The sequence below is a fragment of the Mesorhizobium sp. M0016 genome, from assembly GCF_040324035.1.
Taxonomy (GTDB): domain Bacteria; phylum Pseudomonadota; class Alphaproteobacteria; order Rhizobiales; family Rhizobiaceae; genus Mesorhizobium.
In genome coordinates this window covers 1-57,671 of record NZ_JAMYVM010000019.1, presented here as the reverse complement: position 1 = coordinate 57,671, position 57,671 = coordinate 1, and the positions used below count along the sequence as shown (strand labels likewise).

At 62.0% G+C, this 57,671-nt stretch carries 45 protein-coding genes, 1 tRNA gene and 1 pseudogene (1 of these 47 running past the window's edge); 34 read left to right on the top strand and 13 right to left on the bottom strand.

Translation table 11 applies throughout. The features are described from left to right. Positions 1 to 59, top strand: partial view of a polysaccharide deacetylase family protein gene (locus NKJ88_RS23805; RefSeq protein ID WP_050590348.1) — the final stretch only. Its footprint begins 718 nt before the window's first position; only the last 59 of its 777 coding nucleotides appear in the window; its start codon lies off the left edge, out of view; its stop codon occupies positions 57 to 59. 165 nt (positions 60 to 224) lie between these two features. Here NKJ88_RS23805 and NKJ88_RS23800 read toward each other — a convergent pair whose 3' ends face one another. Then, positions 225 to 614: a DUF427 domain-containing protein gene (locus NKJ88_RS23800; RefSeq protein WP_352445781.1), complete on the bottom strand. Its 390-nt coding sequence runs from the start codon at positions 612 to 614 to the stop codon at positions 225 to 227. A gap of 159 nt (positions 615 to 773) precedes the next feature. After that, a complete protein-coding gene (locus NKJ88_RS23795; RefSeq protein WP_023670697.1) occupies positions 774 to 1,133 on the bottom strand; it encodes a hypothetical protein in 360 nt (119 codons plus the stop codon). Between the two features lie 312 nt (positions 1,134 to 1,445). Here NKJ88_RS23795 and NKJ88_RS23790 point away from each other — a divergent pair, with 312 nt between their 5' ends. Continuing rightward, the gene (locus NKJ88_RS23790) at positions 1,446 to 3,074 is read left to right on the top strand and encodes a fatty-acid--CoA ligase (RefSeq protein WP_023703205.1); all 1,629 of its coding nucleotides are present in this window, start codon (positions 1,446 to 1,448) and stop codon (positions 3,072 to 3,074) included. A gap of 122 nt (positions 3,075 to 3,196) precedes the next feature. After that, positions 3,197 to 3,979 (top strand): DUF1499 domain-containing protein, encoded by a 783-nt coding sequence (locus NKJ88_RS23785; RefSeq protein WP_023703206.1) that lies wholly within the window; start codon positions 3,197 to 3,199, stop codon positions 3,977 to 3,979. 2 nt (positions 3,980 to 3,981) lie between these two features. Here NKJ88_RS23785 and NKJ88_RS23780 read toward each other — a convergent pair whose 3' ends face one another. Beyond that, positions 3,982 to 4,890, bottom strand: coding sequence for an MBL fold metallo-hydrolase (locus NKJ88_RS23780; protein ID WP_023692735.1), 909 nt, complete (start codon positions 4,888 to 4,890; stop codon positions 3,982 to 3,984). A gap of 117 nt (positions 4,891 to 5,007) precedes the next feature. Here NKJ88_RS23780 and NKJ88_RS23775 point away from each other — a divergent pair, with 117 nt between their 5' ends. From NKJ88_RS23775 to NKJ88_RS23735, 9 genes are all read left to right on the top strand, one after another. Further along, a complete protein-coding gene (locus tag NKJ88_RS23775; protein ID WP_023703207.1) occupies positions 5,008 to 5,601 on the top strand; it encodes a biotin transporter BioY in 594 nt (197 codons plus the stop codon). 272 nt (positions 5,602 to 5,873) lie between these two features. After that, positions 5,874 to 6,755 (top strand): glucose-1-phosphate thymidylyltransferase RfbA, encoded by an 882-nt coding sequence (gene rfbA / locus NKJ88_RS23770; RefSeq protein WP_023698135.1) that lies wholly within the window; start codon positions 5,874 to 5,876, stop codon positions 6,753 to 6,755. A gap of 1 nt (position 6,756) precedes the next feature. Then, positions 6,757 to 7,311, top strand: a complete 555-nt coding sequence (gene rfbC / locus NKJ88_RS23765) for a dTDP-4-dehydrorhamnose 3,5-epimerase (protein WP_023670703.1) — start codon at positions 6,757 to 6,759, stop codon at positions 7,309 to 7,311. 25 nt (positions 7,312 to 7,336) lie between these two features. Next, positions 7,337 to 8,431 carry a dTDP-glucose 4,6-dehydratase gene (gene rfbB / locus NKJ88_RS23760; RefSeq protein WP_023725246.1) on the top strand — a complete coding sequence of 365 codons (1,095 nt, stop codon included), beginning with the start codon at positions 7,337 to 7,339 and terminating at the stop codon, positions 8,429 to 8,431. Continuing rightward, the gene (gene rfbD / locus NKJ88_RS23755) at positions 8,428 to 9,306 is read left to right on the top strand and encodes a dTDP-4-dehydrorhamnose reductase (protein ID WP_352445777.1); all 879 of its coding nucleotides are present in this window, start codon (positions 8,428 to 8,430) and stop codon (positions 9,304 to 9,306) included. Before rfbB ends, rfbD begins: the two co-directional genes overlap by 4 nt. Positions 9,307 to 9,361: 55 nt before the next feature. Then, the gene (locus tag NKJ88_RS23750) at positions 9,362 to 10,456 is read left to right on the top strand and encodes a class I SAM-dependent methyltransferase (protein ID WP_023824234.1); all 1,095 of its coding nucleotides are present in this window, start codon (positions 9,362 to 9,364) and stop codon (positions 10,454 to 10,456) included. After that, positions 10,456 to 11,556: an NAD-dependent epimerase/dehydratase family protein gene (locus tag NKJ88_RS23745; RefSeq protein ID WP_280800230.1), complete on the top strand. Its 1,101-nt coding sequence runs from the start codon at positions 10,456 to 10,458 to the stop codon at positions 11,554 to 11,556. Before NKJ88_RS23750 ends, NKJ88_RS23745 begins: the two co-directional genes overlap by 1 nt. A gap of 112 nt (positions 11,557 to 11,668) precedes the next feature. After that, positions 11,669 to 12,820, top strand: a complete 1,152-nt coding sequence (locus NKJ88_RS23740) for an acyltransferase family protein (protein WP_023824232.1) — start codon at positions 11,669 to 11,671, stop codon at positions 12,818 to 12,820. A gap of 4 nt (positions 12,821 to 12,824) precedes the next feature. Beyond that, positions 12,825 to 14,729 carry a rhamnan synthesis F family protein gene (locus NKJ88_RS23735; protein ID WP_245260081.1) on the top strand — a complete coding sequence of 635 codons (1,905 nt, stop codon included), beginning with the start codon at positions 12,825 to 12,827 and terminating at the stop codon, positions 14,727 to 14,729. Positions 14,730 to 14,755: 26 nt separating this feature from the next. Here NKJ88_RS23735 and NKJ88_RS23730 read toward each other — a convergent pair whose 3' ends face one another. After that, positions 14,756 to 15,457: an ABC transporter ATP-binding protein gene (locus NKJ88_RS23730; protein ID WP_023824230.1), complete on the bottom strand. Its 702-nt coding sequence runs from the start codon at positions 15,455 to 15,457 to the stop codon at positions 14,756 to 14,758. 5 nt (positions 15,458 to 15,462) lie between these two features. Then, positions 15,463 to 16,254, bottom strand: coding sequence for an ABC transporter permease (locus tag NKJ88_RS23725; RefSeq protein WP_023824229.1), 792 nt, complete (start codon positions 16,252 to 16,254; stop codon positions 15,463 to 15,465). Positions 16,255 to 16,769: 515 nt separating this feature from the next. Here NKJ88_RS23725 and NKJ88_RS23720 point away from each other — a divergent pair. From NKJ88_RS23720 to NKJ88_RS23710, 3 genes are all read left to right on the top strand, one after another. Further along, positions 16,770 to 18,758 carry a nucleoside-diphosphate sugar epimerase/dehydratase gene (locus NKJ88_RS23720; protein ID WP_031197947.1) on the top strand — a complete coding sequence of 663 codons (1,989 nt, stop codon included), beginning with the start codon at positions 16,770 to 16,772 and terminating at the stop codon, positions 18,756 to 18,758. 138 nt (positions 18,759 to 18,896) lie between these two features. Continuing rightward, positions 18,897 to 19,829: a glycosyltransferase family 2 protein gene (locus tag NKJ88_RS23715; RefSeq protein ID WP_023709847.1), complete on the top strand. Its 933-nt coding sequence runs from the start codon at positions 18,897 to 18,899 to the stop codon at positions 19,827 to 19,829. 17 nt (positions 19,830 to 19,846) lie between these two features. Beyond that, a complete protein-coding gene (locus NKJ88_RS23710; RefSeq protein ID WP_023670714.1) occupies positions 19,847 to 20,386 on the top strand; it encodes a sugar transferase in 540 nt (179 codons plus the stop codon). On the opposite strand, the gene NKJ88_RS23705 is transcribed toward NKJ88_RS23710, so the two are convergent. Together NKJ88_RS23705 and NKJ88_RS23700 are read right to left on the bottom strand one after the other, a co-directional pair. Further along, positions 20,374 to 21,309, bottom strand: a complete 936-nt coding sequence (locus NKJ88_RS23705; protein WP_023709846.1) for an NAD-dependent epimerase/dehydratase family protein — start codon at positions 21,307 to 21,309, stop codon at positions 20,374 to 20,376. The two genes, NKJ88_RS23710 and NKJ88_RS23705, sit on opposite strands and share 13 nt — an antisense overlap. Continuing rightward, positions 21,306 to 22,592, bottom strand: a complete 1,287-nt coding sequence (locus NKJ88_RS23700) for an O-antigen ligase family protein (RefSeq protein ID WP_031198928.1) — start codon at positions 22,590 to 22,592, stop codon at positions 21,306 to 21,308. The genes NKJ88_RS23705 and NKJ88_RS23700 overlap by 4 nt, the downstream gene beginning before the upstream one ends. A gap of 414 nt (positions 22,593 to 23,006) precedes the next feature. Here NKJ88_RS23700 and cysD point away from each other — a divergent pair, with 414 nt between their 5' ends. Genes cysD through cysQ form a run of 3 tightly spaced genes read left to right on the top strand, consistent with a single transcriptional unit; the run spans position 23,007 to position 26,651 of the window. Next, complete coding sequence (cysD, locus tag NKJ88_RS23695; RefSeq protein ID WP_352445772.1) at positions 23,007 to 23,912, top strand: sulfate adenylyltransferase subunit CysD; 906 nt, start codon at positions 23,007 to 23,009, stop codon at positions 23,910 to 23,912. Positions 23,913 to 23,914: 2 nt separating this feature from the next. Beyond that, complete coding sequence (gene cysN, locus NKJ88_RS23690) at positions 23,915 to 25,852, top strand: sulfate adenylyltransferase subunit CysN (RefSeq protein WP_023670718.1); 1,938 nt, start codon at positions 23,915 to 23,917, stop codon at positions 25,850 to 25,852. A 10-nt stretch (positions 25,853 to 25,862) separates the two neighbouring features. Then, entirely contained in the window at positions 25,863 to 26,651 is a 789-nt protein-coding gene (gene cysQ / locus NKJ88_RS23685; protein ID WP_031196090.1) for a 3'(2'),5'-bisphosphate nucleotidase CysQ, read from the top strand. 1 nt (position 26,652) lies between these two features. Here cysQ and NKJ88_RS23680 read toward each other — a convergent pair whose 3' ends face one another. The 4 genes from NKJ88_RS23680 to NKJ88_RS23665 form a co-directional block, all read right to left on the bottom strand. Beyond that, on the bottom strand, positions 26,653 to 27,795 hold the full coding sequence (locus NKJ88_RS23680; protein WP_352445770.1) for a DegT/DnrJ/EryC1/StrS family aminotransferase: 1,143 nt from the start codon (positions 27,793 to 27,795) through the stop codon (positions 26,653 to 26,655). Between the two features lie 290 nt (positions 27,796 to 28,085). Continuing rightward, a complete protein-coding gene (locus NKJ88_RS23675; protein WP_023684582.1) occupies positions 28,086 to 29,009 on the bottom strand; it encodes a carbohydrate kinase family protein in 924 nt (307 codons plus the stop codon). Next, on the bottom strand, positions 29,006 to 29,452 hold the full coding sequence (locus NKJ88_RS23670) for an RbsD/FucU family protein (protein ID WP_023684581.1): 447 nt from the start codon (positions 29,450 to 29,452) through the stop codon (positions 29,006 to 29,008). The genes NKJ88_RS23675 and NKJ88_RS23670 overlap by 4 nt, the downstream gene beginning before the upstream one ends. Further along, positions 29,453 to 30,679, bottom strand: a complete 1,227-nt coding sequence (locus NKJ88_RS23665; RefSeq protein WP_023702241.1) for an ROK family transcriptional regulator — start codon at positions 30,677 to 30,679, stop codon at positions 29,453 to 29,455. Positions 30,680 to 30,943: 264 nt separating this feature from the next. Here NKJ88_RS23665 and NKJ88_RS23660 point away from each other — a divergent pair, with 264 nt between their 5' ends. The 14 genes and pseudogenes from NKJ88_RS23660 (at position 30,944) to NKJ88_RS23595 (ending at position 53,020) form a co-directional block, all read left to right on the top strand. After that, on the top strand, positions 30,944 to 31,921 hold the full coding sequence (locus tag NKJ88_RS23660) for a sugar ABC transporter substrate-binding protein (RefSeq protein WP_081725578.1): 978 nt from the start codon (positions 30,944 to 30,946) through the stop codon (positions 31,919 to 31,921). A gap of 150 nt (positions 31,922 to 32,071) precedes the next feature. After that, positions 32,072 to 33,133 carry an ABC transporter permease gene (locus tag NKJ88_RS23655; protein ID WP_023670725.1) on the top strand — a complete coding sequence of 354 codons (1,062 nt, stop codon included), beginning with the start codon at positions 32,072 to 32,074 and terminating at the stop codon, positions 33,131 to 33,133. Further along, positions 33,130 to 33,912: an ATP-binding cassette domain-containing protein gene (locus tag NKJ88_RS23650; protein WP_023670726.1), complete on the top strand. Its 783-nt coding sequence runs from the start codon at positions 33,130 to 33,132 to the stop codon at positions 33,910 to 33,912. Before NKJ88_RS23655 ends, NKJ88_RS23650 begins: the two co-directional genes overlap by 4 nt. 140 nt (positions 33,913 to 34,052) lie before the next feature. Beyond that, entirely contained in the window at positions 34,053 to 36,515 is a 2,463-nt protein-coding gene (locus tag NKJ88_RS23645; RefSeq protein WP_352445767.1) for a glycogen/starch/alpha-glucan phosphorylase, read from the top strand. A gap of 70 nt (positions 36,516 to 36,585) precedes the next feature. Continuing rightward, positions 36,586 to 38,799: a 1,4-alpha-glucan branching protein GlgB gene (gene glgB / locus NKJ88_RS23640; RefSeq protein ID WP_023805743.1), complete on the top strand. Its 2,214-nt coding sequence runs from the start codon at positions 36,586 to 36,588 to the stop codon at positions 38,797 to 38,799. Positions 38,800 to 38,906: 107 nt separating this feature from the next. Beyond that, complete coding sequence (gene glgC, locus NKJ88_RS23635; protein WP_023715696.1) at positions 38,907 to 40,172, top strand: glucose-1-phosphate adenylyltransferase; 1,266 nt, start codon at positions 38,907 to 38,909, stop codon at positions 40,170 to 40,172. Between the two features lie 19 nt (positions 40,173 to 40,191). Continuing rightward, entirely contained in the window at positions 40,192 to 41,637 is a 1,446-nt protein-coding gene (gene glgA, locus NKJ88_RS23630; protein ID WP_023692759.1) for a glycogen synthase GlgA, read from the top strand. A 3-nt stretch (positions 41,638 to 41,640) separates the two neighbouring features. Continuing rightward, positions 41,641 to 43,269: an alpha-D-glucose phosphate-specific phosphoglucomutase gene (locus NKJ88_RS23625; protein ID WP_023684576.1), complete on the top strand. Its 1,629-nt coding sequence runs from the start codon at positions 41,641 to 41,643 to the stop codon at positions 43,267 to 43,269. A 157-nt stretch (positions 43,270 to 43,426) separates the two neighbouring features. Next, positions 43,427 to 45,427 (top strand): glycogen debranching protein GlgX, encoded by a 2,001-nt coding sequence (glgX, locus tag NKJ88_RS23620; protein WP_352445765.1) that lies wholly within the window; start codon positions 43,427 to 43,429, stop codon positions 45,425 to 45,427. Then, positions 45,427 to 47,076, top strand: a complete 1,650-nt coding sequence (bglA, locus tag NKJ88_RS23615) for a beta-galactosidase BglA (protein WP_023698150.1) — start codon at positions 45,427 to 45,429, stop codon at positions 47,074 to 47,076. The genes glgX and bglA overlap by 1 nt, the downstream gene beginning before the upstream one ends. Positions 47,077 to 47,498: 422 nt before the next feature. After that, a pseudogene (locus NKJ88_RS23610) lies at positions 47,499 to 48,866 on the top strand (peptide ABC transporter substrate-binding protein); the annotation flags it as partial. Positions 48,867 to 49,292: 426 nt separating this feature from the next. Then, positions 49,293 to 50,216 (top strand): ABC transporter permease subunit, encoded by a 924-nt coding sequence (locus tag NKJ88_RS23605; protein WP_023684574.1) that lies wholly within the window; start codon positions 49,293 to 49,295, stop codon positions 50,214 to 50,216. Between the two features lie 9 nt (positions 50,217 to 50,225). Next, a complete protein-coding gene (locus NKJ88_RS23600) occupies positions 50,226 to 51,353 on the top strand; it encodes an ABC transporter permease (protein ID WP_023743707.1) in 1,128 nt (375 codons plus the stop codon). A gap of 47 nt (positions 51,354 to 51,400) precedes the next feature. After that, on the top strand, positions 51,401 to 53,020 hold the full coding sequence (locus NKJ88_RS23595) for an ABC transporter ATP-binding protein (RefSeq protein WP_023752769.1): 1,620 nt from the start codon (positions 51,401 to 51,403) through the stop codon (positions 53,018 to 53,020). 41 nt (positions 53,021 to 53,061) lie between these two features. Here NKJ88_RS23595 and NKJ88_RS23590 read toward each other — a convergent pair whose 3' ends face one another. Further along, positions 53,062 to 53,400: a hypothetical protein gene (locus NKJ88_RS23590; protein WP_352445763.1), complete on the bottom strand. Its 339-nt coding sequence runs from the start codon at positions 53,398 to 53,400 to the stop codon at positions 53,062 to 53,064. A gap of 168 nt (positions 53,401 to 53,568) precedes the next feature. Further along, a tRNA-Pro gene (locus NKJ88_RS23585) sits at positions 53,569 to 53,645 on the bottom strand. Positions 53,646 to 53,845: 200 nt separating this feature from the next. Between NKJ88_RS23585 and NKJ88_RS23580 the strand changes: the two genes are divergently transcribed. After that, positions 53,846 to 55,366, top strand: a complete 1,521-nt coding sequence (locus NKJ88_RS23580; RefSeq protein WP_023715690.1) for a phosphomannomutase/phosphoglucomutase — start codon at positions 53,846 to 53,848, stop codon at positions 55,364 to 55,366. 11 nt (positions 55,367 to 55,377) lie between these two features. Further along, complete coding sequence (locus NKJ88_RS23575; protein ID WP_023715689.1) at positions 55,378 to 57,615, top strand: mannose-1-phosphate guanylyltransferase/mannose-6-phosphate isomerase; 2,238 nt, start codon at positions 55,378 to 55,380, stop codon at positions 57,613 to 57,615. Positions 57,616 to 57,671 lie beyond the last annotated feature (56 nt).

The following is a 57,671-nucleotide window of genomic DNA, read 5'->3' as shown; positions in this document are numbered from 1 at the left end:
TGATGTTCGTGCGGCTGGATGACGCCGACGGTGTCGGCAACGACGGGACGACTGATTAGGATTGGGCGGCGGCAGGCAGTTTCATCGCCTTTGGACTGACGTCGCCGACGTTTGAGATTAGCCGAGGCCTCTAAACTTCGTCATCCCAGGATGAAACAGGAGCGAAGCTCCGTCGCGAAGACCCTGGGATGACGAAGCGAGCAACGGCGGCTTGAGTCGCTTGCTCAGGCCGGTGCTGCTTCGATATTGACCCTGTTGGGATAAAACGCGCCGTGGTCGCGAATCTCAGCCATTTCGTCGAAGGGCTGCTCATAGCCCCACATCGCGTCCTTGCCGGTCTCACCGGCCGGCAGCACGCTCCAGTAGCTGGCGTCGCCCTTGTAGGGGCAGTGGGTCGACAGGGTGGTTTTGCCGAGCTGGGTGAAGTCGATGTCTTCGAAGGGGATGTAGAATGCCTGGGGGTAGGGCGGTTCGGACAGAAGCTTCGCCCGCGTCGATGAGGCGATCACCGTATCGCCGGCACGCACGACCACGGTACCGCGATAGGGTTCGACGGTGATGACCTTGCCGGGATTGCTCTGAAAGCCGGGGGCGGGGTTGGCGATCTGGTCCATGCGGGGTTCTCCTTGTTCGATTGGGAGCACAGTCCGATTGAGAGCGTGCGGGATGCTTCCCATGTCTCTAAAATGTGTCTGGAGAACCCGTTGCGCAAGCCTTCGCCAGTAGCCCAGAGCTGGCCTTCCGATCACTAAAAACGATCCCGCGTGGAATGCTCAGGCTGCGGTCTTGAACACGTCCATGAGGCCGGCATAGGCCGCGGCAATACCGGCTACCGGGTTGGTGCTTCTTGACGTCGTCTCGACCTTCAGTGGGCCGCCGCCTGTCGGCAAGGTGAGCAGCAGGAACTGGCGATTGCCGCCATCGCCGATCGATGCGGCGGCGACATGCTGGCCTTCGCCTTCGTTCTGGACGCACATTTTGAACAGCAGCGTGCCGCCGACCGCTTCAAGGGCGCCGCCGACCACCTCGACAAATTCGTCTTCGGAGACCTTTTTGGCCTCCGGCACGAGATCGGCCAGACTTGCGGCAAGCGTGTCTTCAAGCTCTTTGTCGTCGAGTTGAATATCGTCCAACTGCACGTCTTGGGCCTCGCTGTCATCCAGCTGCCTGTCGTCGATCTGCCTGTAATCGATCTGCTTGCCGTCGATCTGCTTGCCGTCGAGCTGCGTGTCCATGCGAACCTCTTTCAGTCGCCAATCCGCACCCCTACCCCGTTAACGAACCTTAACGTCGACGATGGCCGGATTGTGGCGGTTTTCCCCGCCTTTCGATCACTGCTTGCTTCAGCCGTTAACGGTTGGAGACGTCATGGCTGGACAATCCGTCCGTTCGTCCCACAATGGAACAAAAGACGGGAAAAACGAGGAAGCAATGGGAGGAACCAGATGCTCGGACTGATGCAGGAATGGCCGCTGCTCTGCCACAAGCTGATCGACAATGCCGAGCGGCAGCACGGGACGCGCGAGATCGTCTCGCGCTCGATCGAAGGTCCTGTCGTTCGCACCACCTATGCTGAAGTTCATCGCCGCGCGCTCAAGGTCGCTCAACGGTTGGAGCGCGATGGCTTTGTGCTCGGCGACCGCATCGCGACCCTGGCCTGGAACACGGCGCGCCACATAGAGGCCTGGTACGGCATCATGGGCATCGGCGCCATCTACCATACGCTCAACCCGCGTTTGTTCCCCGAGCAGATCGTCTGGATCATGAACAATGCGCAGGATAGAGGGATCTTCGTCGACCTGACCTTCATGCCGCTGCTGGAAAAGATCGCCGGCGCGGTCAAATCGCTGAAAAAGGTGATCGTCCTGACCGACAAGGCGCATCTGCCTGAAACGACGCTGTCGAATGTGGTTGCCTATGAGGACTGGTTGAACGAGGCCGATGGCGACTTCGCCTGGAAGGTTTTCGGCGAAAACACCGCAGCCGGCATGTGCTACACCTCCGGCACGACGGGCGATCCCAAAGGTGTGCTCTACAGCCACCGCTCGAATGTGCTGCATGCCATGATTGCTGCCATGCCCGACGCCATGGGCCTCTCCGCGCGGGACACGATCCTCCCCGTCGTGCCGATGTTTCATGCCAATGCCTGGGGCCTTGGCCAGAGCGCGCCGATGATCGGCGCCAAGCTGGTCATGCCCGGTTGCAAGATGGACGGCGCCTCGATCTACGAGCTGCTCGACACCGAGAAGGTGACCTTCAGCGCCGCCGTGCCGACCGTCTGGATGATGCTGCTGCAGCATCTGGAAGACACCGGCAAGAAGCTTCCCTATCTCAGCAAAGTCGTCATCGGCGGCTCGTCCTGCCCGCGCGCCATCATCAGGAAATTCCAGGACAATTACGGTGTCGAAGTCATCCATGCCTGGGGCATGACCGAAATGTCACCGCTCGGCACGCTGTGCACCATGAAGCCGCAGTATCAAGCGCTCGAGGGCGAGGACCGGCTCGATATCCAGGGCAAGCAGGGCTACCCGCCCTTCGGGGTCGAGATGAAGGTGACGGATGACGACGACAAGGAACTGCCTTGGGACGGCAAGACCTTCGGCCGGCTGAAGGTGCGCGGTCCAGCCGTCGCCAGCGCCTATTATGGCGGCGTCGGAGCCGAGCAGTTCGACAAGGACGGCTGGTTCGACACTGGCGATGTCGCCCATATCGATTCCGGCGGCTACATGCAGATCACCGATCGCGCCAAGGACGTCATCAAGTCGGGCGGCGAGTGGATATCGACCATCGACCTGGAGAACCTCGCCGTCGGCCATCCCGATGTCGCCGAGGCCGCGGCGATCGGCGTCCATCATTCGAAATGGGGCGAGCGGCCCTTGCTGGTCGTGGTCGCCAAGCCCGGCAAGGAGCCGAGCAAGGCCGATATACTGGCGTTCATGGACGGCAAGGTGCCGAAATGGTGGATACCCGACGACGTCGCTTTCGTCAGTGAAATCCCGCACACCGCCACCGGCAAGATCCAGAAGATCACCTTGCGCAAGCAGTTCAGCGACTACCGCCTGCCGACGGATTGACCGGGACCGTGCGTTTCCTTGACCTTCAAGCTACCGGCCGCAAAAACGTTAGGGCAGGGGATGTTCAATTTGAGCATCCTTTGCTCTAAGCGTCTGTGCGGGTTGGGGCGGTGCTGAAGACAATGGAAATTGACGAGCGGCAGACATCGAAGGCGGCCGGCTGGTCGCGGCGCACGGGCGCTTTTGCCCTGGTCCTGCTGCTCACCGTGCTGGCCGGCCATCATTTCGAACTGGTCGAAACGCCGGCCTTCCTGTGGGTGCTGGCGATCGTCGCCTTGCTTGCCGCGTTCGCTTTGCTGTTTGCCGGCCTCGCTTTGTCCCGGCTGTGGCATTTCGGTGACCGTGGCGGCCGCGACCTCTCGGTCGGCGCCCTGCTGGCGCTGCTGGTGCTGACGCCCTACGGCTTTGCCACCTATTTGGCGGCGACCACGCCGCCCCTGAGGGACATTTCGACGGACCTCGACAATCCGCCGGTGCTCGAGACCAGCGACCGCACCAAGGACATGAACGTGCTCGCGCCGCCAACGCCTGGCGAAGTGCGCCTGCAGGCCGACGCCTATCCGCTGGTCACCGGGCACAGCTACAATCTGCCGTTCGAAACCGTCGTCGACGCCGTTGAAACCGTGCTCGACCGCCGCGATTGGCAACTTACTGCGCCATATCCGGTGACGGACGGTCAAGACGAGGTGACGATATCGGCCGTTGCCCGGAGCTTCGTCGTAGGCCTGCCCGCCGACGTCGCCATCCGGGTCAGCAATGATGGCGACACCATCGTCGTCGACATGCGCTCAGCCTCCCGCTACGGCCGCTACGACCTCGGCGACAATGCGGCGCGCATCGTCGGGTTCCTCGCCGAACTCGACCAGGAGGTTGCAGGGCAGGTGGGTGCCGCGCCGGCTGAGTAGTTCTACCCCACCGGCACAAAAACGCCGTCGATGGCCGGGTCACCCTGGGTAGCAACCAGGCCGCGCGCCACCAGGTCCTCGAGATGGGCAAGCACCGACAGGCCGGCGGCGCCATGCAGGCGCGGGTCGGTGTCCCGGTAGATAGCCTTGACCATGTCCGGGATCGTCCGGTCGCTGTCGCGGATCCGTTCGAGGATCGCCCGTTCGCGCATCTTGCGATGGGTCTTGAGGCCGCGCATGAAGCTGCGCGGCGCGGTCACCGGGCCGCCATGGCCGGGCAGCAGCAGGCGATCGCCGCGCGCGATCAGCCTGTCGAGCGAGGCCATGTAGTCGGCCATCGCTCCGTCCGGCGGCGCCACGATCGATGTCGCCCACGCCATCACATGGTCGGCTGAAAACAGGATGCCGGTGCCTTCGAGCGCAAATGCCGCGTGATTGGCGGTGTGGCCCGGCGTCAGCACCGTCCGGATCGTCCAGTCATCGCCCTCGACCAGCGCATTGTCGGGCAACGCGATCTCCGGGACGAAAACCGTGTCGGCGCTGGCGTCGAGCGGGTTGATCTCGCCGATCCGCAGCGGCCTTGCCGGGCGGTGCGGGCCTTCGGCCAGTACAATAGCGCCGGTGTGCGCTTTCAGCCGGGCGGCCAGCGGAGAATGGTCGCGATGCGTGTGGCTGACGAAGATATGGCTGACCGGCCGGTTTGCGATCACCTTGAGCAGCGTCTGGAAATGCGCCTCGTCATCGGGGCCGGGATCGATCACCGCCAGCGTATCGCGCCCGACGATGTAGCTGTTGGTGCCGTGAAAGGTGAACGGGCTGGGGTTTTTGGCGGTGACGCGCAAGACGTCCGGCGCAACGGTGACGCCCTCGCCATATGCCGGATCGAAGCTGGTGTCGAATTTGAGCGCCATGGCGGTGTCGTTGAATCTCTGTTCAGGAAGACGGCAAAACTGATTGCCGCATAACACGGAAGCCAATATAGAAAAACGCAAGGCCGCGATCTGCGGCAATCCGGATTGGGGAAGACCATGGCACTTGCAACGACGATGCGCCCGCTTGTTTCTCTCGCTTTGCCCCAGGAGGGCGCGCAGCGCCTGGCAACCCAGCTTTTGCTGGCGATCGCCGGAACGCTGCTTTTGACCCTGTCGGCCAAGACGAAAGTCGTGCTCGGGCCGGTCGACATCTCGCTGCAGACGCTGGCCGTCCTGCTGATCGCCACTGCATTTGGCCTGCGGCTTGGCGTCGCTACCCTGCTTCTCTACATGGCCGAAGGCGCCATGGGCTTCCCGGTCTTCCAAAGCACGCCTGAAAAGGGCATCGGCATCGCCTACATGATCGGCGGCACCGGCGGTTATCTCGCCGGCTTCGTCGTCATGGCGGCCATTGTCGGCTGGGCCGCCGACCGCGGCTGGGACCGCCACCCGATCAAGTTGTTCAACGCCATGCTGGTCGCCGAAATCGTCATGATGGCCATGGGCTTTGCCTGGCTGGCCACCCTCATCGGCGCGGAAAAGGCGTGGCAGTTCGGCGTTTTGCCGTTCGTCCTCGGCGACCTGATCAAGGTTGCGCTCGCCGCCAGCCTGGTGCCGGCGGTATGGTCGCTGCTGCCCAAGCAGCCCTGAAACCGGACAAATGAATGAGCCGGCGGGTCCAAGGCCCGCCGGCTTTTTGTTGTCACGCGTCCGCCAGCCGATGGTGCAAGCCGGTTGCCAAATCGCCACGCCCATTTGCACCGTCAGCTTGTGCCTGGTCGGTCAAATTGCCGCGAGGCGGCAGATGCAGAGCAATTCTGGCGCCGATCCACGGCCGAGATTGAATTGACAAGCCATTGCGCGAAACCTAAGCACGGGCAACTTGATTTCGAGGCGGGGGCCGGTAATTCAAGGAGAGCTTGTTGAAGGGAATAATCCTTGCAGGAGGCAGCGGGACGCGTCTGTATCCCCTTACATTAGCGATCTCTAAGCAGATTCTGCCGATATACGACAAGCCGATGATTTTTTATCCGCTGAGCGTCTTGATGCTCGCCGGTATCCGCCAGATTTTGATCATTTCGACACCTCGCGACTTGCCGGTGTTTCGGGAGTTGCTGGGCGACGGTTCGGAATTCGGGGTCGAATTCTCCTATGCCGAGCAGGCGCAGCCCAACGGGCTTGCCGAGGCCTTCATCATCGGCCGCGACTTCATCGGCAAGGATAATGTGTCAATGATTCTCGGCGACAACATCTATTTCGGCGAGGGCCTGTCGCAGCTCTGCCGCACTGCTGCGCAGCGCCAAAGCGGCGCGTCGGTGTTCGCCTACCATGTCGAGGACCCGCAGCGCTACGGCGTGGTGTCGTTCGACAAGCTCAGCGGCACGGCTTTGACGATCGAGGAGAAGCCGCGGGAGCCGAAGTCCAACTGGGCGGTCACCGGCCTCTATTTCTACGACAATGAGGTCGTCGACATCGCGTCGACGATCAAGCCCTCGGCGCGCGGCGAACTCGAGATCACGGCGGTCAACAACGTCTATCTCGAGCGCGGGAAATTGCATGTGCATCAGCTCGGCCGCGGCTATGCCTGGCTCGACACCGGCACGCATGACAGCCTGCATGAAGCCTCTTCCTTCGTGCGCACGATCGAGCACCGCCAGGGGATCAAGGTCGCCTGTCCTGAAGAAATCGCTTTCGAGCAGGGCTGGCTGACCGCCGACAAGGTGCTTGAGCGCGCCACGCGCCTGGGCAAGAACGAATACGCCGCCTATCTGCGCCGGCGTGTCACCGAGCTGACGGAGACATAGGGTGCTGGAAGTCAGGCAGCTCGGTTTGGACGGCGTGCTGGAAATCGTGCCGAAGCGGCACGGCGATGCGCGCGGTTATTTCATCGAAACCTGGAATGCCGAGGCCTTTGCCGAGGCCGGCATCGATCTGCGTTTCGTCCAGGACAATCATTCCTATTCGGCTGCCGCAGGTGTCGTGCGGGGGCTTCACTATCAACTGCCTCCACACGCGCAGGACAAGCTGCTGCGCGTAATCAGAGGCCGCATTCTCGACGTGGCGGTCGACATCCGCCGCAGCTCGAAAACCTTCGGAAAATGGGTCGCGCTCGAAATATCGGCCGAGAGAGGCAACCAGATCCTCGTGCCGAAGGGTTTCGCGCACGGTTTCGTCACGCTCGTGCCGGACACCGAGGTTCTGTATAAGGTCACCGACACCTATTCGCCGGCGCATGATCGATCGATCCGTTTCGACGATCCTGATATCGGCATCGATTGGCCGTCGCCGGCCGGCGCCTTCGAGCTCTCGGCCAAGGACCTCAAGGCGTCGGCGCTTGCTGAGGCCGAGGTGTTCGCATGACGCGCGACGATGTGAGGAGAGCGCCATGAATTTTCTGGTGACAGGCGGTGCCGGCTTCATCGGCTCGGCCGTGTGCCGGCATTTGTGCGCCAATCCGGCCTACCATGTGACCAATCTCGACAAGCTCACCTATGCCGGCAATCTGGCCTCGCTGCGCACCATCGAGAATGCACACAACTACAAATTTGCGCAGGCCGACATCTGTGACGAGCGGGCGGTTCTCGACATCCTCCACCGCGACGAGATCGACGTCGTCATGAACCTCGCCGCCGAAAGCCATGTCGACCGCTCGATCGACGGACCCGGCGCCTTCATCGAGACCAACATCGTCGGTACCTACCGGGTGCTGAATTCGGCGCTCGAATATTGGCGCGGCCTTGACGAGGACAGGAAGGCGCGCTTCCGCTTCCACCATGTCTCGACCGACGAGGTGTTCGGCGATCTGCCCTTCGATGGCGGCATGTTCGTGGAGGAGACGCCTTACGCGCCATCCTCGCCCTATTCCGCCTCCAAGGCCGCATCCGACCATCTGGTGCGGGCCTGGTACGAGACGTACGGCCTGCCGGTCGTGCTCTCCAACTGTTCGAACAATTACGGGCCTTATCACTTCCCCGAAAAGCTGATCCCGCTGGTCATCCTCAACGCGCTCGACGAAAAGCCGCTGCCGGTCTACGGCGCTGGCGCCAATGTGCGCGACTGGCTGTTCGTCGAGGATCACGCCCGTGCTCTGGAACTGGTCGCCACAAAGGGCCAGCCCGGCGAAAGTTACAATGTCGGCGGCAATTCCGAGCGTACCAACCTTGGCGTCGTCGAGACGATTTGCGGCCTGCTCGACATCAGGCGTCCGCGCAGCGGCGGCAGGAGCTACCGCGATTTGATCAGCTTCGTCACCGATCGGCCCGGCCACGACCGCCGCTATGCAATCGATGCCTCCAAGATCGGCCGGGATCTCGGTTGGGCGCCGGCGGAGAGTTTCGACAGCGGCCTTGCAAGGACCGTCGACTGGTTCCTCGACAACAAATGGTGGTGGGGACCGATCCGCGAGCAGCGCTACGCCGGCGAGCGGCTGGGGCAAGTCCGGTCGCGCGGCCAGGTTGAAGGCAGGAAGGGCGCGGCGTGAGGCTGGTTGTCACCGGACGCGACGGTCAGGTCGCTGCCAGCCTGCTGGAGGCCGGGCAGAGGCGCGATGGCATCGAGGTCGTCACCCTCGGCCGCCCAGTGCTCGATCTGGCGCGGCCCGATACGGTGTTCGACGCACTCGCGGCAGCGCGGCCGGATATCGTGGTGTCGGCTGCCGCCTACACCGCCGTCGACCAGGCCGAGGACGAGCCCGATCTTGCCTTCGCTGTGAACGCCGTCGGCGCCGGCAAGGTCGCCGAGGCGGCCGCGAAGCTCGGCGTGCCCGTAATCCATCTGTCGACCGACTACGTCTTCGATGGCACCAAGGACGGCGCCTATGTCGAGACCGACGCCACCGCACCGCTCGGCGTCTACGGCGCCTCCAAGCTTGCCGGCGAGCTGGCCGTGGCCGCCGTCAATCCGCGCCATCTGATCCTGCGCACCGCCTGGGTCTACAGCCCGTTCGGCAAGAATTTCGTGAAAACCATGCTGCGGCTGGCCGGCGACCGCGACGAGATCGCCGTGGTCGCCGACCAATGGGGAAATCCGACATCCGCACTTGATATTGCCGACTCGATCCTGCATGCGGCGGCGGTGTTGCGCGGCGATTTTGACGGCTACGGCATTTATCATCTTGCCGGCACCGGCGAGACCAACTGGAGCGGCTTTGCCCGGCATATTATGGAGACGAGCCGGAGGGTTGGCGGCCCTTATGCGGGGATACGCGACATCGCGACCAGCGATTATCCAACCAGATCAAAGCGCCCCGCCAATTCGCGGTTGTCGAGGGCAAAGTTCGCAGCGTCGTTTGGGTGGACCTCGCCTGATTGGAAGAAGTCGACAGAAAAGGTGCTCCAATGCCTTTGGCCCGCTTGACGATGCCCTTGCCCATTGTGGGGACAATGCGCTTGGCTGGGCCGGAAAGGCAGCTATGATTCCTTTCAATTCGACAACATTCAGGTTCCCTGAGCTCATGGCTCTATCTGCATGGGTTGAGCATGTCCCATTCATGTTTTGGCTAGTTGATGCGCTCAGACCTCGTCGGTTTGTGGAGCTTGGCACGCAGAACGGGGTCTCCTATTGTGCCGCTTGCCAAGCTATCGAGCTATTGCGTCTGACCTGCAATTGCTACGCGGTCGACACTTGGACAGGTGACGAGCATGCGGGTTTTTACGGAGAGGAAGTCTATTCCGATCTGGTCGCCTACCACGCACCAAAGTATGGCTCCTTCTCACGCCTAGTGCGGTCGACATTCGACGAGGCCGTTAGCCATTTCGAGGATGACAGCATCGATCTGTTGCACATCGACGGTCTGCACACCTACGAAGCTGTTCGGCATGACTTCGACGTTTGGCGGCCGAAGCTCTCGCAAAACGCCGTTGTGCTCTTTCACGATACCAATGTGCGAGAGCGCGGTTTCGGCGTCTTTCGTTTCTGGAGCGAGATCTCGGCGGGCCGGCCGCATTTCGAGTTCCTGCATGGGCACGGACTTGGCGTTCTGGCGCTTGGCGACAGTTATCCGAAGGCCGTCGAGGCGCTTTTCGCAGCCGGCAGACAAGGCTCCAGCCTGGGGGCTGTACGAACAGCCTTCGCCCATTTGGGCCAAGCGGTCGCTCATCACGAGAATACGTCTCATGGGGTGAGGCAGAGGGAAGCACAGTTCGCGCTAAGCCGCGAAGAGTGGCAGCGACAGGTCGAACAGCGCGACAGCGAGATCGCTGCGCTGACAGTCGAGCGCGAGCGGGCGGCAACGCGGGCGAGCGAGTGCGAGGCACACTTTGCGCTGAGCCGAGAAGAGTGGCAGCGACAGGTCGAAGGGCGCGATAAGGAAATTGTGCAGGCGCAAGCGTTGACGACTGCACTTGAGGCAAAAATAACTGAAACCGAGCTTGCTGTTGAAGAATTCAAGAACTCAACAAGTTGGCGAGTCACTGCACCTCTGCGGGCATTTTCAGGCAATGTCAGGTGGTGTTCCAAAATGCTCAAGTTTCGCGTCGCCAATCTTTTCAGATTGGGTCGCCGCTGATGGCGAACACCCGCACCGAAACATGGAATGCTGATCGAATGTCCAAAATATGTGTGGTGACCGGCGGAGCCGGATTCATTGGTTGTGCGCTGTCGACCAAGTTGGCGGACCGTTTCGGGCGTGTAATTGTCATCGATAGTTTGCATCCCCAGATTCACGCTGAACGGAAACGTCCTGTCGAACTTGACCCTCGGGTCGAACTCATAATTGCCGACGTGACCGAGGCTTCGACCTGGGCGCAGGCATTGGAAACCGTACGACCGGACGTCGTGGTGCATCTGGCAGCGGAGACAGGCACGGGGCAATCCCTTACAGAGGCCTCGCGCCACGCCCTGGTGAACGTGGTTGGCACCTCAAGGATGCTCGATGCATTCGCCGCTGCATCGCACGTGCCAGAGCGCTTCGTTCTGTCTTCCAGTCGCGCTGTCTATGGAGAAGGGGCATGGCGATCCATGAAGTCGGGCGAGGTCACATATCCTGGTCAGAGATCGAGACAGCAGCTTGAGCGTGCGGAGTGGGATTTTCTCGGTCTAGAGCCAATGTCGATGAACGCAGAGAGCGTAGTTCCTCATCCGAGCAGCATTTACGGCGCAACGAAGTTAGCACAAGAGCAGATGCTCCGGTCTTGGGCGCTCTCGTTTGGGTCTGCGGTGAATGTGCTGCGACTGCAAAACGTTTATGGGCCGGGCCAGTCCTTGACCAACCCGTACACTGGAATTGTGTCGCTCTTCATTCGAATGGCCAGAGAAGGGAAAAGCATCCCGATTTACGAGGACGGCAACATCGGAAGAGATTTCGTCTTCATCGATGATGTGGGTTCAGCCATCGTTATGGCGACCGAGACAGAACTCTCTCAATCTCTCGCCTATGATGTGGGAACCGGCCAGAAGACAACCATTTTGGAATTGGCAAAGATCATTGCGGGTAGATACGGTGCGCCGGAACCGCACGTCAATGGGATGTACCGCAACGGCGACGTCCGGTGGGCTGTAGCGGAAATAGGCCGTACAGTAACAGATCTGAAATGGCAGCCGCAGTGTTCTGTCGAAAGCGGGATAGGGCGCCTCTGCGACTGGGTGGATATGAGGCTCAACTCTTAAGCCTTGCGCTCAGAGTGGCGCAGAATTCAACGATGTACGCGGAGCAGAATAGCCTTAAGCCGATAGATTGCGCAGTCGGAGTCTTACAAGGTCTTGGTGTTCCACAATCCCGATGAAAGTTATCAAATTGCCAATCGCCTCCAACGCCAGTTCAAAACGGGTGGTCTTCCTTGACGCGCTACGTGGACTGGCCGCTCTTTGGGTAGTTGTTGTGCACGTAGCCATGCTCCCGTCTCCGCGGCTCCAGGTGGCGGCGTTTCTCGATCTGTTCGTCGTAAATGGCGTTATGGGCGTGAGCCTGTTTTTCGTCGTGAGTGCATTTTCGCTCTGCCTTAGCATGCCAGTTCATGACCGCGAAGCTCGGCCAATAATTGGGTTCGCGCTGCGTCGCTTTTTCAGGATCGCCCCTCTATTCTATTTAATGATCCTAGTCATGTGCATTCATAATTTCAGCGGGGTATTGATCGATGCAAAATCAATCCTGTTGAACCTAACGTTTGCTTTCAATTTGGTTCCAGATTATCAATCTTCTATCGTGCCAGCAGGTTGGACGATAGGGGTAGAAATGCTATTTTACCTCATGTTCCCACTGGTGTACGGGCGTTCAAAGGGGATTTTACTTTCAGTTACTGCGCTATTCATTTCGATTGGTGTAGCCTCCATGTTCTTTATGACCATTAACTTGTTCGTTGCAGACCCGGTAAACTATCATCTCTATTCAATTCTTTATCGATCCCCGATGTTTATGTTTGGGATCGTTGCATTTTACACTTTGCCGCTGCTGGAAAAGCGTCCGGAGAGGAAGGAGATCGGGTTGGCTCTCGTCGCGTCTGTCCCTGTGCTATTTTTTGCAATCGCCACCGACAAGGTCGCGCTATTGGACAAATACTATTGGGAAGGATTTATGTTCGGTTCGCTGGTCGTCGGCCTTGGCCTTGCTCCCATTGCTGTGATCGTCAATAGTGTTTCAGCTTGGTTGGGAAGAATCAGTTATTCAGTCTACCTTCTTCACATGCCCATTATCGTCATCCTCATTCCGACCATGAGGTCGATCCAGCAACTGGTCGCAAGTCAAACAGTTGCCTTCGTATTCAGTCTGACGATGACTTTGGCCTTGGTAATCCCGGCGGCCTTCCTCATGAACTACTTCGTTGAGGATCCAGTCAACAGATGGGGCAAGCGGTTCTCGTCTCGAGTTGCCGGTCGCAAGAGCACCGATCCGCTGCTGAGTGGCGAAGCAGTTCAGTCGGACGTGAGGGGGTAGTCGGTTGCCTGGTTTTTCCGACGCTCTGACCGACACCGGTGAAGAAATTCAACAAGGAAAGCTGATGAAGCGTTTAGCGGTCGCGTTCTATTATGATCCGCACGGCAAGATAGATGAGTATTATTTTCATCTGCTTGCCTCGATACGCCCTTTCGTCGAGCACATGGTGGTGGTTTCCAACGGACCCGCAGACAAAGAGGCCGAGTCTCTCCTCTCGTTAGCCGCCGATGAATTCCTGATCAGGGACAATAGTGGGTTCGATGTGTGGGCGTACAAGGCCGCCCTTGAACATATAGGGTGGGAGGAACTGTCTCGCTTCGATGAGATTTTGCTCTTCAACCACACGTTTTACGGGCCGATCTTCCCCTTTTCGGAAATGTTCTCGGAAATGGACCAACGTCCCTGTGATTTTTGGGGGATCTCCGGTCACAGAGCCCTGAGGCCCCATCCGTTCGACTCCAGAAGAACAGAGATGCCCTTCCATCTCAACTCCCATTTCATCGCGGTCCGGCGGTCTATGCATCAATCAAAAGCATTTCGTCATTATTGGACCGAAATGGACCCCGTCCTCTCCTATATGGATTCGATTGGAAAGCATGAGACGGTGTTCACTGCGCATTTCCAAGGCTTGGGTTACACCTGTTCGGTGTTGCTTGACCCGGAACGGTACAAGACGCCCTATCCGGTCCTAATGGAGCCAGACAAAACACTGGAGGACCGAAGCCCGATTTTAAAGAAGCGCCTCTTCTTTCATGACACGCTGTTTCTGGAGCGCGAGGCTATCAATCTGCCGCGGGCTCTGGAGATAATCAAAGACCGGTCAAACTACGATTTGTCGCTGATATGGAGAAGTGTCGGCCGCCTAGGCCCGCCCCGCACGCTAAATGGCAACGCCGCGCTTCTCTCCGTGCTGCCAGATGTGCCTACGGGTGCACAGAGCGCCCGGACCAGGTTTCGGATAGCTGTTCTTGCTCATGTATATCACGTCGACATGATCGATGAGATTCTAGGCTACACCGAAAACATACCGAAGGGCTACGACCTCATCATTACGACAGATACCGCAAAAAAGCAGGCGTTGATCAAGCAGGCGATCGCGAAAGCGCCAAATTCCAGGAAAGCCGTGGTTTTGGTCGTTCAGTCGAATGAGGGCCGGGATACCTCCGCCCTTCTGATCGGGTGCCGGGACTACGCGCTCGAGGACCGGTACGACTTGATATGCCGTATCCATTCCAAACGATCTCCTCAAGACGGCTCAAAGGGAGACTTGTTCAAACTTCACATGTTTGAGAACCTTCTCCACACTCCTGGATATGTCCAGAATTTGCTTGATCTGTTCGCCAACAATCCTGCGCTTGGCCTCGTTATGCCGCCGATGGTTCACATCGGGTATCCGACTATGGGCCACTCGTGGTTTGGAAACAAAGACAACGTCGCAAAGCTGGCCGACAAGCTGGGTGTTGCCGTCAATCTGGACGACCATAGCCCTGTCGCGCCTTACGGCGGAATGTACTGGTTTCGTCCTGCTGCCCTCAGGAAGCTTTTCGCAAATAAGTGGAGCTGGGACGATTTCGCCAATATGGATTATCGGGACGGGAGTTTGGCCCATGCAATAGAGCGGATCATAGCCTATGTCGCAATCGACGCTGGATACACTTTCCGACACGTGATGACCGCCAGGCATGCTGCTCATAACTACGTTATGCTGGAGGCCAAATTGCAAGCATTGTGCGCCAATGGAGCACCGGTGGAAATCGGAAACCTGGGTGTGAGAAGAGCCTTTCACGGCCTCATCTTCTCGATCAAGAGATCGATCGTGATTAGATCGCCAACAGCGTTCAGGGTCCTTAGGCCGCTCTACCGCAGTGTGCAATGGATAACCACGCTTGGTCGCGGTGCAACAAAGTAAGCTTCCGCCAAACATCGCGGGATGCATTAAGTTAGCGACTCTACCCGGCCAGCTCGAAGTGTCATTTTCTTCGTGCAAACGCGCTGGATCAGCGCATCGTCGTGACTGGCCAGCACGATGATGCCGGCCTTTTCGGCCAGTTCGTCCATCCGTCGTTTGGCTTTTTCCTGGAATGACGCGTCGCCGGCGCCGATCCATTCATCCATCAGCAGAATTTCAGGCTCAAGCGCAGTCGCTGCCGCAAATGCCAGACGTGCCGCCATGCCTTGGCTGTAAGCCTTAAACGGTAGGTCAATGAAATCGCCCAGTTCGCTGAAATCGATTATTTCTTCCATCTTCTCTTCGATTTCGGCGGCCGTCCAGCCGCTGATCAACCCCCTCAGCACGATGTTTCTGCGCCCGGTGGCCTCGGGACGAAACCCTATGTGGATATTGAACAGTGCGTCGACCTTGCCCGCGATCGATATCGTGCCGCCCGACGGCTGATAGATTCCGTATAGGACCTTGAGCAGGGTGGTCTTGCCGGCGCCATTTGGGCCGACAAGTCCCAATCGGTCGCCCGCCTTGAGTGCGAAGCTGACGTCATCGAGCGCCTGCACAACCTGCTTGGTGCCGGAATTTGCTATGTGGCCGCCAAGGGCACTTCGGCGCCGGCCAGGCGCCGACAGCGTCAACTTTTCGAACAGGCGATAAACGAGGCTGACATTGTTTAGTTTGATGGAAGTCATGGAACTCAAATCAGAAAAACGATGCGCTTGCGATAATGACCCAGCAGCAGCAACGCAAGAGCCCAGGCGCCGAGACAGATACAGCCCGTCACCGTCAAGGCATGCATCGGCAATATACCTGCCGTGATCGGCTCGCGCACACCCTCCAGGAAATAGGTGAACGGGTTCCAATGATAAGCGTGTTTTTGAACGCCATCTTGCCCGGTATAGACCCAAAAGACGGGCGTGAAGAACATGCCTACCCGCATCATGTTCCCGACTATGAACTCACTATCTGGGAAGAAAGCGCCAAGAAACGCAAAAATCGTGACAACCGCCGGAGTCGCTAAGATGATGAGCAGCAGACCCAGCGCCGACAGTAGCCAATTTGTGTTGATTCCGTAGCCGCCCAGCAACAGGATAAGAACGCAGCCCGCCAGCGAATAAGCAGCCCTGATGATGCATTGCATCGTCAATCGCATCACATAGACGAACAGTGGCAGGGTCGTGCCTTGAATGAAGCTCGCTTCGCGCTGAAAGAGCGACACGCTCGTGGTGATGGTTTCGCTGAGGTAGAACCACACCAGCATCCCGATGGCCACATAGGCTATATAGCTTGGGTTGCTGGCGTCTGTGGTCACGAAAACAAAGACAAACGTGCCGACGAAAGCAAAATAATTGACCAGCATCCAAAGCGGGCCAAGTGTTGTGCGTCTGTGCTGGTCGCCGATATCTTCATGAGCAAGCGCAATCCAGACCCGGTGCAGCTTCATGGCCTTGCTGATGTCGTCGACAGCGCCGTTTAGTGCCGCAATCATAATTTCCTAGTGTCGCATTCTTTTGTTCTTGTGCATCTATGGCCGTTAGACGGGCCAAAGGCGCCCTTCATAGTCATTGCGGCGCGCATTTGGCAACGCATTGCGTCGCGATGGACCACGAATCGCTTGCGACAGGTCGACGCCTCTTACCTCGATATCGCAACCGTCGCACTGCGCGAATCGCAAATTCATGCCTCTGATTATGAGCAGAGACGCATCAAGCACTTGGCCACAATTGCTTTCCAGTCAATGCCGCGCCCGGCTGAAACTCAAGGCGCGCCGTCTGCCCCAGCGGCTCGATATTTTGCGAAACCTCGTTCGTTCAATTATTTTCAACCCCTTAACCAAAGGGTCCGCCAAAAAAATATGTGGCGATAACTACAACTCCGCGCTATGCGGTACAAAGCGGCGGGGCTGGGGATTGGCACTCTAAACAGGTGATCGGTGACGGGTTTCCGTCGCTCTTGCACCACGTTAGTGTCCATGTCCTTGCGCCTGGAGTTCAGTACTACCCAATGACATCCTATGTAGAGGTCGTGTCCGGACTTCGGCCGAAGATGCGGCGCGCCATTATAATGATCCAGGATCTGGTCATGGTCCTGGTCGCGGTGGCGCTGAGTCTGGGGCTTTCTCAGTCGAGACTTTCATTCGACGCGCTCTCCACGGCCGGCCTGGCGTGCTGGGCAAGTATTGTTTTTCTCAGCCATATGCTGTTTCGCTATTGCGGCCTCTACAACACCGTGTGGCGTTTCGCCTCCACGCCGGACTTCTTCAACATCCTGAAGAGCTGCGCCATCCTGACCGTCACGCTCTATGTCGTCTCGCTGGCGGTTCGATCGTTTCAGCCGGTGACCGGCCTCAACGAGCGCCAGTTCATCGTCTTTTTCCTCGTCTCCTTCACCATCATATCGGCGCCTCGGCTCTATTACCGGTTCCTGCGCGACGGGGCGAGCTGGCGAATCCTGAGCCGCAACGCAAACAATGCGGCGATCAAACAAGCGCTGTTCGTCGGCAGGCTTGGCGAAGCAGACGTCATCATCCGCTTCACACGCACGGCCGAGCCGGCCGAATATTCCATCGCCGGCATCATGGCCATCGAGAACGGCGCGCCGTTGGGCACGCAGATCCAGGGCGTTCCGGTGGTGGCCGTGCGGCCCCGCCTGGTCGAGGTCCTCGAAGAATATGCAAGAGGCACCAAAAGCCTCGACATGCTGATTTTCGGCAATGGCACCGAACGCGAGATCGAGGAATATTCGGAACTGGTCCGTGTCGCCCGTCACAGCGGTATCGCCGTCGTCCAGTTCTCCGGCGTTTCGGAGCTCGGCCAAGGCGGAAAGCTGGTACTCGACGCTGTCGAGATGGAAACCATCCTGCGCCGCTCCACAGTTGCTTCCGATATGGAGCGGATCGGCGGCTTTATCGGTGGCAAGCGCGTCCTGGTCACCGGCGGCGCCGGCTCAATCGGTCGCATCCTGGTCAAGCGGTCGCTGGAACTTGGCGCCGAGGCGGTTCTGGTCGCCGATATCTCGGAGTTCGGTATTTTCCAGCTCGACCAGCAGGTTGACGAAAAGGACCATGTCCGGCTCAAGAGCCGCATCGTCGATGTCACAGACCGGCGCCAGATCACCCGCGTCGTCAGCGATTTCAAGCCCGACATCATCTTCCATGCCGCCGCGCTCAAACATGTGCCGCTGCTCGAGGAAAATTGGGAATCGGCGATCCAGACCAACATTTTAGGCACCCTCGTCTGCGCCGAGGTTGCCGCCAAATGCGGGGTGCCGCAGTTCCTGCTGATTTCCAGCGACAAGGCGGTCGATCCGACCTCGGTGCTCGGCATGACGAAACGCGCCGCCGAGCAGATCGTCTCTTCGCTGCACGAAACGCATGCCACCGGGCCTAGCGGCCGTCGCTCCGGCACCAAGTTCATCGCCGTGCGGTTCGGCAATGTCTTCGGCTCCAATGGCTCGGTCGCCACCATCTTCCAGGCGCAGATCGAGGCCGGCGGTCCGGTCACCATCACCGATCGTCGCATGACCCGCTACTTCATGACGGTGGCCGAAGCCGTCGACCTCGTCATCATGTCGGCGGCCGACGCCGAGCGGCGCCAGGGCAAGGACGACTACGCCATCTACATGCTCGACATGGGCAAGCCGGTGCCGATCCTCGAAGTCGCTGAAACCATGATCCGCATGGCCGGCAAAAGCCCCTACACCGACATTCCGATCCGTTTCACCGGGATCAGGCCGGGCGAGAAGCTTCACGAGGTGCTGCATGGCGGCAATGAGGAGATCGTCGCGCTGGATATCCCCAAGATCTTCGGCCTCAGGACCGATGTCGTGGGATGGCCCAAGGTCCAGGCGGCGCTGACATTGCTGCAGGCGGCCATGCGCGATCAGGACAAGGCCTCGGCGCTCGCCGTCATGGCCGGCCTCTATCAGGCGGAAGAGCCTCCAAGTGACGCACGCCGGGAAACCGTTGCGAAAACAGTCGGGCAAGCTGGTTAGAGCAATTCCAGGAAAAGTGTGGAGCGGTTTTCCGTCCGGGATTGCGTCAAAACAAAGAGCCTGTCCTGATCGACCGGGATTGGCTATTGAAACCGATCCGATGGCCGTTCCCAGGCGTTTGCAGATGATTTTGAACCAGTGAGCAGACAAGATCAGCGCGTGGCCGTGCTGCTGGGCACGAAAGATGGCGCGGCTTTCCTTGACGAGCAGCTCGCGTCGCTGGCTGCGCAATCGCATCCTGTTGTCGACCTCTGGGTTTCCGACGACGGTTCGACAGACGGCACTTCGGCCATTATCGGCGCCTGGCAGAGCCGCTGGTCCAAGGGCCGGTTGACCCTGTCGAATGGTCCTCGCCAAGGCTTTGCCGCCAATTTCCGCGCGATGATCATCGATCCGCGCATCGAGGCCGACTACTACGCCTTCTGCGACCAGGACGACATCTGGGAGCCGGACAGGCTGGAGAGCGCCATTGCCTGGATGCAAGAGCATGATGCCGGAACGCCGCTGCTGTTTTGCTCCAGGACCGCGACCATGTCCGAAACCGGAGCAGCGCAAGGGTATTCGCCGCTGTTCCAGCATCCACCCGCATTTCGCAATGCGCTTGTGCAAAGCATTGCCGGCGGCAACACGATGATGATCAACCGCGCCGCGCGAAAGTTGCTGGCAAAGGCATCGGCAAGGACCGAGTTCGTCAGCCATGACTGGTGGACCTATCTGATCGTCACGGCTGCCGGCGGCATTGTCCGCTATGACCCGCGACCGCTGGTGCGCTACCGCCAGCATGAGGCAAACTTGGTCGGCGCCAACGTGTCGTGGAAGGCGAGGCTGTCGCGGCTGGGGCGCCTGTTCAGGGGCGAGTTCGCCGTCTGGACCGATCACAATCTGAGCGGCCTGGCGGTCAATCGCGACATCCTCTCGAGGGATGCCGCCGCCTGTCTCGGCCTGTTCATCAGGGCACGAAAGGGCGGTATCCTGCGACGCCTGCGCCTTCTCAGGAAAAGCGGCGTCTACCGGCAGACGCTGGCTGGGACGCTTGGGCTCTATCTGGCCTTCATCTGGCGGCGGATCTAGAGCATGCAGACACGGCCATGAGGGAACCCAAGCGAGCTTTCGACCTGGCGGTGGCGGCGCTGCTGCTGCCACTGGCCTCGCCTTTCGTCCTGCTTGCCATGCTGGCAATCAGGACGACGTCGCCTGGACCGGCACTCTTCTCTCAAACCCGTGTCGGCCAGCACGGGGTGCCGTTTGCCTGCCACAAGCTGCGCACGATGGTTGTGGGAACGCCGTCTCTGCCCTCGCATCAGGCGCCGGCAATTTCCGTCACTGCCGTCGGCAAGGTGCTGCGGAAATTCAAGATCGACGAGCTGCCGCAGCTCTGGAACGTGCTCAAGGGCGAGATGAGCCTGGTTGGGCCGCGTCCATGCCTGCCCACGCAAACCGAATTGATCGAACGCCGCAGGCAATTGGGTGTGCTTGCCGCACTTCCGGGCATCACCGGGCTGGCACAGATGAAAGGCATCGACATGTCGGATCCGAAACTCTGCGCCGAAACGGATGCCGAATATCTCAGGGGGGCCTCGATCGGACTCGACGTCAAAATCCTGCTTGGCACAATCTACCGGACCTGACGGGCCTGTCGTGCAAGTTCCTCAATCCGGCCGAGCGTGTCGGTTTCCGGCATCCAGCCTTCCGAGATCAGCAGTGACGGGTCGCAAATCTGTGTCGCCATGGAAGCGTCGTACGCTGCTTTTCTGCCAAGCAGTGTGGCGAACAGCCTGAATGGCCAGGCCGGCACAGGAACGAGCCGGGTCGGAACGTCGTATCCGTGCCTGAATGCAGTCAAGATTGCGAACATCGCAACGGGGGAAGCATCGCCCAGGACATAGGTCGGGCGCGGTGGCGTGGGACGAGTCAAAAGATGCGCCACGGCGCCAGCCACCGCGTCGCGCGATATCAGCGAACGAACTGCGGTGAAAGCGCCTAAGGGCAATGGTAAGGCAATGGCGGCAGCCCGCATCATTCCACGCAGGTTTCCCTTCATGCCTTCGCCATAGACCGGCGGCAGGCGCAGCGCCGTGGCATCGGAGGGCCTGGACGCATAGGCTTCCAGTGTCTTGATCTCGCCTTCGCGTTTCGAGCGCCCGTAGGCGCATTGCGGGGCAGGGAGCGTCGCCTCGCTGATCGTTCCGCTGAAACCGGGACCGGCTACTGCCCGGATCGACGACAGATAGATGAAGCGCCCGCTTGTCCGCCAGGCGGCCGCGCGCGCCAGCTGGGCGGTCAGTGTCGCGTTGGCGGCCATGAAGTCGGCTTCGCTCGCCTTGCGGTCATTGTTGAGCGCCGCACAGTGGACGACATGGGTGACATCTCGCATCAGCGCCTGGAATGCCTGGGCCGGCGCGTCGAAGTCCGGCAACAAAACCGCATCGCTCACGGGATCGAGCCGTTCCGGGTGGCGCGATGCCATGCGCACCCCGAACCCGGCTTCGCGCAGCTGGTTGACCACCTGCCTGCCGATGAAACCTGTCGCGCCTGTGACCAGCACTTTCACGGCCGGCTTGCCTGGGGCGCCGGGGCCGGTTGTTCCGGCAGCATTTGTTGCCGGCCCGATGCAAGATAGGTCCCGGACACCAGGAACACCATCAGTGTGGCATCGAGGATGTCGTGGCCGACCAGGATGCCGGTCAGGCCGCCGATGAGATAGGTGATCGCAGTGACGACAATCATCGTGGCGCCGAACCGCTCGATCGCGTCCGTGCTGGTGCGCAGCACGATGGCCGCGTTTCTCGCGGCAACGAAGAACACAGCCGCGAGCGTTATGGCTCCAAGCAGCCCGGCCTCCACCAATGCGGTCAGGAAGCCATTGTGAAAATGGCTGAAGCCCGTGGACGGCATGTGGAACTGATTGTGGAATCCATCCTTTATCAGCTCACGGCTTGCAGCAATGCCGTGACCGAAAATCGGCATGTCGTGGAAGGCGCTCAGCCCAATCTGCCAAAGTGCTGCGCGCAAGCCGAGCGCGGTCGTGTGGTCGCCCTTCGTGGCGAGCGCATCCCAGTCGCTGAACAGGAAGGCCGCGCGCTCGGAAATGATGGGGAGACCAATGACCGCGATGACGATGCCGATCGCGCCCGCAATCAGCAAAAGCCGAATGGCGTTTCTGTTGTTGAGCTTGCGACGGTTGATCAGCAGGACCGCGATGCCGGCCACCAGCATCGCCAGCCAGATGATCCGCGACCCCGAATAGACAATGGCGACCGCGCCGGCCAGTGTCGCGCAGGCCAGCAACGCCCTGTTCTTTTCGACACCCGATAAGGCGCCTGCCAGGCACATCATCATGCTGAGGCAGGCGACGGTCGCGAACACGATCGGATTGCCGGCGCCGCCTTCGGCCCGTATGCCCAGCCCGTGATATTGCACGACCGCCAGCAGCAGGGCGCCAAAACAGGCGGCGGCGCTCGCCAGCACGACGATGCGCGTCAGCGTGGCTTTCTCGGTAATGCTCCAGGTCGCGTATGAGACAGGGAAAAACAGGAAGGTGATCAGCCCTGCCAGATGCGGCGCATCCCTGGCGATTGAATTGTTGACGATGGAGGCGAGCACGCTGGCTGCGCAATAGGCATAGATGGCCACCGTCATCGCGGTCATCGGCCGGTCGATGTTGAAACGCCGTCTTTTCAGCGCAAGCAGAAGCACCGACCACAGGCCGCCGCCATTGAACAAAAAGCTGACCGCCGATCCCAGTACCGGCGGGAAAAAGAAGCACAAAATGGAGAAGGTGACGTTGATCCGTGACGGCGAAACGTGCTGCTTGATGGCGGAGATCGGGGTCAATGCTCTGGTTCACAATGCGCTGGGTCGCGTGGCGACGGACAATGTTTGGCGGCGGCATTTGCGGCATGCCGCCCGGCGCAGGTTCAGGAGCCGGTATAGCGGCTGGGTGCGGTTTTCGAAAGAGCGACGAGGTCGGGCCGGCGTTTCTTTCGGTCCAGGCAAGATTTTTCCCGGCCTTTGAATGCTTTCGCTCCGTCGGGCAGGAATTTTCGGATTCTAGGCTTTTCATGGAAAATTCGTTGCCGATCGGTGTGGCCGCCGGCCTTTCCAGCGTTGTTATATCAGGTGGCGATCTGCTAGAACGCCGGCACGAACCGATAGTGTCCAGCAGTGAAGCTTGAACCGGGCGGCTGAAAAGGACGCCCGATCCATCTGATGCAAGGTCTGGATTGCACGAGAGAACGCTCACAGTCCATGAACATCGCGCTTACGCACCTGCAGCGGCTCGAGGCCGAGTCCATCCACATCTTCCGTGAGGTTGCCGCCTCCTTCTCCAAGCCGGTGATGCTCTATTCCGTCGGCAAGGATTCCTCCGTGCTGATGCATCTGGCGATGAAGGCCTTCTATCCGGCCAAGCCGCCTTTCCCCTTCCTGCATGTCGACACCACCTGGAAGTTCCGCGAGATGATCGCCTTTCGCGACCAGATGGCGCAGAAGCTCGGCTTCGACCTGCTGGTCCACGTCAATGAAGACGGCGTGCGCGACGGTATCAACCCCTTTGACCATGGCTCGAACACCCACACCCATGTCATGAAGACGGTGGCGTTGCGCCAGGCGCTCGACAAATACGGCTTTGACGCTGCCTTCGGCGGGGCTCGGCGCGACGAGGAGAAGTCGCGCGCCAAGGAGCGCATCTTTTCCTTCCGCAACGCCCAGCATGTCTGGGACCCGAAGAACCAGCGGCCGGAGATGTGGAAGATCTTCAACACCCGCATCGCGCCGGGCGAATCGATCCGCGTGTTTCCGCTGTCGAACTGGACCGAGCTCGATATCTGGCAGTACATTCTGCAGGAAAACATCCCGATCGTGCCGCTCTATTTCGCCAAGGAGCGGCCGGTGGTCGAACGCGACGGCATGCTGATCATGAAGGATGACGATCGCATGCAATTGCGCCCCGGTGAGACGATGGAGAACCGTCTGGTGCGTTTCCGCACCCTCGGCTGTTATCCGCTGACCGGCGCCATTGAATCCGACGCCGACACGCTCGAAGCCATCGTCGGCGAGATGCTGACGGCGCGCACCTCCGAGCGCCAGGGCCGCCTCATCGACCGCGATGAAGCCGGCTCGATGGAACAGAAGAAGCGCGAGGGATATTTCTGAGCATGCGCCATATCCTGGCCAAGAGCCTCGCTCCCACCGACGGCGTGCGCGAATACATGGCGGCGCAGGAGAAGAAGTCGCTGCTGCGCTTCCTCACCTGCGGCTCGGTCGACGACGGCAAGTCGACGCTGATCGGCCGTCTTCTGTCCGACACAAAGCAGATCTTCGAGGACCAGCTCGCCGCACTCGAGCGCGATTCCCGCAAGCACGGCACCACTGGCGACGACATCGACTTCGCGCTTCTGGTCGACGGCCTCGAGGCCGAGCGCGAGCAAGGCATCACCATCGACGTCGCCTACCGCTTCTTCGCCACGCCCAAGCGCAAGTTCATCGTCGCCGACACCCCCGGCCATGAACAGTACACCCGCAACATGGCGACCGGCGCATCGACTGCCGATCTCGCCATCGTGCTGATCGATGCGCGCCAGGGTGTGCTGCGCCAGACCCGGCGCCACTCGATCATCGCTTCGCTGCTCGGCATCCGCCATATCGTGCTTGCCGTCAACAAGATCGACCTCGTCGATTTCGACCAGGCGGTGTTCGACCGTATCGTCGAGGATTACCGGCAGTTCTCGCACGAGCTCGGCTTCCAGACGATCGTGCCGATCCCGATGTCGGCCCGCTATGGCGACAATGTCACCAGCCGCTCCGGCAAGACGGCGTGGTATTCCGGCCCGTCGCTGATCGAGCATCTCGAAACCATATCGGTCGACGAGGCCGCGGTCGAACTGCCGTTCCGGTTTCCGGTGCAGTATGTCAACCGGCCCAATCTCGACTTCCGCGGCTTTGCCGGCACCATCGCGTCCGGCTCCGTCGCGCAGGGCGACGAGGTGGTGGTCGCCAAATCCGGCAAGGCCTCGCGGGTCAAGCGCATCGTCGCGCAAGGCGGCGATCTTGCCCAGGCGGTGGCCGGCCAGGCCATCACCCTTGTGCTCGATGACGAGGTCGAGGTCTCCAGAGGCAACATGCTGGTGTCGCCGGCGGCACGGCCGCAGGTCGCCGACCAGTTCGCCGCCAACATCGTCTGGTTCGACGAGGCAGCGCTGCTGCCGGGACGCTCCTATATACTGCGCACCGAGACCGACCAGACCAGCGCCACCGTCACCGACCTGAAATACCGCGTCAACGTCAACGACTTCGCTCGCGAGGCGGCGAAGTCGCTCGAGATGAACGAAGTCGGCATCTGCAATATCTCGACCCGGGCGCCGATCGCCTTCGACACCTTCGCCGACAACCGCGATACCGGCGCCTTCATCCTGATCGACCGCATCACCAATGCCACGGTCGGCGCCGGCATGATCCTGCATTCCTTGCGCCGCGCCGAAAACATCCATTGGCAGTCGCTCGATGTCGGCAAGCGCGGCCGCTCCGACCTCAAGAGCCAGCGCCCCGCCGTATTCTGGTTCACCGGTCTTTCCGGCTCGGGCAAGTCGACCATCGCCAATCTGCTTGAGAAGAAGCTGTTCGCTTCGGGGCGTCACACCTACATTCTCGACGGCGACAATGTCCGCCACGGCCTCAACCGCGATCTCGGCTTCACCGACGCCGATCGGGTCGAAAACATCCGCCGTGTCGCCGAAGTGGCAAAGCTGATGGCCGATGCCGGGCTGATCGTCATCGTCTCCTTCATTTCCCCCTTCAGCGCCGAGCGGCGCATGGCCAGGGAGTTGATGGCCGACGGCGAGTTCGTCGAAGTGTTCGTCGATACGCCGTTCGAGGAATGCGCCCGACGCGACCCGAAAGGCCTTTACGCACGGGCGCTGAATGGCGAGATCAAGAACTTCACCGGCGTCGATTCCCCGTATGAAGCTCCCGAAAATCCCGAAATCCATCTCAAGACACTCGGCAAGACGGCCGAGGAGATGGTAGAGGCTCTGGAACACTGGCTGAATGAGCGCGACATTGCCGAAGACCAATATGACAGCGGCGGCGGCATCTGACGACGAAGTGATGCTCGACGTGTTCGAGCGCCTGGCGCTCGAAGCCGGACGCGAGGTGATGCGGGTCTTCAAGGCCGGCTGCGCGGTCGACAGCAAGTCGGACTCCTCGCCGGTCACGGAAGCCGACCGCGAGAGCGAGACGATCATCCTCGCCGGCCTGCGTGCGGCCTATCCCGATATTCCCTGCGTGGCCGAGGAAGAGGTCGCCGAAGGCATTGTGCCGCCCGATCTGGATGGCGCCTTCTTCCTGATCGATCCGCTCGATGGAACGAAGGAATTCGTCAACCGCCGGACCGATTTCACCGTCAACATCGCGCTTGTCCGGCACGGCGTGCCGGAGATCGGCGTCGTCTTCGCACCGTGCAGCGGGCGGTTCTTCTCTGGACGGCCGGGCTGGGCCGAAGCAATCGAGGTCGATGGCGACTTCCGTATCGTCGGCCGCCGGCGGATTTCGGTTAGGAGGGCGGTCACGCCGCTGGCGGTCGTTGCCAGCCGCTCGCACAACACCCCGGAGACCGAAGCCTTCATCAAGGATCTCGGCGCCGCCGAGATCGTCTCGGTCGGCTCATCGCTGAAATTCTGCCTGCTCGCCGCAGCCGAAGCCGACATCTATCCGCGCTTCGGCCGCACCATGGAATGGGACACGGCGGCCGGCGACGCCGTACTGCGCGCCGCCGGCGGCATGACGCGCACGCTGGACGGCGAGCCGCTCACCTATGGCAAGCGCAAACAGAGCGACGACGAGGATTTCGCCAACCCGCATTTTATTGCGAGCGGGAAGGCGGCGGACGCGGCGTAACTTACGCCGCCGCTACATGCGCCGAGTTCGAGCCAATGTAGTTGCGGATCGTCTCGATGATGCGGTCCTGGTCGGCTTCGCTGAGATAGGGATGCATCGGCAGGCACAGGATGCGCTTCGGCAGTTCCTCCGAAACCGCAAGCCCGGTCGGCGTGCGCGGATAGTCGCGATAGGCGACCTGCTCGTGCAGCGGCTTCACATAATAGATCACCGAAGGGATGCCCTTTTCGCCGAGATGCGCCCTCAACCCGTCGCGCTTCGGCGTCTCGATGGCGTATTGCGCCCAGGCCGAGCGGCCACCGCCCAGATTGCGTGACGCCTTGACGATGTCGCCGAGACCTTCGACGTAGCGCTTGGCCACCACCTGGCGGGCGACCATCTCGTCTTCGAGGATGGCGAGTTTCTCGATCAGGATCGCCGCCTGGATCGTGTCGAGGCGTGAATTGATGCCGACGCGGACATTGTCATACTGCGTCTCGCCCTTACCGTGGAACGCAAACGAGCGCAGCTGGTCGGCCAGCGCGTCGTCATTGGTGAACATCGCGCCGCCATCGCCGTAGCAGCCCAGCGGCTTGGCCGGATAAAAGCTGGTCGAGCCGACATGGCCGAAGGCGCCGCACATTGTGCCGTCGGCCGAACCGCCGATCGACTGCGCCGCATCCTCGATCACCAGCAGCCCTTCGCGCTTGGCAATCGCCATGATCGCGTCGTAGTCGGCGGCAAGCCCGAACAGGTCGACGGGAATGATCGCCTTCGGCTTCAGCCGGCCTTCCTTCTTGATCATGGCGATCGCCGCCTCGAGGCTGGCGATGTCGATGTTGTAGGTCTCGGCGTCGACATCGACGAACACCGGTTCGGCCTTGGCAAGCGCCACCACTTCCGCCGTCGCGGCAAAGGTGAAGCTCGGCACGAACACCGCGTCGCCGGGGCCGATACCGGCGGCAAACAGCGGCAACAGCAGCGCGTCGGTGCCGTTGGCGCAGGCCACGACATGCTTGGTGCCGATATAGGCTGCGAGCTTGTTTTCGAATTCGGTGACTTGCGGCCCTAGGATATAGCGGCCTTCCTCGACGACATTGTCGATCGCGGCCTTCAGCCGGTCGCGGATACGTTCGCGCTGCGCGCCAAGATCGATGAATTGCATGTCGGCCTCAAAACGGTGTGGTGCGGGCCGCCCCAACGACACGCACAGAAACAACAACTTAACCGGGCCGCTGGTACCAGAGTTGGGCCGGTCTAGAAAGCCGGACCGGCCGCGGGACGGGTTGTCTAGGTGTCGCAGCCTGTTACTTCAGGCTTTCCCTGCATTGCCGCAAGATGCCGGAAATCCGGGCTTCGCCGCCTATTAATCCGGCTGATCAGTCCGTCTTTCCGGCTCGCGGAAACATAAAGTGATCGGCTGCTTGCAGCGGCTGGCGGCGGACTAAGCGTGGATCAGGCGATTTCGTGCCGCCAGGGCGGGTTGGCGCCGGCCCGCGACACGGTCACCGCCGCCGCTTTGGCGCCGAGCGCCAGCGCCTGACGGATGGCGTCCTCCGAAAGGCCGCCGATCCCGGCCTTGGTGAGCAGGCCTTGCTCGTGCAGCGAGGCCAGAATGCCGGCATTGAAAGTGTCGCCGGCGCCGACCGTGTCGACCACCTCCACCTTATGCGGCATCACCGTGACCTTGTGTTCCCTGCTGTAGCCGACGGCACCTTCGCTGCCGTGGGTAACGACGATCAGCTTCGGGCCGCGATCCAGCCAGTTGCGGATGACGTCCTCATGCGAGCCGGCCTCGCCGAACCAGTGCAGATCCTCATCCGATAGCTTCACGATGTCGGCCATCGCCATCATCGAGCGGATGCGCCGGAGGTGCTTGGCTTTGTCGGGGATGAAGTTCGGCCGGATGTTGGGGTCGAGCATCATGACGCGGCGTTCGTGCTCGCGTTTCATGAATTCTTCGTAGGCAGCACCCGCCGGGTCCGAAATCAGGCTGATGGCGCCAAACAGCATGGCTTCGATCTCGGCGCCCAGTTTCGGCAGATCCTCTGTCGTCAGCATGCGCCCGGCGGTGTTTTCGTCGTAGAAAGTGTAGGTCGCCTGGCCGTTGGTGAGCCGCACGAAGGCGAGCGTGGTCGGGCGAGGGGAGGTGTGCGCATAGGTGGAGCTGACCTTGCTTGCGCCGAGCGCCTCGCGGAACTGGCCGCCGAACAGATCCGACGACAGGCCGGAAAAGAAGCCGGCGGGCGCGCCGAGGCGGCCAAGCGCGATCGCCGTGTTGAACACCGCGCCGCCGACATAGGGCGCAAAGGCCGGCTCGCCCTGTGTCGTGGTGCGCGGCAGCATGTCGATCAGGGCTTCGCCGCAGCAGAGGATCATGATTTCTTGTTCTCCGGCGGATAGATCACGCCCTTGCGGATGATGATGTTGGCGTAGAGCCGGGGTTCGCTGGTCCCGACGATCGCATATGCCGACCGGACGCGTGCATAGAAGTCGGCGCCCGCCAGCGCAACCACCTTGCGGCCCGGCGCGCGCCTGGTGCAGATCGTTTCGATTTCATGGTGGACCGGATCGGCGACCGAGGGATCGCCTTTTACCGAGGCACGAAACAGCGCTTCCGGCACGAAGTCGTCCACCGGCAGCACGCTCAAAATGGCGTCAAGCACCGGTATGAGGTGAAGACCGTCGGCGCGGATCAGCCGGTTTGCCTGTTCTTCCGCCGGATAGTTGCCGTCGACGAGCGCGATCTCGTCGCCATGGCCCATGGCGCGCAATGTCGCCAGAAGCTCCGGACCGAGCAGCGACGGAATACCGATCAGCATTCAGATGCTCCTGGAAATCGTGGTCGAACCGATGAGGAAGCGTTCGGACAGCGGCAGGCTGGCGCCGCCCAGCGCGCGGGCATGGATGCCGACGGTGCCTTCGCGCACCACCGGAAGCTTCAGCCCTTCGCCATCGATCGTACCGATCGCCTGCCTGATCGCATCGACGAGCCGGCGCCGGACAGCGAGCGGCATCCAGCCGTCGATCACCGCGGCCTCGAAATCGATCACCGAGGACGCCGATACGATGGCATAGGCCAGCGCCTGAGCGGCATTGGCGATCCAGTCGTCGAGCTCGTGACCGATCTCGCCCCAATCCTCAGGCGACGTCCACAGATGCGAAGCCTCGACGCCGCGTGCGTTAAGCGCCTTTTCCAGCATGGCGATCGAGGCGACGTCGATGAGCTGCGTCGGCTTGCCGTCCGGCCCCGGCACCGGCATCGAACCCAGCGCCCCGGCATTTCCGGTTGGCCCGCCGAACAGCCGGCCGTTGAGCACGATGCCGCCGCCGGCAAAGGCGCCGATATAGAAATAGACGAAGTCGCGCGCCCCGCCGGTCTGGCCGAACACCAGTTCGGCGCCGCAGGCGGAGGTGGCGTCATTCTGCAGATAGACCGGGAATTCGCACTGCGCCTGGATGTCGGCACGGATGTCGCGATGGCGCCATTCGTCCATGATGTCGCGCGGCGCGCCGGCGGTGTCGGCCCAGTTCCACAGTTCGAACGGCATGGCGATGCCGAGCCCGGCAATGCGCTTGTCCTGCGCAGGTGTCAGTTCGGCGCGCATCGTCTTCATGCCTTCGGTGACGAACTCAACCGTCTCGCGCGGCGCCGGATAGCGGTAGGAGTGCTGCAGCATGGAACGCACAGTTCCGAGGAAATCGATCAGCACCAGTTCGGCGCTGCGGCGGCCGATCTTGAGGCCGATGAAGAAGGCGCCTTCGGGGTTCAGCGCCATCGGGATGGAGGGCTGGCCGATCTTGCCGCGCAACGGCGCCTGGCGCAGCAGCAGGCTGTCTTCCTCCAGTTCGCGCATGATGACCGAGACGGTCTGCGCTGAAAGCCCGGTCATGCGCGCAATGTCTGATTTGGCCAAGCTGCCGTGCTGGCGAACCAACGACAGCACCAGCCGCTCATTGTGGTCGCGCATGCCGCTCTGGTTGGTGCCACGGTGGAGACGGCTGGCGGCCGCCTCGGGCGAACCGTGCCTCGCAATGCCGGTCTCCACCCTTGTTCCTTCCCTTGGTTTATTCTTACTGCTTTTGCGGCAGAATGAGTGAACCGCGCAAAGCTGTCAATAATAAATAAGAGTGATTTAATTATTGACAGGCGGCTCCCGCTGGTGTCATTTGAGGGCGCGTCCACACTGGGAGAACTTCAGTGGATGCGCTCAAGATGCCGGTTGGCGGCATCCGCATGGTTCCATGGGAGGAAGATCGTGACCAAAGCTTTATTGAAGTCCACCGTGTTCGCCGCGGCGGGCCTCGGCCTGATGGCGTTTGCTTCGACAGCATCGGCCGCCGGCGTCGGCGCCTGCCTGATCACCAAGACCGACACCAACCCCTTCTTCGTCAAGATGAAGGAGGGCGCGACCGCCAAAGCCAAGGAACTTGGCGTCGACCTCAAGACCTATGCCGGCAAGATCGACGGCGACAGCGAGAGCCAGGTGGCGGCGATCGAAAGCTGCATCGCCGACGGCGCCAAGGGCATCCTGATCACCGCGTCCGACACCAAGGGCATCGTGCCGACGGTGAAGAAGGCGCGTGACGCCGGCCTGCTGGTGATCGCGCTCGATACCCCGCTGGACCCGATCGATGCCGCCGACGCGACCTTCGCGACGGACAATCTGGAAGCCGGCAAGCTGATCGGCGCCTGGGCAGCCGCGACCCTCGGCGACAAGGCCAAGGACGCCAAGATCGGTTTCCTCGACCTGACCCCCTCACAGCCGACCGTGGATGTGCTGCGCGACCAGGGCTTCATGATGGGCTTCGGCATCGACGTGAAGGATCCCAACAAGATCGGCGATGAGGACGATGCCCGCATCGTCGGCCACGACGTCACCAACGGCAATGAAGAAGGCGGCCGCAAGGCGATGGAAAACCTTCTGCAGAAGGACAACTCCATCACCGTCATCCACACCATCAACGAGCCCGCCGCTGTCGGCGCCTACCAGGCGCTCAAGGCGGTCGGTCTCGAAAGCCAGGTGCTGATCGTCTCGGTCGATGGCGGCTGCCCCGGCGTGAAGTCGGTGACCGAAGGCGTCATTGGCGCCACCTCGCAGCAATACCCGCTGCAGATGGCGGCACTCGGCATCGAGGCGATCGCCGCCTTCGCCAAGGACGGCGCCAAGCCGAAGCCGACCGAAGGCAAGAACTTCTTCGACACCGGCGTCAACCTCGTCACCGACAAGCCGGCCAATGGCGTGAAGTCGATCGACACCAAGGAAGGCCTCGCCAAGTGCTGGGGCTGATGGCTGCCTGACAGCCAGCGGCAAGCTGACGGCCGGGGGCTTGATCCCCGGCCGCTTCGGGTGGACGATGCGTCACGCGAATAATCCCGGCAGCAGACCGGACAGGCGCGAGCGGGTATCGGCATGGAGCTGAAGCCCAGGGGAGGAAACATGGCTCAAGCACAGGAATTCGAGAAGGTTCTCTCGAGCAGCGACACAAGCGTTGCCGCCTTTGACGAGCACAAATCGGCCGTCAAGCGGATCCAGCATTTCCTGCACTCCACGCCGGCGGCGGTGCCGCTGATTGTGCTGGTCTTGTCGATCGTCATTTTCGGCATCGCCATTGGCGGGCGTTTCTTCTCATCCTATACGCTGACGCTGATCCTGCAGCAGATCGCCATCGTCGGCATCCTCGGTGCCGCGCAGACACTGGTCATCCTGACCGCCGGCATCGACCTGTCGATCGGCGTGATCATGGTGATTTCGGCCGTGATCATGGGCAATTGCGCGGTCAGCTACGGCATGCCGGCCGTGCTCGCAGTGCCCATCGGGCTTGCCGCCGGCGCAGCCTGCGGCCTGCTCAACGGCTTGCTGGTCGCCTACATGAAGCTGCCGCCGTTCATCGTCACGCTCGGCACCTGGAACATTGTCATGGCGACGAACTTCATCTATTCGGCCAATGAGACGATCCGCGATACCGACGTCGACGCCCAGGCGCCGCTGCTGCATCTCTTTGCCCTGAGTTTCAAGATCGGCACGGCGGTGCTGACACTGGGCGTCATCGCCACGGTCGTGCTCGTTTTGATCCTCTGGTACGTGCTCAATCACACCGCCTGGGGCCGCCATGTCTACGCCGTTGGCGATGATCAGGAGGCGGCGAAGCTGTCTGGCATCCAGACCAAGAAGGTGTTGATGACGGTCTACACCCTTGCCGGGTTGATCGCCGCTTTCGCTGCCTGGGTGTCCATCGGCCGCAACGGCTCGATCTCGCCGTCAGCCGCCGTCACCGACTACAACCTGCAGGCGATAACCGCGACGGTGATCGGCGGCATTTCACTGTTCGGCGGGCGCGGCTCAATTCTGGGCACGCTTTTCGGCGCGATGATCGTCGGCGTCGTCTCGATGGGCCTCAACATGCTGGGCGCCGATCCGCAATGGAAGGTGCTGCTCACCGGTGTGCTGATCATCGGCGCCGTGGCGATCGACCAATGGATCAGAAAGGTTTCGGCATGACCGTGGAACCCATCCTCACCGCGCGCGGCCTGATCAAGCGCTATGGCCGTGTCACCGCCCTCGACAATGCCGACTTCGACCTCTACCCCGGCGAAATCCTGGCCGTCATCGGAGACAATGGCGCCGGCAAATCATCGCTGATCAAGGCGATTTCCGGCGCCGCCGTGCCCGACGAAGGCGAGATCCGTCTTGAAGGCAAGGCTGTCGCTTTCAAATCGCCCATGGAGGCGCGCGAGGCGGGCATCGAGACGGTCTACCAAAACCTGGCTTTGTCGCCGGCCCTGTCGATCGCCGACAACATGTTCCTGGGCCGCGAGATCCGCAAACCCGGCTTCCTCGGCGACTGGCTTCGTATGCTCGACCGGCCCGCAATGGAAAAGCGCGCCCGCGACAAGCTCACCGAGCTTGGGCTGATGACCATCCAGAACATCAGCCAGGCGGTGGAAACGCTGTCGGGCGGCCAGCGCCAGGGCGTGGCGGTGGCGCGCGCCGCTGCTTTCGGCAGCCGCGTGGTGATCATGGACGAGCCGACCGCCGCACTCGGCGTCAAGGAGAGCCGCCGCGTGCTGGAACTGATCCTCGACGTCAAGAAACGAGGCCTGCCGATCGTGCTGATCTCGCACAATATGCCGCATGTCTTCGAGGTTGCCGACCGCATCCATATCCATCGGCTGGGTCGCCGCCTCTGCGTCATCGATCCCAAGCAATATACCATGTCCGACGCCGTCGCCTTCATGACGGGAGCGAAGGTTCCGCCGGAGGCTGCACTCGCTGCCTGATCCGCTCGACGGATAAATTGCCGCAGGGGAACTGGCGGCATGCTGGTCTAAATCGATTGAACGTATGTTGCGATGCACTAGGATAGGCTGGGACTGAGAGCGAAAGCCGGTATGATCGCAGCACGATCACGAGAGGCAGTATGACGCGAACAATGACAGCCAAAGCCCCCGATCTCGAAATACCCGATCCCAAGACGCTGGCCGACGAAGTCTTGCTGGCTCTCAAATACCGGGTCGGCAAAGGCACCTCCGTTGCCACGCAATATGATTGGCTGACAGCCTCGATCAAGGTCGTGCGCGACCGCATCGTCGATCACTGGATGCAGGCGACGCAGGAGGCCTACGCCCAGCAGGAAAAGCGCGTCTATTACCTGTCGCTCGAATTCCTCATCGGCCGGCTGATGCGCGATGCCTTCTCCAATCTCGGCCTGATGGACAATATGCGAGAAGCGCTCAAGTCGCTGGGCGTCGACCTCGACCTCATCGCCGGGCTCGAACCGGATGCAGCGCTCGGCAATGGCGGTCTCGGCCGGCTCGCCGCCTGCTTCATGGAAAGCATGGCGACCGTCGACATTCCCGCGCATGGCTACGGCATTCGCTACGCCAACGGCATGTTCCGCCAGGAGATCCATGACGGCTGGCAGGTCGAACTGCCCGAAACCTGGCTCGACCACGGCAACCCCTGGGAGTTCGAGCGCCGCGAACGCGCCTTCGAAGTCGGCTTCGGCGGCTCGGTGGAATCGATCACCTCCAAGGATGGCCGGCTCGAACGTCACGTCTGGAAGCCGACCGAGCATGTCCAGGCCGTCGCCTACGACACCCCGGTGGTTGGCTGGCGGGCCAACCGCGTCAACACGCTGCGGCTTTGGTCCGGCATGCCGGTCGATCCGATCCTGCTCGACAAGTTCAACGCCGGCGACCACATCGGCGCGCTGGCCGAAAGCAACAAGGCCGATGCCTTGTCGCGCGTGCTTTACCCCGCCGATTCCCACAAGGCCGGCCAGGAACTGCGGCTGCGGCAGGAATATTTCTTCTCCACCGCATCGCTGCAGGACGTCGTCCAGCGCCATCTCAGCCAGTATGGCGATCTCGCCTCGCTGCCCGACAAGGCGGCGATCCATCTCAATGACACCCATCCGGCGATCGCCGTGCCAGAGCTGATGCGCCTGCTGATGGACGTCCATGGCATGGATTTCGACCAGGCCTGGGACATCACCAAGCGCACCTTCGGCTACACCAACCACACGCTGCTGCCAGAAGCGCTGGAAAGCTGGCCGGTGCCGCTGTTCGAACGGCTTTTGCCGCGCCACATGCAGATCGTCTACGCCATCAATGCTCAGGTGCTGCTTGAGGCCCGCGCCACCAACCAGTTTTCCAATGAGCAGATCAGCCGCATCTCGCTGATCCAGGAAAATGGCGACCGCCGCGTGCGCATGGGTAACCTGGCCTTTGTCGGCTCGCACTCGATCAATGGCGTGTCGGCGTTGCACACCGAACTGATGAAGGAGACGGTGTTTGCCGATCTCCACAAGCTCTATCCCGATCGCATCAACAACAAGACCAACGGCATCACGCCACGGCGCTGGCTGATCCAGTGCAATCCGGGCCTCACCGCGCTCACCCGCGCGGCGATCGGGGACCGTTTCCTCGACGACATCGACGCCATCAAGGGGCTCGAAGCCTTTGCCGGCGACGCCGCCTTCCGCGACAAGTTCGCCGCCGTCAAGCGCTCCAACAAGGTCAAGCTCGCCAATCTGGTCGCAGACCGGCTCGGCATCAAGCTCGACCCGTCGGCGCTGTTCGACATCCAGGTCAAGCGCATCCACGAATACAAGCGCCAGCTGCTCAACATCCTGGAATCGATCGCGCTCTACGACCAGATCCGCTCGCATCCCGAGCAGGACTGGATGCCGCGCGTCAAATTCTTCGGCGGCAAAGCGGCGCCCAGCTACCACAATGCCAAGCTGATCATCAAACTGGCCAACGACGTCGCCAAGGTCATCAACAGCGACCCGTCGGTGCGCGGGCTGCTGAAAGTGGTGTTCGTGCCGAACTACAATGTCAGCCTGGCCGAGGTGATGATGCCGGCCGCCGACCTGTCCGAGCAGATTTCGACTGCTGGCATGGAGGCGTCGGGCACCGGCAACATGAAGTTCGCGCTGAACGGCGCCTTGACCATCGGCACGCTCGACGGCGCCAATGTCGAGATCAAGGAATGCGTCGGCGACGACAACATCTTCATCTTCGGCCTGAGCACGGCGGAAGTCGCCGAGCGGCGCAGCAATGGCTACAACCCGCGCGCCGTGATCGAGGGCTCCCCTGAATTGGCGCAGGCTGTTGCCGCAGTATCGTCGGGCGTGTTCTCGCCCGACCAGCCGGATCGCTACCGCGAGCTGGTCGACGGTCTCTACAACAGCGACTGGTTCATGGTGGCGGCGGATTTCGACGCCTATGCCGCCGCCCAGCGCGATGTCGACGCCGTCTGGCGCAACAGCCCCGATTGGTACGCGCGCGCTATCCGCAACGTTGCCCGCGTCGGCTGGTTCTCTTCCGATCGCACGATCCGCCAATATGCGAAAGAAATCTGGAACGTGCCCGCCTGATATGATTGCATGAGGCCACGACAATGGGTCTTGTGCACAAGAACTGGTTCCCAGGGAGGGACACCGCCTGATGAAGAAACCGCGCGCGACCGCGACGACGAGCGGGTCGGACGGGCTGGCGTCAGCCGGCGATGTCGCCGCAATTGTTGCAGGCACGCATGGCGATCCTTTTGCAATCCTGGGCGTGCATGATGCCGGCAAGAGCCTGGTTGCCCGCTGCTTCGTCCCCAATGCCGAGTTCGTCACCGCATACACGCTGGCCGGCAAGAACGCCGGCGAACTCACGCGGCGCGACGACGCCGGTTTCTTCGAAGGCAGACTGTCGATCAAGAAGCGCCAGCCGCTGCGGTATCACGCCAAGAATGCCGGCGGCGACTGGTGGCTGACCGATCCCTATTCCTTCGGCCCGGTACTCGGCCCGATGGATGATTATTACATCGCCCAAGGGTCGCATCTCAGGCTGTTCGACAAGCTCGGCGCTCATCTCATCGATCACGAGGGCGCCTCCGGCGTACACTTCGCCGTCTGGGCGCCCAATGCGCGGCGTGTCTCGGTGGTCGGCGACTTCAACGAATGGGACGGCCGTCGGCACACGATGCGCGACCGCCGCGACACCGGCATCTGGGAGCTGTTCATTCCCGATATCGGCGCCGGCCACCCCTATAAATACGAGATCATTGCCCCCGACGGCGTGCGCCTGCCGCTCAAGGCCGATCCGTTCGCCTTCAAGTCTGAACTGCGCCCGGCCACAGCATCCGTGACGGCGGTGCCGCCGGCGCATGAATGGGGCGACGAGGCGCATCGCAATTACTGGCGAAAGGCCGATCCGCGGCGCGAAGCCATATCGATCTACGAGGTCCATGCCGGTTCGTGGCAGCAGCACGATGATGGCAGCTTCCTGTCATGGGACGAACTCGCCAACCAGCTCATCCCCTATGCTGTCGAGACCGGCTTCACCCACATCGAGTTCCTGCCGATCTCCGAACATCCCTATGACCCGTCATGGGGTTATCAGACAACCGGACTTTATGCCCCCTCGGCGCGATTCGGCGACCCCGACGGCTTCGCCCGTTTCGTCGACGGTGCGCACCGCGCCGGCGTCGGCGTCATCCTCGACTGGGTGCCGGCGCATTTCCCGGTCGACGCGCATGGCCTGGCCAATTTCGACGGCACAGCGCTTTATGAGCATGCCGATCCGCGCAAGGGTTTTCATCCCGACTGGAACACCGCGATCTACAATTTCGGCCGCCGCGAGGTGGTGTCGTTCCTCGTCAACAACGCGCTGTTCTGGGCCGAGAAATACCATGTCGACGGTTTGCGCGTGGATGCGGTGGCCTCGATGCTCTACCTCGATTATTCGCGCAAGGCCGGCGAGTGGATCCCCAACGAGAAGGGCGGCCGCGAAAACCTCGAAGCAGTCTCCTTCCTGCAGAAGATGAACAAGGAGGTCTACGGCCACCATCCCGGCGTGATGACCATCGCCGAGGAATCGACCTCATGGCCGAAGGTCTCGGCGCCGGTGCATGAAGGCGGGCTGGGCTTCGGCTTCAAATGGAACATGGGCTTCATGCACGACACGTTGGAGTATTTCGCCAAGGAGCCGATCTTCCGCAAACATCACCACAACGACCTGACCTTCGGCCTGACCTACGCCTTTTCCGAGAATTTCGTGCTGCCGCTGTCCCATGACGAGGTCGTGCACGGCAAGGGCACGCTGCTCGGCAAGATGGCCGGCGACGACTGGCAGAAGTTCGCGACTTTGCGCGCCTTCTATGCCTTCATGTGGGGCTATCCCGGCAAGAAGCTGTTGTTCATGGGCCAGGAATTCGCCCAGCGCCGCGAGTGGAGCGAGGCGCGCGGGCTCGACTGGAACCTGCTCGACTTCCACCCGCATCGCGGCGTCTGGCAGACGGTGCGCGACCTCAACTATCTCTATCGCTCGCGCCCGGCGCTGCATGCACGCGACTGCGAGCCGGACGGCTTCTCCTGGCTGATCGTCGACGACAAGGAAAACTCGGTCTTCGCCTGGCTGCGCAGCGCGCCCGGCGGCAACCCGATCGCCGTCATTTCCAACTTCACGCCAGTGCCGCGCGACAATTATCGCGTGCCATTGCCCAAGGTCGGCAAATGGCGCGAAATCATCAACACCGACGCTTCGGACTACGGTGGTTCGGGCAAGGGCAATGGCGGTGTGGTCGAAGCCAGGGCGGAAGGAGGAGGCATTTCGGCAACGATGCTTTTGCCGCCGCTGTCGACGATCATGCTTGAACTCGTTGCGGACTAGGTCCGTCAACTCGTTGCGGACTAGATCCGTCAACTCGTTTCGGATTAGGTCCGTCGACTCGTTGCGGACCGGGCGATGCTCCAGACTGGTAATTTGGGAGGGTAAAAATGGCAGACTTGAAGAGAACCCAGCCGCTGGCGCGCGATGCCATGGCCTATGTGCTGGCCGGCGGCCGCGGCAGCCGGCTCAAGGAATTGACCGACCGCAGGGCCAAGCCGGCTGTCTATTTCGGCGGCAAGACGCGCATCATCGATTTCGCGCTGTCCAATGCGCTGAATTCCGGCATCCGCCGCCTCGGTGTCGCCACCCAGTACAAGGCGCATTCGCTGATCCGCCACCTGCAGCGCGGCTGGAACTTCCTGCGCCCGGAGCGGAACGAAAGCTTCGACATCCTGCCGGCCTCCCAGCGTGTCTCGGAAACCCAGTGGTATGAAGGCACGGCCGACGCCGTCTACCAGAACATCGACATCATCGAGGCCTATGGCCCCGAATACATGGTCATCCTGGCCGGCGACCACATCTACAAGATGGACTACGAGCTGATGCTGCGCCAGCACGTCGATGCCAATGCCGATGTCACTGTCGGTTGCCTTGAAGTGCCGCGCTTGGAAGCGACCGGCTTCGGTGTCATGCATGTCGACGGCAAGGACAACATCATCGCCTTCGTCGAAAAGCCCGCCGACCCGCCCGGCATTCCCGACAAGCCGGAATTCGCGCTGGCCTCGATGGGCATCTATGTCTTCAAGACCAAGTTCCTGATGGAACAGCTGCGCCGCGATGCGGCCGAGCCAGGCTCCAGCCGCGACTTCGGCAAGGACATCATCCCCTACATCGTCCAGCATGGTAAGGCGATCGCGCATCGCTTCGCCAAATCCTGCGTGCGCTCGACTGCCGAGAACGAGGCCTATTGGCGCGATGTCGGCACGGTCGATGCCTACTGGGAAGCCAATATCGACCTGACCGATATTACCCCCGAACTCGACCTCTACGACCGTGACTGGCCGATCTGGACCTATGCCGAATTGAAGCCGCCGGCAAAGTTCGTGCATGACGAGGATGGCCGGCGTGGTTCGGCCGTCTCCTCGCTGGTCTCAGGCGATTGCATCGTCTCGGGTGCTTCGCTGAAGCGCAGCCTGATCTTCACCGGCGCGCGCATCAACTCCTATTCGACGCTGGAAGAGGTCGTCATGCTGCCCGACGTTCATGTCGGCCGGAACGCAAAGTTGAAGCGCGTCGTCATCGACCACGGTGTAAGGATACCGGAAGGGCTGGTGGTTGGCGAAGACCCTGTTCTCGACGCCAAGCGTTTCCGGGTTTCGGAAAAGGGCATCTGCCTGGTCACGCAGGACATGATCGACAAGCTGAAGCTGTAAGACGGGGTACCATAAACGCATGCAGGTTCTGTCGGTCACGCCCGAGATATTCCCGCTGATCAAGACCGGCGGACTTGCCGACGTGACCGGCGCATTGCCGATCGCGCTGGCCGCCAAGGGCGTGACCATGCGCACGCTCATCCCCGGCTTTCCCCAGGTGATGGACGCCTTCAAGAAAAAGAAGGCTGTCTACCAATACCCGCTGCTGCAGGGCGGCAAGGCTTCGGTCCATGCCGTCAAGATCGCCGGGCTCGACCTGTTCGTGCTCGACGCGCCGCATCTCTACGACCGTCCCGGCGGCCCTTACGGCAATGCGGCCGGCGCCGATTGGCCCGACAATTGGCGGCGTTTTGCTGCGCTGAGCCAGGTCGGTGGCGATATCGCCGGCGGCGCCATTTCCGGCTACCAGCCGGATCTCGTCCACGCCCATGACTGGCAGTCGGCGATGACGCTGGCCTATATGCGCTACGGCAAGGCGGTCGGCGTGCCGTCGCTGATCACGGTTCACAACCTTGCCTTCCAGGGTCAGTTCGGCGCCGGCATTTTTGGCGAGCTCGGCTTGCCGGCCGCGGCGATGGCGCTCGACGGCGTAGAATACTATGGCGGCGTCGGCTTCCTCAAGGCCGGCCTGCAGGCGGCCTGGGCGATCACCACGGTGAGCCCCACCTATGCCCAGGAAATCCGCTCGCCGGAATTCGGCATGGGCCTCGACGGCCTGATCAACATGCGCTCTTCCGACCTCTACGGCATCGTCAACGGCATCGACACCGACATCTGGAACCCGGAGACCGACAAGCATCTGGTGTCGGCCTACTCCGCCGCGACGCTCAAGGCTCGGCTTCCCAACCGGGCGGTTGTCGAGGACCGCTTCAGCCTCGAGCGCGACGACAGTCCGATCGTCTGCGTCGTCAGCCGGCTGACCTGGCAGAAGGGCATGGACATACTGGCGGCTGTGGTCGACGGCGTCGTCGCCACCGGCGCGCGGCTGGCGATCCTCGGCTCAGGCGACGCCGGCCTGGAAGGCGCGCTGCTGGCTGCCACCGCCCGCCATCGCGGCCGTGTCGGCGTCGTCGTCGGCTATGACGAGGGGCTTTCCCACACCATGCAGGGCGGCTGCGACGCCATCGTCATCCCGTCGCGCTTCGAGCCTTGCGGGCTGACCCAGCTTTACGGCCTACGCTATGGCTGCGTGCCGGTCGTCGCCCGCACCGGCGGCCTTGCCGACACCATCATCGACGCCAATGAAGCAGCGATCTCGGCCGGTGTCGCCACCGGCTTCCAGTTCGCGCCCAATAGTGGCGGCGCCATGCTGCACGCCATCCGCCGGCTGGTCGATGCGCATTCGAGCCCGGCCGTCTGGGAACAGATCCAGCGCCAGGGCATGAAGGCCGATGTCTCCTGGGACAAGAGCGCCGACAAATACGTTGAACTCTACCGCCTGCTGCTTTCGAAAAGGGTTGCCTGAAGCATGATCCGGACCGTCGCCACCAAACCCTATCTCGACCAGAAACCCGGCACGTCCGGCCTGCGCAAGAAGGTGCCTGTCTTTCAGCAGGAGCACTATGCCGAGAACTTCATCCAGTCGATCTTCGACGCGCTGGAGGGCTTTGAGGGCAAGACGCTGGTGATCGGCGGCGACGGCCGCTTCTACAACCGCGAGGTCATCCAGAAGGCCATCGCCATGGCGGCGGCCAACGGCTTCGGCAAGGTGATGGTCGGGCAGGGCGGCATATTGTCGACGCCGGCGGCGTCGCATGTCATCCGCAAATACAAGACCTTCGGCGGCATCATCCTGTCGGCCAGTCACAATCCGGGCGGCCCGCACGAGGATTTCGGCATCAAGTACAATGCCGGCAATGGCGGCCCGGCGCCGGAAAAGCTGACCGACGCGATCTTCGAAAAGACCAAGACGATTTCGAGCTTCAAGACCGCCGACATCGACCAGATCGACATCGACAAGATCGGCACGGTGACCGCCGGCGGCATGGCGGTCGAGATTATCGACCCGGTCACCGACTATGCCGAATTGATGGAGAGCCTGTTCGACTTCGACGCCATCCGCGCCAATTTCAAATACGGCTTCCGCATGCGCTTCGACGCCATGCATGCGGTCACCGGCCCGTATGCCAAGGAAATCCTCGAGCGCCGGCTCGGCGCGGAGAATGGCACCTGCCGCAACTACAAGCCGCTGCCGGATTTTGGCGGCCATCACCCGGATCCGAACCTGGTCCACGCCAAGCATCTCTATGACGAGATGATGGGACCGGATGCGCCCGATTTCGGCGCCGCTTCCGACGGCGACGGTGACCGCAATCTCATCATCGGCAAGGGCATTTTCGTCACCCCGTCGGATTCGGTGGCCATGCTTGCCGCCAATGCGCAATTGGCGCCGGGCTACAAGGACGGCCTCAAAGGCATCGCCCGCTCGATGCCGACCAGCGGCGCTGCCGACCGCGTCGCCGAACAGCTCGGCATCGGCATCTACGAAACGCCGACCGGTTGGAAGTTCTTCGGCAATCTGCTCGATGCCGGCATGGCAACGATCTGCGGCGAGGAAAGCGCCGGCACCGGCTCGAACCATGTCCGTGAAAAGGACGGGCTGTGGGCGGTGCTGTTGTGGCTGAACATCCTGGCCGTGCGCGGCGAAAGCTGCAAGGACGTCGTCACCGAACATTGGGCGACCTACGGCCGCAATTACTATTCACGTCATGACTATGAGGAGGTCGAAACCGAGCGCGCCAACGCCTTGGTCGACGAGTTGCGCGCCAAGCTCGCTTCGCTGCCCGGCACCAGCGTGCGCGGACTGAAGATCGCCAATGCTGACGACTTCGCCTATCACGATCCCGTCGACGGTTCGGTGAGCAAGAACCAGGGCATCCGCATCCTGTTCGAAGGCGGCTCGCGTGTCGTGTTTCGTTTGTCCGGCACCGGCACGTCGGGTGCTACGCTGCGCGTCTACATCGAGCGCTACGAGCCGGACAGAGCGCGGCATGATCTCGACACGCAAGAGGCGCTCGCTGACCTGATCGCGGCTGCCGATGATATCGCCGGGATCAAGAGCCACACCGGGCGCAACAAGCCGAGCGTGATTACTTGAGGGTGGTGACGTCTTTACCCTCCCCCTTGTGGGGAGGGTCGATCCGCGCAGCGGATCGGGTTGGGGGTGCTCGTAAAGCGCTTTCCCCGCGCCGACCCCCACCCCGCTCACTTGGTTCGCGACCCTCCCCACAAGGGGGAGGGTGGAGGATGCGCCGATGACCCAACTCGGCGCAAAGGTCACTCCCGAAGGCATCCGTTTTGCCGCCTGGTCGTCCTCGGCGCGGCGGCTCTGGGTGTCGATCTTCGACGACACCGGCGCCCGCGAAATCGACCGGCTCGAACTCCAGCCGGAAAGCGAAGGCGTCCATGCGCTGTTCGTCGCCGGCCTTGCCGCGGGTACGCGCTACGGCTTTCGCGCCGACGGCGAATATGCGCCGGAGCGCGGGCTGTGGTTCGATCCCGACAAGCTGCTCACCGATCCCTACGCCGTCGAGATCGACCGGCCCTACCAGCATCATTGGCGGCTTGCCGCCCGGCGCAACGAAGGCGCCGACACCGCGCCACTGATGCCGAAGACCATCGCGCGGGCTCAACCGAAGCCGCTGCCGGCCAAGCCGCCTTTGTTCCAGCCAGGCGGCCTGATCTACGAACTCAACGTCCGCTCCTTCACCAGGCTGCATCCGGACGTACCGGAAGCGCAGCGCGGCACCATTGCAGCCCTTGCCCATCCGGCTATCGTCGAACATCTCAAGAAGATCGGCGTCTCCGCCGTTGAGCTAATGCCCGTGACGGCATGGATCGATGAGCGCCATCTACCGCCGCTCGGCCTCAGCAACGCATGGGGCTACAACCCAGTCACCTTCATGGCGCTCGACCCGCGCCTGGCGCCCGGCGGCATCGCCGAGTTGCGCGATACTGTGGGGGTGCTGCGCAGGGCTGGCATTAGCACCATCCTCGATCTCGTCTTCAATCATACCGGCGAAAGTGACCGGCTCGGGCCGACGCTGTCGCTGCGCGGCCTCGACAATCAAGCCTACTACCGCAGCGAGCAGGACGGCAGGTTGGCCAACGATACCGGCACCGGCAATACCATTGCCTGCGACCATCCGGTCGTTCGCGACATGGTACTCGACACGCTGCGCCATTTCGTCCGCCATGCCGGCGTCGACGGTTTCCGCTTCGACCTGACGCCGGTCCTCGGCCGCGTCGATGGCGTATTCGATCCGGCGGCCCCGTTGCTCGAGACCATCGCTGGCGATCGTCTGCTTGCCGACAGGGTGCTGATCGCCGAGCCGTGGGACATCGGCCCGAATGGCTATCAGCTCGGCAATTTCCGGCCGCCTTACCTCGAATGGAACGACCGCTACCGCGACGACATCAGGCGCTTCTGGCGCGGCGATGCCGGCGCGGTCGGTGCGCTGGCGACAAGGCTCGCCGGCTCCTCCGATGTGTTCGGCAGGGAGGGCCAATCCGCCAGCCGCACGGTCAACTTCATCGCCGCACACGATGGCATGACGCTGGCCGATATCGTCGCTTATGAAGCCAAGCACAACCAAGCCAATGGCGAGAAGAACCGCGACGGCCACAATGAGAACCTGTCCTGGAACAACGGCGTCGAGGGCGAAACCTCGGACAAGGCGATTGCCGAGGCCCGTTCCCATGATCGCTTCGCGCTGCTCGCCACGCTGTTTGCCTCGCGCGGCACCATCATGCTGACGGCGGGCGATGAATTCGGCCGCACGCAAGGGGGCAACAACAACGCCTATGCGCAGGACAACGCCATCACCTGGCTCGACTGGGCCGGGCGCGACGTCGGGCTGGAAGCCCATGTGTCCGCGCTCGCAGCTCTGCGCGGCGCGGTGCCGGCGCTTTCCGATACGCGCTTCCTGACCGGAGAGCCGCCGGCCGGTTCTGAAACGCCCGACGTCGCCTGGCTGACCGAGACCGGCGCGCCGCTCAGCGAAGCCGACTGGAACGATGGCTCGCGCCATCGCCTCGTCATGCTGCTCGGCGATGGCGGGGAAGGCCGCCTGGCTGTGATCGTCAATGGCGATCGCCGCCAATGCGTCTTCACGCTGCCCGCGCGGCAAGGGTTTGAATGGCAGCCGGCTGTTGAAGCGCAAGCGGTCGACCTCGCGCGGCCGCTGCCCGGCCGCAGTGTCAGTTTCATGATCGAGCGCCGGACCGCAAAGGCCCGCGCCAGGAAGGGTCCGTAATGGCCGACGACAATGCCCAGCCGGGACCTGAACAGAGCGCCGACTGGTGGCGCGGCTGCGTCATCTACCAGATCTATCCTCGCTCCTTCCAGGACACCACCGGCGACGGCAGCGGCGACCTCTCAGGCATCACCTCACGGCTGGCGCACGTCGCCTCGCTCGGCGTCGACGCCGTCTGGCTGTCGCCCTTCTTCAAATCGCCAATGGCCGATATGGGCTACGACGTCTCCGACTATCAGGCGGTCGATCCGATGTTCGGCACGCTCGACGACTTTGACGCGCTGGTTGCCGAGGCGCACAGGCTCGGCCTGAAGGTGATCATCGATCAGGTGTTGTCGCACTCCTCCGACAAGCACGAATGGTTTGTAGAGAGCCGTGCCAGCAAGGATAATCCCAAGGCTGACTGGTATGTCTGGGCCGACACCAGGCCGGACGGCAACGCGCCCAACAACTGGCTGTCGGTCTTCGGCGGCCCGGCCTGGGAGTGGGACGCGACCCGCCGGCAATACTACATGCACAATTTCCTCGCCTCGCAGCCGGACCTCAACTTCCACAATCCTGAGGTCCAAGACGCGTTGTTGCAGACGGTGCGGTTCTGGCTCGAGCGCGGCGTCGACGGCTTCCGCCTGGATACGGTCAACTACTATGTCCACGACCGCTGGCTGCGCAGCAACCCGCCGCTGGCGTCGAGCGTCGCCGGCACCAATGGCGAAACCAACACCTATCTCTTCCAGGAGCATCTGTTCGACAAGACGCAACCGGAAAACCTCGGTTTCCTCAGGCGCTTCCGCGCTTTGCTCGACGAATATGACGGCCGCGCCAGTGTCGGCGAGGTCGGCGACGAAGGCCGTTCGCTGCAGACGCTGGCCGCCTACACATCCGGCGGCGACAAGCTCAACATGTGCTACACCTTCGACCTGCTCGGTCAGCAATTCTCAGCCGCCCATGTGCGCGGCTGCGTCGAGGCCTTCGAGGCAGCTGTCGCCGACGGCTGGGTCTGCTGGGCGTTCTCCAACCACGATGTCGTGCGCCATGTCAGCCGCTGGACGCGGCCGGGCGGCGATCCAGATGCGGTGGCGACATTCGCTATCGCTTTGCTCTCCTGCTTGCGCGGCTCGATCTGTCTCTACCAAGGCGAAGAGCTTGGGCTGGAGGAGGCGGAGCTGACCTTCGAGGATCTGCGCGATCCCGTCGGCATCCGTTTCTGGCCGGGGGTAAAGGGCAGGGACGGCTGCCGCACACCGATGGTCTGGGAAGCGGGCGCCGACAATGCCGGTTTTTCCTCGGGAAAACCCTGGCTGCCGGTGCCGGAAAGCCACCGCGCTCGGGCGGTCGATATCCAGAACGCCGACGACAAGTCCGTGCTCGCCGGCTACCGGACGATGCTCGCCTTGCGCAAGGCGCATCTGGCGCTGGTCAAGGGCCCGATCCGCTTTCTTGATGCCGACGGCGATGTCCTTGCCTTCATCCGGCAGGGTGAGGACGCGATATTGCTCTGCGTCTTCAATTTCGCCGACAAGCCGGCCGACTGGCGGCTGCCGCCGGATCTCCAGCCTGTCGAGACGATCGCTCAGGGTGGCGGTGCCGTCCTGCAGGAGGAGGGGCTGTTGCTGCCGGCCCTGGGCTGGTTTGTCGGCAAGGTAGGCTGATCTTTCAGGGACGCCGTCCGGCGTCAACAAAGATCGTGTCCGCATGCAACCGTGCCGAGTGATCCGTGCAACGCCACCGGCGCCATGTTTTTCATTTTCGGGCTTCTTCGGTACTTTCGTCGAGCTTGGCCACGAACGGCATTCCTGGAATATTTCCAGATGGTTGCGCTAATGACAACTGCTGAGGGCAAAACGCAAAATTACAGCACAACCGCAAGCTGCACCCAATTGAACCTGGTAATATAGATTAGCTATGGCTGGTTTAGGGTGAGGATGCTCACTTAGCGTCAAGCAAGACTCGGTTGAAATAATATTTCCGTCTGTCTAGTCTCCTGCCACCAGCTGCCGGAACGGGAACCGGCGGCGCGCTCGAAGGGGCCAGAAATCGGTTCCGGGGCGTCAACACTCGTAAGGCGCAGCCGATGGGCAGCGCCACAGGGAGAGACTTCATGCTGAAAAATATGCTGAAGGCGACGCTTGTCGCCGCGACCATGACCTTTGCCGCAGGCACGTTCCTGACGCCGGCCCTTGCCGAGACCGTCTATAACAGAGGCAGCGCCGCCGAAGCGGAGACGGTCGATCCGCACAAGACCTCGACCGTCTACGAAGCCGATATCATACGCGACCTGTTCCAGGGACTGGTCATGCACGATCAGAAGACGAACCTCATCCCGGGCGCCGCCGAAAGCTGGACGGTATCTGATGACGGCACCGTCTACACCTTCAAGCTGCGCAAGGACGGCTTGTGGTCGGATGGCAGCCCGGTGACGGCGGACGACTTCGTCTATTCCTTCCGTAGGCTGGAGGATCCGGCGACCGCCGCTGAATACGCTTCCATGCTCTATCCCGTGAAGAACGCCGAGGAAGTCAACACCAAGAAAGGCAAGCCCGAGGACATGGGCGTCAAGGCGATCGACGCCAACACCCTGGAAGTGACGCTGAAGGCGCCGACGCCATACTTCCTGGAGATGCTGACCCACCAAGCTACCTATCCGGTCAACAAGGCCTCGATCGACAAGCTCGGCGCCGACTGGATCAAGGCGGGCAATCTCGTTTCGAACGGCGCCTATACATTGGCCGAGTGGATTCCCAACGACCACATGAAGCTGGTCAAGAATCCGAAATTCTGGGATGCCGCGACCGTCAAGATGGACGTAGTCAACTACATCCCGACCGAAGACCGCTCTTCGGCGATGAAGCGCTTCGAGGCAGGCGAACTCGACAGCTACGGCGACCTGCCGACCGAACAGCTCGCTGACCTCAAGACCAAGTTCGGCGATCAGGTCCGCGTCGGACCGTATCTCGGCACCTATTATTACGCGATCAAGACCGACAAGGCGCCCTGGGACAATGTCGAGCTGCGCAACGCCATCTCGATGGCGATCGACCGCGACTTCCTGGCCGAAAAGGTCTGGCAGAATTCCATGCTGCCCGGCTATTCGATGGTGCCTCCGGGCATCGCCGGCTACACGCCGGCAATGGCCAAATACGCCGACATGCCGCAGATCGACCGCGAGGACGCCGCCAAGAAGATCCTTGAGAAACTCGGCTATACGCCCGAGCATCCGCTGAAGATGGAGATCCGCTACAACACCTCGGAAAACCACAAGAACACCGCGGTTGCCATCCAGGAACAGTTGAAGCCGCTTGGCGTCGAGATCACGCTGCTGAACACCGATACCAAGACCCACTATTCCTTCCTCGAGCAGAAGGGCAACTACGACGTGGCGCGTGCCGCCTGGATCGCCGACTACAAGGATCCCGAGACCTTCCTCGGCATCACCCGCAAGGCCAGCGGCAACAACTATTCGAGCTACGTCAGCCCGGCATATGAGGCGGCCATGGACAAGGCCGCGGCTGCCGGCGGCAAGCCGGAAGAGCGCATGAAGGACCTCACCGAGGCCGAGCGCATCCTTGTCGATGACGTCGGCAACATTCCGCTTCTCTACTACAGCTTCCACGATATCGTTTCCTCGAAGCTGCATGGCTTCGATGACAATGTGATGGACATCCATCCGTCCCGCTTCGTCTCCAAGGACTGATAATCATCCTTGACTGGACCGCCCCGCCCCCTCCGGGCGGGGCGGACTGGTCGGTCATCGCACCGGTCCGAAAGTCGTGGTCGATTTTCGGCAAGCCCGGTGCGAAGATTTGGCGCCGGAGCGTGGCAATGCGTCCGCATGGACGTATGTCGCTCTGGCCGAAGCGGGGCGCCGATGCTGCGATACATCTTACGGCGGCTTCTGACCGCCATTCCGACGCTATTCGTCATCGTGACCATGGCGTTCTTCCTGATACGCGTCGCACCGGGCGGCCCCTTCAATCAGGAGCGGGGCCTCAGTCCCGAGATCAGGGCCAATCTGGAAGCACAGTTCGGCCTCGACGATCCGCTCTGGCTGCAATATGCCCACTATCTCGGCAATCTTCTGCGCGGCAATTTCGGGCCGAGCTACAATTTGCCTGACTTCACCGTCACCGAACTGTTTGCCAAGGGGCTGCCGATATCGGTCCAGCTCGGCACCTCGGCGCTGATCCTGGCGCTGCTGCTTGGTTCGGTGCTCGGCACCATCGCCGCGCTCAACCAGAACAAGCTTGGCGACTATACGGTGATTGCGCTGGCGACCGCCGGCAGCACTATCCCCACCTTCGTCATCGCTCCTGTGATTCAGCTGGTGTTCGGATTGACCTGGAAGCTGTTGCCGATCGGCGGCTGGGGTGATGGCGCATTGATCAACAAGATCGGCCCGGTGCTGACGCTGGCCTTGCCGCAGATCGCCATCGTTGCCCGCCTGATGCGCGGGTCGATGATCGAGAGCTTGCGTTCGCATCATATCCGAACGGCGCGTGCGCTCGGCCTCTCCGACTGGTCGGTGGTGGTCAAGCACGCGCTGCGCGGCGCCATCCTGCCGATCGTTTCCTTCACCGGTCCGGCAGCCGCGGCGCTGCTCACCGGTTCGGTCATCGTCGAGACCATCTTCTCCATTCCCGGTGTCGGCCGCTATTTCGTCGATGCCGCGCTCAACCGCGACTACACGCTGGTGATGGGGACCGTGGTGGTGATCGCGCTCTTCACCATCGTCTTCAACCTGATCGTCGACGTCATGTACGCGGTCGTCGACCCGAGGGTACGCTATGACTGAGGGTGCGCTATGACTGACATCACAGCCGCCGCCGCTCCGCCGGCCGTCGTCGGCCGCTCGCTCTGGGGCGACGCATGGGCGCGCCTCAAAGCCAACCGCGCCGCCATGTTCAGCCTCTATTACCTGGCCTTCATTGGCGTCATCAGCATCTTCGGCCCCTGGTTCGTGCCGCATCAGTACACCACCATCTATGCCGACTATGTGCGCACGCCGCCAAGCTTTTCAGCCTATCCGAAGCCCGACATGATCGAGACGGCGCTCAAGGATGCCGTCAAGCGCATGCGCGTCGACATCAAGGAGTGGAAACTGGACGGCAGTCGCGTCACCGTCACCGTCACCTCGACCAAACCGATCGACGACCGCAACATCCGCTATCTCGACCGCTCCGATGCCTTCGACGATACCAAGATAGAGAGCAAATCGGCCGACGGGCTCGAATTGACTATGACTGCGTCGGTCAAACAGCAGTACTTCCTGTTCGGCACCGACAACACCGGTCGCGATCTTCTCTCGCGAACGCTGATGGCAGGGCGCATCTCGCTGGCCATCGGCCTGCTTGCCGGCATTGTCGCCGTGGTCATCGGCGTCCTCTACGGGGCGGCGGCAGGCTTTTCCGGCGGTAAGATCGACGAGGTGATGATGCGCATCGTCGACGTGCTCTATTCCTTGCCCTTCATTTTCTTCGTCATCATGCTGGTGGTGTTCTTCGGCCGCAACTTCGTGCTGATGTTCCTGGCGGTGGGAGCGGTGCTGTGGCTCGACATGGCGCGCATCGTGCGCGGCCAGGCGCTGTCGATCCGGCGGCAGGAGTATGTCCAGGCGGCCGAAGCCATGGGCGTCGGCCAGCGCGGCATCCTGCTGCGCCATGTCATCCCCAATCTGCTCGGACCAGTGGTGATCTACATGACGCTGCTGGTGCCGCAGGTCATCATCCTGGAAAGTTTCCTGTCCTTCCTTGGCCTTGGCGTGCAGGAACCGATGACCAGCTGGGGCGTGCTCATCTCGGTCGGCGCCAAGAACATCGGCACCGCCAACTGGCTGCTTTTGTTCCCCGCCTTCTTCCTCGTCTCGACGCTGTTTGCGCTGAACTTCGTCGGCGACGGCCTGCGCGACGCGCTCGATCCGAGAGACCGATGAAGATGGGACCGATAAAGATGGGGACCGATAATATGGGGACCGTTGCGATGGAAGCGCCCGAAACGATCCTCAGCGTCAAAGACCTTCGCGTCCGCTTCCGCACGCTCGACGGCGCGGTCGAAGCGGTCAAGGGCATCAACATCCACGTCAAGGCAGGTGAAACCGTTGCCGTGGTCGGCGAATCCGGATCCGGCAAGAGCCAGACCATGATGGCGGCGATGAGCCTGCTGGCGTCCAACGGCGAGGCGACGGGTCACGTCGATTATCGCGGCCGCAACCTTTTGACCATGAGCAAGCCCGACCTCAACAAGGTGCGCGGCGCCAAGATCAGCATGATCTTCCAGGAGCCGATGACCTCGCTCGATCCGCTCTATTCGATCGGCAACCAGCTGATCGAACCGATCCGCAAGCACCGCGGGCTGAACGCAGCCGAGGCACGGAACGAGGCGCTCAAGCTGCTCAGGCTGGTGCATATCCCCGATCCCGAGCGGCGGATGAAATCCTATCCGCACGAAATGTCGGGCGGCCAGCGCCAGCGCGTCATGATCGCCATGGCATTGGCCAACGACCCCGACATCCTGATCGCCGACGAGCCGACGACGGCGCTCGACGTCACCATCCAGGCGCAGATCCTGGTGCTGCTCGCCGAATTGCAGCGCAAGCTCGGCATGGCCATCGTCTTCATCACCCACGATCTCGGCATCGTCCGGCGCTTTGCCGACCGCGTCTATGTCATGCGCTATGGCGAAGTCGTCGAGGAAGGCGAGGCGGAAGCACTTTTCGCCAACCCGCAGCATGCCTATACCAAAATGCTGCTGGCCGCCGAACCGACCGGCACCAAGGCGGCGCCGCCGCCCAGCGCTCCTGTGCTGCTGGAGGGCCGCAATGTCGAAGTGACCTTCAAGATCGGCGGCGGCTTCCTTGCCGGCGAACCGCTGCTGCTGCGCGCCGTCGATCACATTTCGATCCGGCTGAAGCGCAACCAGACCATCGGTATCGTCGGCGAGTCCGGTTCGGGAAAATCGACGCTCGGCCGCGCACTTCTGCGCCTGTTACCCAGCGACGGTGTCATCCGCTTCGGCGACCGCGACATCTCCACCGCCGACCGCCAGGCGATGCGGCCGCTGCGTCGTGAGATGCAACTCGTCTTCCAGGATCCGTTCGGCTCGCTGTCGCCGCGCATGACCGTCGGCCAGATCATCACCGAAGGGCTTCTGGTGCATGAGCCGAACCTGTCAGGCAAGCAACGCGATCAGCGCGCCGTCGAGGCCTTGCTCGAGGTCGGCCTCGACCCCAACGCACGCAACCGCTACCCGCACGAATTCTCCGGCGGCCAGCGCCAGCGCATCGCCATCGCGCGTGCCGTGATCCTGAAGCCCAAACTGGTGGTGCTGGACGAGCCGACTTCGGCGCTCGACCGCTCGGTGCAGAAGCAGATCGTCGAATTGCTGCGCAAGCTGCAGGCCGACCACGAACTGTCCTACCTCTTCATCAGCCACGATCTCTCCGTGGTGCGCGCCATGGCCGACTACATCATCGTCATGAGGCAGGGCAAGATCGTCGAGGAAGGCCCGACGGAAGAGATCTTCAGCAACCCGCAGGCCGCCTACACCCAGACGCTGATGGCTGCGGCGATCGATGTCACGCGCTTCAGGCTGAGTGCTTAAGGCGTGACGTTCAGCCGATAGTCAGGGTAGGGCCAGTTCGCTTAGCCCGCTGACCTGGGGCATCTGTTGGCTCTTGTCGCGACAATGGCCTCTTGCCCCTGCTTCAGCCGTTCGATCCTGGCGGTTTCGCGGTTGGCGACGGCGGTCTTCACGCGCGTGCCGCCGAGCAGCCAGTTCGGCAGGCTGGTGTTGGCGACCTTGCCGCGGGTGATGGCGGTTTGCGAGATGTCGCGCGCGGTATCGCCCACGGCGGTGTTGAGCTCGGCGCATGTCATGCTGTCGTATTTCGCCGGGTTCACCGCGCTGCCCAGCGATGAGCAGCCTGCCGCCAGGGACAAAGCGAGCAGCGCTGACAGCCGGCTTGAAATCAACAAATTCATCTTCCGCAAACCTCGTTCCGGCCGCTGTCTCGGCGGCATTCCTATTATCGAGGTAGCGCGGAAGGTTGTCGCGTCAAAACACCATGCTGACAGCGACGCCGACGCGGCCGGTTTGCATCAAGCTATCTTGTGGGTCGGGAGAACAAACACCTAAGTGTCTGTTTTTTCTGGTCGGAGTGGCAGGATTTGAACCTGCGACCCCCTCGTCCCGAACGAGGTGCGCTACCAGGCTGCGCTACACTCCGTGACCAGACCGCGGGCTTATAGCTGCCGCATACCGTTCCTGCAAGCGGCAATGGCAGCGCTTCTGTCGCATTTCGTTGGCTTTCGTTGGGCATTGCCGCAAAGCTTGGCTTTCCCTCCCGGGATAAACCCGGCTTAAAGCCTTGTGTGCTAAGTCGCAGCCTCGATAGATCGTGTTTTCGCCATCTGGAGCTTTGCTGCCTTGCCCCTGAAAATCGTAGGCGACGCCCGGCCCAACAGCTTCGAATTCGAAACCGAAGCGCTGATCAAGGCGTCCGGCTTTCGCGAATACGACGCGCGCTGGTGGTTTGGCCATGCCGGTTCGACGCAACCGCCGGACCTGAACCTGATCGGCGTCCAAGCGTTGGGCATGGGCCTGGGCACTTTGATCCGCCGTCTTGGCGCGGGTCCCGACATCGTCACCGGGCATGATTTCCGTTCCTATTCGCTTGCCATCAAGCTGGCGCTGGTTTCCGGCCTGATGGCTGCGGGCGCAAAGGTGAAAGACATTGGCCTGGCGCTGTCGCCCATGGCCTATTTCGCCCAGTTCGCGCTCGACGCACCATCCGTCGCCATGGTCACGGCGTCGCACAACGAGAATGGCTGGACCGGAGTCAAGATGGGTGCGGCGAGGCCGCTCACCTTCGGACCAGAGGAGATGAGCGCACTGAAACACATCGTGCTGTCGAGCGACTTCGATCTCGCCGGCGGCGGCTCCTACGAATTCGTCTCCGGTTTTCGCGAGACCTATCTCGACGATCTGGTGAGCGACAAGCGCATCGCGCGAAAGCTGAAAGTCGTGGCGGCTTGCGGCAACGGCACTGCCGGCGCCTTCGCGCCACAGGCGCTGGAGCGCATCGGCTGCGAGGTGATCCCGCTCGATGTCGAGCTCGACCACAGTTTTCCGCGCTATAACCCGAACCCGGAAGACATGCAGATGCTGCATGCCATCAGGGACAAAGTGCTGGAAACAGGTGCTGATATCGGGCTGGGCTTCGACGGCGACGGCGACCGTTGCGGCGTGGTCGACAATGAGGGCAACGAGATTTTTGCCGACAAGGTCGGCGTCATGCTGGCGCGGGACATATCAACCCAATATCCCGGCTCGACCTTCGTCGTCGATGTCAAGTCGACCGGCCTGTTCAACACCGACAGCGTCCTGCGCGCCAACGGCGCGAAGACAGATTACTGGAAGACCGGCCATTCCTACATCAAGCGCCGCGTCGCCGAGCTTGGCGCCGTCGCCGGCTTCGAGAAGTCGGGCCATTTCTTCTTCAATCCGCCGATCGGCCGCGGCTATGATGACGGTCTCATCACGGCAATAGCCATTTGTGAGATGCTCGTCCGCAACCCCACAAGTTCGATGGCCGATCTCTATCGCGCGCTGCCGCTGACCTTCGGCACGCCGACCATGTCGCCGCATTGCGCCGATGACGTGAAATACGGCGTGGCCGATCGGGTGGTGGCGGACTTCCAGGCGATGCAGCGCGCCGGCAAGGCTTTTGCCGGCCAGAAGATCGCCGAGCTGATCACCGTCAACGGCGTGCGCATCGTGGCCGAAGATGGCACCTGGGGCTTGGTACGGGCGTCGTCGAACAAGCCGGAGCTTGTCGTGGTTGTCGAAAGCCCGGTATCGTCCGACCGCCGCCGGCAGATGTTCGAGGCGGTCGACGCCGTGCTGCGCCGCAGCCCCGAAGTCGGCGCTTACAACCAGACGTTCTGATTGGACCTTTCATGACCGAGCGCATCGTCAGTTTTGTCATGAGCGGCGGTGTCGGTTCGCGGCTGTGGCCGCTGTCGCGCGAGGACAACCCGAAACAGTTCCACGATCTTTCCGGCGACGGCTCGATGCTGGCCAAGACACTGCGCCGGCTGACGGCGCGGCCGGAGGGCGAAACGCCGATCTTCCTGATCGCCGCCGAGCGCCATGCCGAGCGCGTGCATGCCGACCTTGCCGGCCTCGACCTCGCCGGCGGTGGCCCGCTGTTCGAGCCGACCGGGCGCAACACGGCTGCCGCCGTGGCGCTGGCCGCGTTGCGCACATTGTCGGAGTTCGGCGACAGCCTGGTGCTGGTGGTGCCGTCAGACCATGAAATCGCCACGCCCAAGCAGTTCTGGCAGAGCGTCGAGGCTGGCAGCCAGGCAGCCCTTTCCGGCCGTCTGGTGGTGTTCGGCATCAAGCCGACGCAGCCCGAGACCGGCTATGGGTATATCGAAGTCGCAGCCGAAAGCGGCGGCGTCTTCGACGTGTCGCGCTTCGTCGAAAAGCCCGACCTCGCCACCGCGCAGAGCTATCTCAGTGCGGGCACCTTCTACTGGAACACCGGCATTTTCCTGTTTCGCGCCAGCGCCATGCGCGATGCATTTGCGGCCTTCCAGCCCGACATCTGGCAGGCCACCCAAGCGGCCTACAAGGCAGCGACTTCGGATCTGTCCGGCCTCTATATGCCGCTCGACCTCTACGCCGCCATCCCGTCGAACTCGATCGACTACGCCATCATGGAACGGGCCAAGGACATCGCCATGGTGCCGGCCGGCTTCCGCTGGAACGACCTCGGCTCCTGGCAGTCGCTGCTCGATGTCGGCCCTGCTGATGCCAATGGCAATGTCGTCGTCGGCGATGTTGTCGCCATCGATTGCGAGAACTCCTACATCAGAAGCGACGGCCGGCTTTTGTCGGCGATCGGCATGAAGGACGTCGCGATCGTCTCGACGGCGGATGCCACCTTCGTCGCGCCGGTCAGTCACAGCCAGCACGTCAAGAAGATCGTCGAGCAGCTGGAAAAATCGGGCCGTCTGGAAACCAGGTTCACCCCGGCGCATGACCGCGTCATCGAAAGCGGTGCCTGGCGGCGGCGCGTGCATCACTGGCTGTTCGAGGAGACCTTGCCGCTGTGGTCGACTTCAGGCGTCGATGAGCGTCATGGCGGCTTCCACGAGGCGCTCGGCTTCGACGGCGAGGCGCTGTTGAAGCCCAAGCGCATGCGCACGACGGCGAGGCAAGTCTACGCCTTCGCCGTTGCCAAGGCCCGCGGCTGGGACGGTCCAGCCGATCGCCTGATCTCCCATGGCATCGCCTTCATGGCCGGCAAGGGCCGCACGGACCGGGGCGGCTGGGTGCGCACGCTCAATGTCGACGGCTCCGTCGCCGACCCAACCGAGGATGCCTACGACCATTCCTGCGTGCTGCTGGCGCTGGCGCATGCGCATATGTGCGGCAATCCGGATGCGCTGCGGCTGGGCCAGGAGACCTTCGTGTTCCTCGACGCGCATCTCGAGGACAGCCGCATGACCGGCTTCCTCGAGACGTCGGACGGCGAGGGCGAGCGGCGCTCCAACCCGCATATGCATCTGCTCGAGGCCTTCCTCGCCTGGTATGAGGCGACCGGCGACCGCACCTATCTGCGCCGCGCCGCGCGCATCATCGACCTTTTCCGCAGTCATTTCTTCGATGCCGAGAGCTGGACGCTGGGCGAATATTTCGACGCCGGGTGGAAGCCGACCGCCGGCGAGAAGGGCACATGGACCGAGCCCGGCCATCATTTCGAATGGGCCTCGCTGCTGACCGATTTCGTCGCCCACAGCGGTCAGGGCGAGTTGAGCAATTTTGCCCGCAAGCTCTACGCCTCGGCCATCGCCAACGGCCTCAACCGCGCCACCGGCCTTGCCTACGGCGCGGTCTCCAGACAGGGCCTGCCGCTCGACCTTGTGTCGCGGAGCTGGCCACAGGCCGAAGCGATCAAGGCGGCGATTGCGCTGGATGGCTCGGGTGGTCCCGACCTCAAGCCCGAAATCGAGGCGCGCGTCGGCCGGCTATTCCGCTGGCACATCGACCCGGCGCCGCTCGGCCTGTGGATCGACCGCATCGACGAACGCGGCCGCTCCTTGGCATCGGACGTGCCGGCCAGCATCTTCTATCATCTGGTCTGCGCGCTGACGCAGTATCTTGATGGGACAGCGCAGAAGGGGTGAGGTTGTTGAGAGGCCGGTGCGAGGCACCCCCCTCTGCCGTGCAGGGCAGAGGGGGG

Bases quoted from the DNA above. Each gene is read 5' to 3' on its own strand.
- cysQ (WP_031196090.1), top strand. From the start codon at position 25,863: ATGCTCGACGTGTTCGAGCGCCTGGCGCTCGAAGCCGGACGCGAGGTG.
- NKJ88_RS23670 (WP_023684581.1), bottom strand. From the start codon at position 29,452: ATGCTGATCGGTATTCCGTCGCTGCTCGGTCCGGAGCTTCTGGCGACA.
- cysN (WP_023670718.1), top strand. From the start codon at position 23,915: ATGCGCCATATCCTGGCCAAGAGCCTCGCTCCCACCGACGGCGTGCGC.
- glgA (WP_023692759.1), top strand. From the start codon at position 40,192: ATGCAGGTTCTGTCGGTCACGCCCGAGATATTCCCGCTGATCAAGACC.
- NKJ88_RS23625 (WP_023684576.1), top strand. From the start codon at position 41,641: ATGATCCGGACCGTCGCCACCAAACCCTATCTCGACCAGAAACCCGGC.
- NKJ88_RS23605 (WP_023684574.1), top strand. From the start codon at position 49,293: ATGCTGCGATACATCTTACGGCGGCTTCTGACCGCCATTCCGACGCTA.
- NKJ88_RS23650 (WP_023670726.1), top strand. From the start codon at position 33,130: ATGACCGTGGAACCCATCCTCACCGCGCGCGGCCTGATCAAGCGCTAT.
- NKJ88_RS23775 (WP_023703207.1), top strand. From the start codon at position 5,008: ATGGCACTTGCAACGACGATGCGCCCGCTTGTTTCTCTCGCTTTGCCC.
- NKJ88_RS23645 (WP_352445767.1), top strand. From the start codon at position 34,053: ATGACGCGAACAATGACAGCCAAAGCCCCCGATCTCGAAATACCCGAT.
- NKJ88_RS23725 (WP_023824229.1), bottom strand. From the start codon at position 16,254: ATGATTGCGGCACTAAACGGCGCTGTCGACGACATCAGCAAGGCCATG.
- NKJ88_RS23660 (WP_081725578.1), top strand. From the start codon at position 30,944: ATGGCGTTTGCTTCGACAGCATCGGCCGCCGGCGTCGGCGCCTGCCTG.
- NKJ88_RS23710 (WP_023670714.1), top strand. From the start codon at position 19,847: ATGAGGGAACCCAAGCGAGCTTTCGACCTGGCGGTGGCGGCGCTGCTG.
- glgX (WP_352445765.1), top strand. From the start codon at position 43,427: ATGACCCAACTCGGCGCAAAGGTCACTCCCGAAGGCATCCGTTTTGCC.
- NKJ88_RS23745 (WP_280800230.1), top strand. From the start codon at position 10,456: ATGGCGAACACCCGCACCGAAACATGGAATGCTGATCGAATGTCCAAA.
- glgB (WP_023805743.1), top strand. From the start codon at position 36,586: ATGAAGAAACCGCGCGCGACCGCGACGACGAGCGGGTCGGACGGGCTG.
- NKJ88_RS23675 (WP_023684582.1), bottom strand. From the start codon at position 29,009: ATGATCCTCTGCTGCGGCGAAGCCCTGATCGACATGCTGCCGCGCACC.
- NKJ88_RS23720 (WP_031197947.1), top strand. From the start codon at position 16,770: ATGACATCCTATGTAGAGGTCGTGTCCGGACTTCGGCCGAAGATGCGG.
- NKJ88_RS23680 (WP_352445770.1), bottom strand. From the start codon at position 27,795: ATGCAATTCATCGATCTTGGCGCGCAGCGCGAACGTATCCGCGACCGG.
- cysD (WP_352445772.1), top strand. From the start codon at position 23,007: ATGAACATCGCGCTTACGCACCTGCAGCGGCTCGAGGCCGAGTCCATC.
- rfbB (WP_023725246.1), top strand. From the start codon at position 7,337: ATGAATTTTCTGGTGACAGGCGGTGCCGGCTTCATCGGCTCGGCCGTG.
- NKJ88_RS23790 (WP_023703205.1), top strand. From the start codon at position 1,446: ATGCTCGGACTGATGCAGGAATGGCCGCTGCTCTGCCACAAGCTGATC.
- NKJ88_RS23800 (WP_352445781.1), bottom strand. From the start codon at position 614: ATGGACCAGATCGCCAACCCCGCCCCCGGCTTTCAGAGCAATCCCGGC.
- bglA (WP_023698150.1), top strand. From the start codon at position 45,427: ATGGCCGACGACAATGCCCAGCCGGGACCTGAACAGAGCGCCGACTGG.
- NKJ88_RS23655 (WP_023670725.1), top strand. From the start codon at position 32,072: ATGGCTCAAGCACAGGAATTCGAGAAGGTTCTCTCGAGCAGCGACACA.
- NKJ88_RS23575 (WP_023715689.1), top strand. From the start codon at position 55,378: ATGACCGAGCGCATCGTCAGTTTTGTCATGAGCGGCGGTGTCGGTTCG.
- NKJ88_RS23780 (WP_023692735.1), bottom strand. From the start codon at position 4,890: ATGGCGCTCAAATTCGACACCAGCTTCGATCCGGCATATGGCGAGGGC.
- NKJ88_RS23750 (WP_023824234.1), top strand. From the start codon at position 9,362: ATGATTCCTTTCAATTCGACAACATTCAGGTTCCCTGAGCTCATGGCT.
- NKJ88_RS23730 (WP_023824230.1), bottom strand. From the start codon at position 15,457: ATGACTTCCATCAAACTAAACAATGTCAGCCTCGTTTATCGCCTGTTC.
- NKJ88_RS23785 (WP_023703206.1), top strand. From the start codon at position 3,197: ATGGAAATTGACGAGCGGCAGACATCGAAGGCGGCCGGCTGGTCGCGG.
- NKJ88_RS23595 (WP_023752769.1), top strand. From the start codon at position 51,401: ATGGAAGCGCCCGAAACGATCCTCAGCGTCAAAGACCTTCGCGTCCGC.
- NKJ88_RS23590 (WP_352445763.1), bottom strand. From the start codon at position 53,400: ATGAATTTGTTGATTTCAAGCCGGCTGTCAGCGCTGCTCGCTTTGTCC.
- NKJ88_RS23600 (WP_023743707.1), top strand. From the start codon at position 50,226: ATGACTGACATCACAGCCGCCGCCGCTCCGCCGGCCGTCGTCGGCCGC.
- NKJ88_RS23740 (WP_023824232.1), top strand. From the start codon at position 11,669: ATGAAAGTTATCAAATTGCCAATCGCCTCCAACGCCAGTTCAAAACGG.
- glgC (WP_023715696.1), top strand. From the start codon at position 38,907: ATGGCAGACTTGAAGAGAACCCAGCCGCTGGCGCGCGATGCCATGGCC.